The organism is Ralstonia pickettii (assembly GCF_030582395.1).
GTDB lineage: Bacteria > Pseudomonadota > Gammaproteobacteria > Burkholderiales > Burkholderiaceae > Ralstonia > Ralstonia pickettii_D.
The window spans coordinates 975,050-1,030,852 of sequence record NZ_CP104382.1 but is presented as its reverse complement, the minus strand read 5'-3'; the positions used below and the strand labels follow the sequence as shown (position 1 = coordinate 1,030,852).

54 protein-coding genes (1 of these 54 running past the window's edge) are annotated in these 55,803 nt (G+C 64.6%); 30 read left to right on the top strand and 24 right to left on the bottom strand.

The annotated features are described in order from the left end of the window. Nucleotides 1-137: 137 nt before the first annotated feature. The 3 genes from N5B55_RS21320 to N5B55_RS21310 are packed head-to-tail and all read left to right on the top strand — an operon-like array spanning nucleotide 138 to nucleotide 7,088. Complete coding sequence (locus N5B55_RS21320) at nucleotides 138-3,551, top strand: transglutaminase family protein (RefSeq protein WP_304539975.1); 3,414 nt, start codon at nucleotides 138-140, stop codon at nucleotides 3,549-3,551. Between the two features lie 19 nt (nucleotides 3,552-3,570). After that, nucleotides 3,571-6,159 carry a circularly permuted type 2 ATP-grasp protein gene (locus N5B55_RS21315; RefSeq protein WP_304539974.1) on the top strand — a complete coding sequence of 863 codons (2,589 nt, stop codon included), beginning with the start codon at nucleotides 3,571-3,573 and terminating at the stop codon, nucleotides 6,157-6,159. Continuing rightward, nucleotides 6,159-7,088, top strand: coding sequence for a transglutaminase family protein (locus N5B55_RS21310; protein ID WP_175402345.1), 930 nt, complete (start codon nucleotides 6,159-6,161; stop codon nucleotides 7,086-7,088). The genes N5B55_RS21315 and N5B55_RS21310 overlap by 1 nt, the downstream gene beginning before the upstream one ends. Here the strand turns inward: N5B55_RS21310 and N5B55_RS21305 are convergent. The 3 genes from N5B55_RS21305 to N5B55_RS21295 form a co-directional block, all read right to left on the bottom strand. Beyond that, the gene (locus tag N5B55_RS21305; protein WP_304539973.1) at nucleotides 7,085-8,470 is read right to left on the bottom strand and encodes an LLM class flavin-dependent oxidoreductase; all 1,386 of its coding nucleotides are present in this window, start codon (nucleotides 8,468-8,470) and stop codon (nucleotides 7,085-7,087) included. The genes N5B55_RS21310 and N5B55_RS21305 overlap by 4 nt on opposite strands. Nucleotides 8,471-8,475: 5 nt before the next feature. After that, nucleotides 8,476-9,315, bottom strand: a complete 840-nt coding sequence (locus N5B55_RS21300; protein WP_304539972.1) for a hypothetical protein — start codon at nucleotides 9,313-9,315, stop codon at nucleotides 8,476-8,478. 154 nt (nucleotides 9,316-9,469) lie between these two features. Next, on the bottom strand, nucleotides 9,470-10,114 hold the full coding sequence (locus N5B55_RS21295) for a TetR/AcrR family transcriptional regulator (protein ID WP_009239864.1): 645 nt from the start codon (nucleotides 10,112-10,114) through the stop codon (nucleotides 9,470-9,472). A gap of 125 nt (nucleotides 10,115-10,239) precedes the next feature. Here N5B55_RS21295 and N5B55_RS21290 point away from each other — a divergent pair, with 125 nt between their 5' ends. The 9 genes from N5B55_RS21290 to paaE all read left to right on the top strand — a co-directional run bounded on the left by N5B55_RS21290 (nucleotide 10,240) and on the right by paaE (nucleotide 17,396). Continuing rightward, nucleotides 10,240-10,671, top strand: coding sequence for a YybH family protein (locus tag N5B55_RS21290; RefSeq protein WP_304539971.1), 432 nt, complete (start codon nucleotides 10,240-10,242; stop codon nucleotides 10,669-10,671). Between the two features lie 98 nt (nucleotides 10,672-10,769). Next, nucleotides 10,770-11,201: a VOC family protein gene (locus tag N5B55_RS21285; RefSeq protein ID WP_009239862.1), complete on the top strand. Its 432-nt coding sequence runs from the start codon at nucleotides 10,770-10,772 to the stop codon at nucleotides 11,199-11,201. 233 nt (nucleotides 11,202-11,434) lie between these two features. Next, the gene (locus N5B55_RS21280; protein ID WP_304539970.1) at nucleotides 11,435-11,962 is read left to right on the top strand and encodes an SRPBCC family protein; all 528 of its coding nucleotides are present in this window, start codon (nucleotides 11,435-11,437) and stop codon (nucleotides 11,960-11,962) included. A 40-nt stretch (nucleotides 11,963-12,002) separates the two neighbouring features. Further along, nucleotides 12,003-13,451 carry a DHA2 family efflux MFS transporter permease subunit gene (locus N5B55_RS21275; protein ID WP_304539969.1) on the top strand — a complete coding sequence of 483 codons (1,449 nt, stop codon included), beginning with the start codon at nucleotides 12,003-12,005 and terminating at the stop codon, nucleotides 13,449-13,451. Nucleotides 13,452-13,616: 165 nt separating this feature from the next. Beyond that, nucleotides 13,617-14,636: a 1,2-phenylacetyl-CoA epoxidase subunit PaaA gene (paaA, locus tag N5B55_RS21270; RefSeq protein WP_304539968.1), complete on the top strand. Its 1,020-nt coding sequence runs from the start codon at nucleotides 13,617-13,619 to the stop codon at nucleotides 14,634-14,636. Between the two features lie 17 nt (nucleotides 14,637-14,653). Further along, nucleotides 14,654-14,941, top strand: coding sequence for a 1,2-phenylacetyl-CoA epoxidase subunit PaaB (paaB, locus tag N5B55_RS21265; RefSeq protein WP_004635034.1), 288 nt, complete (start codon nucleotides 14,654-14,656; stop codon nucleotides 14,939-14,941). Nucleotides 14,942-14,950: 9 nt separating this feature from the next. Further along, complete coding sequence (paaC, locus tag N5B55_RS21260) at nucleotides 14,951-15,751, top strand: 1,2-phenylacetyl-CoA epoxidase subunit PaaC (RefSeq protein WP_304539967.1); 801 nt, start codon at nucleotides 14,951-14,953, stop codon at nucleotides 15,749-15,751. Between the two features lie 23 nt (nucleotides 15,752-15,774). Next, nucleotides 15,775-16,257, top strand: a complete 483-nt coding sequence (gene paaD, locus N5B55_RS21255; protein ID WP_304539966.1) for a 1,2-phenylacetyl-CoA epoxidase subunit PaaD — start codon at nucleotides 15,775-15,777, stop codon at nucleotides 16,255-16,257. Between the two features lie 38 nt (nucleotides 16,258-16,295). Next, entirely contained in the window at nucleotides 16,296-17,396 is a 1,101-nt protein-coding gene (gene paaE / locus N5B55_RS21250; RefSeq protein ID WP_304539965.1) for a 1,2-phenylacetyl-CoA epoxidase subunit PaaE, read from the top strand. Nucleotides 17,397-17,399: 3 nt separating this feature from the next. Here paaE and N5B55_RS21245 read toward each other — a convergent pair whose 3' ends face one another. Both N5B55_RS21245 and pcaD read right to left on the bottom strand, forming a co-directional pair. Further along, complete coding sequence (locus N5B55_RS21245) at nucleotides 17,400-18,038, bottom strand: TetR/AcrR family transcriptional regulator (RefSeq protein WP_304539964.1); 639 nt, start codon at nucleotides 18,036-18,038, stop codon at nucleotides 17,400-17,402. A gap of 86 nt (nucleotides 18,039-18,124) precedes the next feature. Further along, nucleotides 18,125-18,940, bottom strand: coding sequence for a 3-oxoadipate enol-lactonase (gene pcaD / locus N5B55_RS21240; RefSeq protein ID WP_304539963.1), 816 nt, complete (start codon nucleotides 18,938-18,940; stop codon nucleotides 18,125-18,127). Nucleotides 18,941-19,051: 111 nt separating this feature from the next. Here pcaD and N5B55_RS21235 point away from each other — a divergent pair, with 111 nt between their 5' ends. Beyond that, on the top strand, nucleotides 19,052-20,002 hold the full coding sequence (locus tag N5B55_RS21235; protein WP_304539962.1) for a LysR family transcriptional regulator: 951 nt from the start codon (nucleotides 19,052-19,054) through the stop codon (nucleotides 20,000-20,002). A 43-nt stretch (nucleotides 20,003-20,045) separates the two neighbouring features. On the opposite strand, the gene N5B55_RS21230 is transcribed toward N5B55_RS21235, so the two are convergent. Beyond that, nucleotides 20,046-20,651, bottom strand: a complete 606-nt coding sequence (locus tag N5B55_RS21230; protein ID WP_039376217.1) for a cysteine dioxygenase family protein — start codon at nucleotides 20,649-20,651, stop codon at nucleotides 20,046-20,048. A 154-nt stretch (nucleotides 20,652-20,805) separates the two neighbouring features. On the opposite strand from N5B55_RS21230, the gene metC reads away from it, so the two are divergent. Beyond that, entirely contained in the window at nucleotides 20,806-22,050 is a 1,245-nt protein-coding gene (gene metC / locus N5B55_RS21225) for a cystathionine beta-lyase (RefSeq protein ID WP_178960865.1), read from the top strand. Nucleotides 22,051-22,053: 3 nt separating this feature from the next. On the opposite strand, the gene N5B55_RS21220 is transcribed toward metC, so the two are convergent. From N5B55_RS21220 to N5B55_RS21180, 9 genes are all read right to left on the bottom strand, one after another. Further along, entirely contained in the window at nucleotides 22,054-22,911 is an 858-nt protein-coding gene (locus tag N5B55_RS21220) for an amino acid ABC transporter ATP-binding protein (RefSeq protein ID WP_304539961.1), read from the bottom strand. After that, nucleotides 22,898-23,581 (bottom strand): amino acid ABC transporter permease, encoded by a 684-nt coding sequence (locus N5B55_RS21215; protein ID WP_304539960.1) that lies wholly within the window; start codon nucleotides 23,579-23,581, stop codon nucleotides 22,898-22,900. Before N5B55_RS21215 ends, N5B55_RS21220 begins: the two co-directional genes overlap by 14 nt. After that, nucleotides 23,574-24,356: an amino acid ABC transporter permease gene (locus tag N5B55_RS21210; protein WP_009239848.1), complete on the bottom strand. Its 783-nt coding sequence runs from the start codon at nucleotides 24,354-24,356 to the stop codon at nucleotides 23,574-23,576. Before N5B55_RS21210 ends, N5B55_RS21215 begins: the two co-directional genes overlap by 8 nt. Before the next feature lie 14 nt (nucleotides 24,357-24,370). Then, complete coding sequence (locus tag N5B55_RS21205) at nucleotides 24,371-25,219, bottom strand: transporter substrate-binding domain-containing protein (protein ID WP_304539959.1); 849 nt, start codon at nucleotides 25,217-25,219, stop codon at nucleotides 24,371-24,373. A gap of 89 nt (nucleotides 25,220-25,308) precedes the next feature. Continuing rightward, the gene (locus N5B55_RS21200) at nucleotides 25,309-26,436 is read right to left on the bottom strand and encodes an acyltransferase family protein (RefSeq protein ID WP_304539958.1); all 1,128 of its coding nucleotides are present in this window, start codon (nucleotides 26,434-26,436) and stop codon (nucleotides 25,309-25,311) included. A 49-nt stretch (nucleotides 26,437-26,485) separates the two neighbouring features. Further along, nucleotides 26,486-26,932, bottom strand: a complete 447-nt coding sequence (locus N5B55_RS21195) for a hypothetical protein (protein WP_304539957.1) — start codon at nucleotides 26,930-26,932, stop codon at nucleotides 26,486-26,488. A gap of 612 nt (nucleotides 26,933-27,544) precedes the next feature. After that, nucleotides 27,545-28,828, bottom strand: a complete 1,284-nt coding sequence (locus tag N5B55_RS21190; protein ID WP_304539956.1) for an RNA polymerase sigma factor — start codon at nucleotides 28,826-28,828, stop codon at nucleotides 27,545-27,547. An 11-nt stretch (nucleotides 28,829-28,839) separates the two neighbouring features. After that, nucleotides 28,840-29,271 carry a YciI family protein gene (locus tag N5B55_RS21185; protein WP_027680069.1) on the bottom strand — a complete coding sequence of 144 codons (432 nt, stop codon included), beginning with the start codon at nucleotides 29,269-29,271 and terminating at the stop codon, nucleotides 28,840-28,842. A gap of 178 nt (nucleotides 29,272-29,449) precedes the next feature. Next, nucleotides 29,450-29,836, bottom strand: a complete 387-nt coding sequence (locus N5B55_RS21180; protein WP_065855475.1) for a winged helix-turn-helix transcriptional regulator — start codon at nucleotides 29,834-29,836, stop codon at nucleotides 29,450-29,452. A gap of 150 nt (nucleotides 29,837-29,986) precedes the next feature. On the opposite strand from N5B55_RS21180, the gene N5B55_RS21175 reads away from it, so the two are divergent. Next, nucleotides 29,987-30,994: a zinc-dependent alcohol dehydrogenase family protein gene (locus N5B55_RS21175; protein ID WP_178960849.1), complete on the top strand. Its 1,008-nt coding sequence runs from the start codon at nucleotides 29,987-29,989 to the stop codon at nucleotides 30,992-30,994. Nucleotides 30,995-31,078: 84 nt separating this feature from the next. Here N5B55_RS21175 and N5B55_RS21170 read toward each other — a convergent pair whose 3' ends face one another. The 6 genes from N5B55_RS21170 to N5B55_RS21145 all read right to left on the bottom strand — a co-directional run bounded on the left by N5B55_RS21170 (nucleotide 31,079) and on the right by N5B55_RS21145 (nucleotide 38,298). Then, nucleotides 31,079-31,732, bottom strand: a complete 654-nt coding sequence (locus N5B55_RS21170; RefSeq protein WP_009239832.1) for a GntR family transcriptional regulator — start codon at nucleotides 31,730-31,732, stop codon at nucleotides 31,079-31,081. A gap of 226 nt (nucleotides 31,733-31,958) precedes the next feature. Continuing rightward, nucleotides 31,959-33,167: a porin gene (locus N5B55_RS21165; RefSeq protein WP_304539955.1), complete on the bottom strand. Its 1,209-nt coding sequence runs from the start codon at nucleotides 33,165-33,167 to the stop codon at nucleotides 31,959-31,961. A gap of 60 nt (nucleotides 33,168-33,227) precedes the next feature. Next, complete coding sequence (locus N5B55_RS21160) at nucleotides 33,228-34,580, bottom strand: TRAP transporter large permease (protein WP_116576250.1); 1,353 nt, start codon at nucleotides 34,578-34,580, stop codon at nucleotides 33,228-33,230. A 6-nt stretch (nucleotides 34,581-34,586) separates the two neighbouring features. Next, nucleotides 34,587-35,075: a TRAP transporter small permease gene (locus N5B55_RS21155; RefSeq protein ID WP_304539954.1), complete on the bottom strand. Its 489-nt coding sequence runs from the start codon at nucleotides 35,073-35,075 to the stop codon at nucleotides 34,587-34,589. A 138-nt stretch (nucleotides 35,076-35,213) separates the two neighbouring features. Continuing rightward, nucleotides 35,214-36,206 (bottom strand): TRAP transporter substrate-binding protein, encoded by a 993-nt coding sequence (locus tag N5B55_RS21150; RefSeq protein WP_304539953.1) that lies wholly within the window; start codon nucleotides 36,204-36,206, stop codon nucleotides 35,214-35,216. Between the two features lie 76 nt (nucleotides 36,207-36,282). Continuing rightward, nucleotides 36,283-38,298 (bottom strand): glycoside hydrolase family 28 protein, encoded by a 2,016-nt coding sequence (locus tag N5B55_RS21145; RefSeq protein ID WP_304539952.1) that lies wholly within the window; start codon nucleotides 38,296-38,298, stop codon nucleotides 36,283-36,285. 413 nt (nucleotides 38,299-38,711) lie between these two features. Between N5B55_RS21145 and N5B55_RS21140 the strand changes: the two genes are divergently transcribed. The 7 genes from N5B55_RS21140 to N5B55_RS21110 all read left to right on the top strand — a co-directional run bounded on the left by N5B55_RS21140 (nucleotide 38,712) and on the right by N5B55_RS21110 (nucleotide 45,723). After that, on the top strand, nucleotides 38,712-39,698 hold the full coding sequence (locus N5B55_RS21140) for a MerR family transcriptional regulator (protein ID WP_154207620.1): 987 nt from the start codon (nucleotides 38,712-38,714) through the stop codon (nucleotides 39,696-39,698). Between the two features lie 100 nt (nucleotides 39,699-39,798). Then, nucleotides 39,799-40,527, top strand: coding sequence for a GTP cyclohydrolase I (folE, locus tag N5B55_RS21135; protein ID WP_065855459.1), 729 nt, complete (start codon nucleotides 39,799-39,801; stop codon nucleotides 40,525-40,527). 28 nt (nucleotides 40,528-40,555) lie between these two features. Beyond that, nucleotides 40,556-41,851, top strand: coding sequence for an NAD(P)/FAD-dependent oxidoreductase (locus tag N5B55_RS21130; RefSeq protein ID WP_304539951.1), 1,296 nt, complete (start codon nucleotides 40,556-40,558; stop codon nucleotides 41,849-41,851). Continuing rightward, nucleotides 41,848-42,615: a DUF1365 domain-containing protein gene (locus N5B55_RS21125; RefSeq protein WP_065855456.1), complete on the top strand. Its 768-nt coding sequence runs from the start codon at nucleotides 41,848-41,850 to the stop codon at nucleotides 42,613-42,615. The genes N5B55_RS21130 and N5B55_RS21125 overlap by 4 nt, the downstream gene beginning before the upstream one ends. After that, complete coding sequence (locus N5B55_RS21120; protein ID WP_154207623.1) at nucleotides 42,612-43,811, top strand: SAM-dependent methyltransferase; 1,200 nt, start codon at nucleotides 42,612-42,614, stop codon at nucleotides 43,809-43,811. The genes N5B55_RS21125 and N5B55_RS21120 overlap by 4 nt, the downstream gene beginning before the upstream one ends. A 2-nt stretch (nucleotides 43,812-43,813) precedes the next feature. Continuing rightward, entirely contained in the window at nucleotides 43,814-44,590 is a 777-nt protein-coding gene (locus N5B55_RS21115) for a DUF1295 domain-containing protein (RefSeq protein ID WP_304539950.1), read from the top strand. A 32-nt stretch (nucleotides 44,591-44,622) separates the two neighbouring features. Beyond that, on the top strand, nucleotides 44,623-45,723 hold the full coding sequence (locus N5B55_RS21110) for an SAM-dependent methyltransferase (protein ID WP_304539949.1): 1,101 nt from the start codon (nucleotides 44,623-44,625) through the stop codon (nucleotides 45,721-45,723). A gap of 24 nt (nucleotides 45,724-45,747) precedes the next feature. Here N5B55_RS21110 and N5B55_RS21105 read toward each other — a convergent pair whose 3' ends face one another. Next, a complete protein-coding gene (locus N5B55_RS21105; protein WP_304539948.1) occupies nucleotides 45,748-46,278 on the bottom strand; it encodes a DUF2878 domain-containing protein in 531 nt (176 codons plus the stop codon). Between N5B55_RS21105 and N5B55_RS21100 the strand changes: the two genes are divergently transcribed. Beyond that, nucleotides 46,267-46,899, top strand: coding sequence for a lipocalin family protein (locus N5B55_RS21100; RefSeq protein WP_154207627.1), 633 nt, complete (start codon nucleotides 46,267-46,269; stop codon nucleotides 46,897-46,899). The two genes, N5B55_RS21105 and N5B55_RS21100, sit on opposite strands and share 12 nt — an antisense overlap. 11 nt (nucleotides 46,900-46,910) lie before the next feature. Here the strand turns inward: N5B55_RS21100 and N5B55_RS21095 are convergent, their stop codons facing one another. Further along, a complete protein-coding gene (locus N5B55_RS21095; protein ID WP_304541772.1) occupies nucleotides 46,911-47,390 on the bottom strand; it encodes a chalcone isomerase family protein in 480 nt (159 codons plus the stop codon). 347 nt (nucleotides 47,391-47,737) lie between these two features. Here N5B55_RS21095 and N5B55_RS21090 point away from each other — a divergent pair, with 347 nt between their 5' ends. The 3 genes from N5B55_RS21090 to N5B55_RS21080 all read left to right on the top strand — a co-directional run bounded on the left by N5B55_RS21090 (nucleotide 47,738) and on the right by N5B55_RS21080 (nucleotide 50,984). Next, nucleotides 47,738-48,376, top strand: a complete 639-nt coding sequence (locus tag N5B55_RS21090; RefSeq protein ID WP_369812457.1) for a lipocalin family protein — start codon at nucleotides 47,738-47,740, stop codon at nucleotides 48,374-48,376. 83 nt (nucleotides 48,377-48,459) lie between these two features. Further along, the gene (locus N5B55_RS21085) at nucleotides 48,460-50,001 is read left to right on the top strand and encodes a cryptochrome/photolyase family protein (RefSeq protein ID WP_304539947.1); all 1,542 of its coding nucleotides are present in this window, start codon (nucleotides 48,460-48,462) and stop codon (nucleotides 49,999-50,001) included. A 50-nt stretch (nucleotides 50,002-50,051) separates the two neighbouring features. Continuing rightward, entirely contained in the window at nucleotides 50,052-50,984 is a 933-nt protein-coding gene (locus N5B55_RS21080) for a TIGR01777 family oxidoreductase (RefSeq protein ID WP_304539946.1), read from the top strand. A 75-nt stretch (nucleotides 50,985-51,059) separates the two neighbouring features. Here N5B55_RS21080 and N5B55_RS21075 read toward each other — a convergent pair whose 3' ends face one another. After that, nucleotides 51,060-51,719, bottom strand: coding sequence for a carbonic anhydrase (locus N5B55_RS21075; protein ID WP_154207630.1), 660 nt, complete (start codon nucleotides 51,717-51,719; stop codon nucleotides 51,060-51,062). Between the two features lie 412 nt (nucleotides 51,720-52,131). Here N5B55_RS21075 and N5B55_RS21070 point away from each other — a divergent pair, with 412 nt between their 5' ends. The 4 genes from N5B55_RS21070 to N5B55_RS21055 form a co-directional block, all read left to right on the top strand. Then, nucleotides 52,132-52,992: an alpha/beta hydrolase gene (locus N5B55_RS21070; RefSeq protein ID WP_304539945.1), complete on the top strand. Its 861-nt coding sequence runs from the start codon at nucleotides 52,132-52,134 to the stop codon at nucleotides 52,990-52,992. Nucleotides 52,993-53,176: 184 nt separating this feature from the next. Next, the gene (locus tag N5B55_RS21065) at nucleotides 53,177-54,727 is read left to right on the top strand and encodes a cryptochrome/deoxyribodipyrimidine photo-lyase family protein (protein ID WP_304539944.1); all 1,551 of its coding nucleotides are present in this window, start codon (nucleotides 53,177-53,179) and stop codon (nucleotides 54,725-54,727) included. Nucleotides 54,728-54,736: 9 nt separating this feature from the next. After that, on the top strand, nucleotides 54,737-54,901 hold the full coding sequence (locus tag N5B55_RS21060; RefSeq protein ID WP_304539943.1) for a DUF2256 domain-containing protein: 165 nt from the start codon (nucleotides 54,737-54,739) through the stop codon (nucleotides 54,899-54,901). Beyond that, on the top strand, nucleotides 54,898-55,803 hold the 5' portion of the coding sequence (locus tag N5B55_RS21055) for a DASH family cryptochrome (protein ID WP_304539942.1). The gene runs 396 nt beyond the window's last position; 906 of the gene's 1,302 nt are visible here — the first part of the coding sequence; the start codon lies at nucleotides 54,898-54,900; its stop codon lies beyond the right edge, outside the window. The genes N5B55_RS21060 and N5B55_RS21055 overlap by 4 nt, the downstream gene beginning before the upstream one ends.

Here is a 55,803-nt window from a genome sequence, read left to right as displayed (position 1 = left end):
CATACGCACGGAGGTGCATGCGTGGCACGATGGCCTGCCGTCCCGAGCACGGTATGCCGCGCCAGCGGCATGAACCTTGCTTCAACCGGCCGCCGGCACGGCGCCGGCACGCCATTACGAGCCACCGAGGAGTCCGTGTGTCGATCCGAGTCGCGCTGAACCACGTTACCCATTATCGCTACGACCGGCTCGTCGAGCTGTCGCCGCAGGTGGTGCGCCTGCGGCCAGCGCCGCACTGCCGCACGCCCATCCATTCGTATTCCATGCGGGTGGAGCCGGCCGAGCATTTCATCAACTGGCAGCAAGACGCGTTTGCCAATTACCAGGCGCGGCTGGTGTTTCCGCACAAGACGCGCGAATTCAAGGTGACCATCGACCTGGTCGCCGAGATGGCGGTCTACAACCCGTTCGATTTTTTCCTGGCGCCCGAGGCGGAGTCGTTCCCCTTCAGCTACGCCGACGACCTCGCCGCTGAGCTGGCGCCCTACCTCGTCAAGCGCGAAATGACGCCGAACTTTGCGGCGTTTGTCGCCAGCATCGACCGCACGCCGCGCCGCACGGTGGATTTTCTGGTGGGGCTGAACCAGCGCCTGCAGCACGACATCCGCTACCTGATCCGCATGGAGCCCGGGGTGCAGACGCCGGAAGAGACGCTGTCGCTCGGCTCCGGCTCGTGCCGCGACACGGGCTGGCTGATGGTGCAGACGCTGCGCCAATTGGGGCTGGCGGCGCGCTTTGTGTCCGGCTACCTGCTGCAGCTCACGCCTGACGTAAAGGCCGTCGATGGCCCCAGCGGCACCGAGGTCGACTTTACCGACCTGCACGCCTGGTGCGAGGTCTACCTGCCGGGCGCCGGGTGGATCGGCTTTGACCCGACCTCAGGCCTGCTGGCGGGGGAGGGCCATATTCCCGTGGCGTGCACGCCCGAGCCCGGCAGCGCGGCGCCCATCTCGGGCGCGGTGGACGAATGCGAGGTCGAATTCGAGCACACGATGTCGATCACGCGCGTGCGGGAAGCGCCGCGCGTGACCAAGCCCTACACCGAGGCGCACTGGGCCGATGTCGTGCGCATGGGTGCGCAGGTGGACGCCGAACTCGACGCCATGGACGTGCGCCTGACCATGGGCGGCGAGCCCACCTTCGTGGCCGTGCGCGACCGCGATGCCGCCGAGTGGAACACCGATGCCCTCGGCCCGACCAAGCGCAGCTACGCCGTGGCGCTCATGGACAGGCTGCGCCAACGCTATGGCGCCAACGGCTTCCTGCATATCGGCCAGGGCAAGTGGTACCCCGGCGAGCAACTGCCGCGCTGGGCCCTGTCGCTCTACTGGCGCGTCGATGGGCAGCCCTGCTGGAACGATCCCACGCTGTTTGCCGACGAACGCGAGCCCGGCCGCTACACCTCTGCCGATGCGCAGCGCTTTCTGCATCATCTGGCGCGCAAGCTGTCGGTTGACGAGCAGTGCATCCAGGCCGGCTACGAAGACACGTGGTACTACCTCTGGCGCGAGCGGCGCCTGCCCGTGAATGTCGACCCGTTTGATTCGCGGCTCGACGATGAAATGGAGCGCGTGCGCCTGCGCCGCGTATTCGACGCCGGCCTATCTGCCGTGACGGGCTACGTGTTGCCGCTCGCGCGCAATGACGATGCCACGCTGGCCGGCCCGCGCTGGGTCACCGGCCCGTGGTTCTTCCGCGATGAACGTATGTACCTGATTCCGGGCGATTCGCCGATGGGTTATCGCTTGCCGCTCGACTCGCTGCCGTGGGTCAGCAAGAGCGACTATCCGTATCAGCATGCGCACGATCCGTTCGGCCCAAGCGCGCCGCTGCGTACGGCGGCCGAGCTGCGCATGCAATACCAGAGCGAGTCTGCCGGCGCGGTAGCGAAAGCCACATCGGCCACATCTGCTGAACGGGGCACCGGCTTGCGGGCCGATGCTCGCCTGCCTGCGCAGAACGAATCCGCATCATGGGTCCATCGCACCGCGCTGTGCGTGGAAGCGCGCGACCCGGCCCGGGCTGCCGGCCCCAAGGTCGAGAACGACACCTTCGGTTCTGGACACAGTCAGCTGCACGTTTTCATGCCGCCGCTGACGGAGTTGGACGACTATCTCGACCTGCTGGCCGCCGTGGAGGCGACCGCCGCCGAGCTGCAGGTGCAGGTGGTCATCGAAGGCTATCCGCCGCCGCGCGACCCGCGCCTGAAGCTGCTGCAGGTGACCCCCGACCCCGGCGTGATCGAAGTCAACATCCACCCCGCCAGCAACTGGGAGCAACTGGTCGACCATACGGAATACCTGTACGAATCGGCCCACCAGTCATATCTGAGTACGGAGAAGTTCATGCTTGACGGCCGCCACACGGGCACCGGCGGCGGCAACCACTTCGTGCTGGGCGGGGCCACACCGGCCGACAGCCCGTTCCTGCGCCGCCCCGATCTGCTGGCAAGCCTGATTGCCTACTGGCACAACCATCCGTCGCTGTCCTACCTGTTCTCGGGGCTGTTCATCGGCCCGACCAGCCAGGCGCCGCGCGTGGACGAGGCACGCAATGATCAGGTGTATGAACTCGAGATCGCCTTTGCGGAGCTGCAGCACCAGCTCGATCGCCTGGGCGCTGCCAACGTTCCGCCCTGGCTGATCGACCGGATCCTGCGCAACATCCTGATCGACGTGACCGGCAACACGCACCGCGCCGAGTTCTGCATCGACAAGCTCTATTCACCCGACGGCCCGACGGGGCGCCTGGGCCTGCTGGAGTTGCGCGGCTTTGAAATGCCGCCGCACGCGCGCATGAGCCTCGTGCAGCAACTGCTGCTGCGCGCGCTGGTCGCCCGCTTCTGGAAGACGCCGTACACCACGCGCCTCACGCGTTGGGGTACCGAGCTGCACGATCGTTTTCTGCTCGGCACCTTCGTGCAGATGGACTTCGACGACGTGCTGGCCGATCTGCGCGAAGCGGGTTACGCCTTTGAACGCGAGTGGTTTGCACCGCATTTCTCGTTCCGCTTCCCGCTGGTGGGCGAGCTGCATACGGGCGGGATCTCGCTCACGCTCAGCGGCGCGCTGGAACCCTGGCACGTCATGGGCGAGGAGGGTGCCCAGGGCGGCACGGTGCGCTACGTCGATTCGTCGGTCGAGCGGCTTGAGGTGCGCGTGCTGGGCCTGAACGAGAACAGGCACGTGGTGACGGTCAACGGCATTCCCTTGCCATTGCAACCAACCGGCCGCGTGAGCGAGCAGGTGGCGGGGGTGCGCTTCCGGGCGTGGTCGCAGCCGTCGGCGCTGCACCCGACCATTGGCGTGCATGCGCCGCTGACGTTCGACTTGGCAGACACCTGGACCGGCCGCTCGCTGGGCGGTTGCCAGTATCATGTGGCGCATCCGGGTGGGCGCAACTACCAGACGTTTCCCGTCAACGCTTACGAGGCGGAAAGCCGCCGCCGCGCGCGCTTCTTCACCATCGGACACACGCCCGGGCCCATGGAAGTGCGGGCACCCGAGCGCAGTCTGGAGTTTCCGTTTACGCTGGATTTGCGCCGCTACTAATTTTCCAGCCAAGCCAATCTTGTCTTACCAGTCAACCCTGCCGCTTGAACCCACTGCCGCCCACGCGGATGTGCTGGCCCTCCTTCGGATGTTGCCGGCGCGGGAGGGCCACTGGGACGAGCTGCGTGACGCCACGGGCGCGTTGCGCGAACCGTGGCGGCAGTTTTTCGAGCACGTGCGTGAGCGGGGGATCGGCGGCCCGGTCGGACTGGAGCAGGCTCGCGCCTCCATCGCACAGCAAGTGCGGGACAACGACATCAGCTACAACGTCTACGCCGACAAGGGCGAGCCGCGCCCGTGGGCGCTCGATCTGCTGCCTTTCCTGATCGACCACGAGAGCTGGGCCGGGATCGAGCAGGGCGTGATGCAGCGCGCGCGGCTGCTCAATGCCATCGTGGCGGACACCTACGGGCCGCAATCATTGCTCACGCAGGGGCTGGTACCGCCCGCGCTGGTGTTCGGCCATCCCGGGTATCTGCGTGCGGTGCGCGGCTTTACGCCGCCGGGCGGCCAGTATCTCCACATCGTGGCTGTGGACCTGGGGCGTGCGCCCAGCGGCGAATGGATGGTGGTCGGCCATCGCACCGAAGCTCCGTCGGGCCTCGGCTATGCGCTCGAAAATCGGCTGATCGTCTCCGGCCTGTTTGCCGATGCCTTTCGTGAGTTGCGTGCCACGCGCCTGGCGCCGACGTACTCGCAGCTGATCAGTACGCTGGCCGCCGCCGCGCGCACCACCATGTCCGACGACGCGCCCGGCGATTCCCCGCACATTGCGCTGCTCACGCCGGGCCCATTCAGCGAAACGTATTTCGAGCACGCCTTCCTGGCGCGATACCTGGGCGTGACCCTGGTAGAGGGCAAGGACCTGACGGTGCGTGGCGACAAGCTGTACCTGAAGACCTTCAACGGCCTGGAACGCGTGCACGCCGTGCTGCGCCGCCTGGACGACGTGTTCTGCGACCCGGTGGAGCTGCGCGCCGATTCCACCATTGGGGTGCCGGGCTTGCTGCAGGTGATGCGCGCAGGCAACGTGATGGTGTCGAACGTGCCGGGCGCGGGGTTTGTCGAATCCCCGGCCATGCTGGGCTTCTTGCCGGGGATTGCGCAGGCGTTGCTCGGCGAGCCCCTCGCCCTGCCCAGCGTGCCGACTTGGTGGTGCGGCGAGGCCTTGGCGCGCGATGAAGCGCAGGCCCGCTTGTCGGCCGGGTTCCTGTTGCCAACGTGGCCCGGATTCCACGCCGACGGCCCGCCCGGTATGGCGGGTGGCCCGCAATCGCTGGCCGACTGGCGCGCGCGCATTGACGGCGCGCCGGATACCTTCACGGTGCAGGCCCCGTTTCCGTATTCCTGCACGCCGCGCTACGAAGCCGGCATGCTCGCCGGCAGGCCGTCTGTGCTGCGCGTGTTTGCCATTGCCGATATGGCGGGCGGCTGGCACGTCATGCCTGGCGGTTTTACGCGCCTGGCGGCGGAGCGGCAGGCTTCGGCGTCGATGCAGATGGGCGGCAGCAGCGTCGATACCTGGGTGTTGTCGAATCAGCCGCAGCCGGCTGCGCCGTTTTCCTTGCTGCCATCGCCGATGCGCCCGGCGGACCTTGCGCGCAAGCACCGTACGGTGTCGAGCCGCGCGGCAGAAAACCTGTTCTGGTCTGGCCGCTATGGCGAGCGCGCTGAAAACGGCGTGCGCCTATGTCGCCTGATTCTCGGCTCGCTGGAGGCCAGCGACGCCGATACCATGTTTGGCACGCTGACGGAGCTGGCGGCCGAATGTGGCCTCATCTTCAGCGCCGATGTGTTTGCGCGCAGCAGCCCCGGCGCATTCGAGCGCGCGCTGGTGGCGGGATTGAGCGAGCAGTCGGGCACGGCGGGAATTGGCCAATGCCTGGCCGCGCAGGCGCGCTCCTCCGGTGAGGTGCGCGGGCGCCTGTCGAACGACCACTGGAGAACCATCCTCGCCGCGCGCAACGATTTTCGCGATGGGCTGGCCAACCTCACGGCCGAAGGCCCGCACGACCGTGTGGCGCTGGTCGATCTGCTCGAATATCTGGCAACGCAGCTCTCCGCCATCAGCGGTGCGCAGGGTGACCGCATGACGCGCGACGAGGCGTGGCGCCTGTTGTTTGCCGGCCGCCATATCGAGCGCGTGTGGGCCATGGCGACGTTCCTGCGCGTGATTGCGGAGCAGGGCAAGCTGGCCACCGCCGAGGGTTTTGATCTGCTGCTGCAACTGTTCGATAGCACGCTCACCTACCGATCGTTGTATCCCGGGCGGCTGGAGGTGCCGGCGCTGCTGGACCTGCTGGTGGTCGAGTCGACCAACCCGCGCGGGTTGTACGGCGTGTACGACCGGCTGCGGACCAAGCTGGCGCAGATCGAACGCGCCGCTGCCCCGATATCCGCCCAGCGCCGCCCACCGTTTGCGGACCTGATGCCCGCGGTCGATACGCTGCCCTCGCTGGAGGCGCTGTGCGAAGCCGATGCCGACGGCCGCTACGCCAACCTCGTCGCCCTGTGCGAGAAGCTGTGCGACTACGTGGCCGCCGCATCCAACGAGATCAGCGCGCGCTACTTCAGCCACGCCAGCACGCCAACCGCGCAGGTGGCCTGATGGATGCACGCGCGGCGCTGCTGACGGTATCGCACAGCACGGTCTATCACTACGCAACGGCTGTCGAGACGGCGCAGCATCTGGCGACCATTCGCCCGCGTGCGTGTCCGTGGCAAGCGGTTGTTGAGCACACCGAACAGATCGAGCCTGTGCCCTCGTATCTGACCAGCCGTGTCGATGGCTTCGGCAACGACGTGCTGTATTTCTCGCTGGATACGCCGCACGACAGCCTGCGCATGACGAGCAAGACCACGGTGCGCCTGCTGCCGCGCTGGACCGATCTGGATCCGGTCGCCACGCCGGGGTGGGAGTCAGTCGCGCAGCGCTTGCGCTATCAGGCCGGGTCGACGTTTTATCCCGAAGCCGAGTTCTGCTTTGCTTCGCCCAACATTGCGCTGAGCCCGGAACTGGAGCGTTATGCGCGTGCGAGCTTTGCCGCCGGCACGCCGATCGTGGCCGGCGCCATCGACCTGATGCATCGCCTGCATGCCGATTTTGAATACGCGCCCACCGCGACCGCTTTCGATACACCGGCCACGCAGGCGTTTGGCTTGCGCCGGGGCGTCTGCCAGGACTTTGCGCAAGTGATGATCGGCTGCCTGCGCGCGCTGGGGTTGCCCGCACGCTATGTGAGCGGCTATCTACGGACCGAACCGCCGGCCGGGCAACCGCGCCTGATTGGCGCCGATGCCTCGCACGCGTGGGTGTCGGTGTTCTGCCCGCAAAGCGGCTGGGTCGATCTTGACCCGACCAACGACGTGCTGGCCGACCTCGATCACGTCACCCTGGCCATCGGGCGGGATTACAGCGATGTTTCTCTGCTGCGGGGCATGATCCTCGGCGGGGGCGAGCATCAGGTGGAGGTTGCGGTCAGCGTGCGGGAAGAGATGGCCGCCCGAGAACCTGTTCACGATGAGAGCAAGCCCTAGGGTTGGTCCGCCAGCTCCCGTGCGGGTTGCCGGCGCCGTCGTGCGCCCGGGTGCGCGTCCGGCAATCGGTCGGCGCCAAACAGCTTGCGGCGCAGGGTGCCCGGCGCATAGGCGGTCTTGTAGACACCGCGGTTCTGCAACTCCGGCACGACCAGATCGATGAAGTCCGCATAGCTTTCGGGCGTGACCGTGCGCGCCAGGTTGAAGCCGTCGATGTCGGTCACATCCATCCACTGCTGCAGCGCGTCGGCGACCTGCTGCGGGTCACCGACGATCGTGGCGTATCGGCCACCCAAGGCAAGTTGGTCGAGCAAGCGCCGCACCGTGAACTGCGTATCGCCGCCGGTGGCGCGGCGGATGGATGACTCGATCGCATTCGTCTTCACCGCACGCAGCGGATCGTCCAACGCATAGGTCGAATAGTCGACGCCGGAGCCTGCCGAGAAATGCGCCAGGCCGGCTTCGGCGCTGGCATAGCGTTGGTATTCGGCAAGCTTCTCACGCGCAAGTTTTTCCGTCTTGTCGACCACGACGGTGATGCCCATGAAGACTTTGACGTCATCCGCGCGGCGCCCGGCCTGCACGGCAGCCTGACGCAACTGCGCCACCTGATCGCGTGTGGCCGATTGGCTTTGGCCCGACAGAAACACGCACTCCGCATGCTGCCCGGCAAAGGTCTGCCCACGCGCGGACGAGCCCGCCTGGAACAGCACCGGCGTGCGTTGCGGAGACGGCTCGCTCAGGTGGTAGCCCTCCACGTCGTAATAGCGACCGTGATGCTGGATACGGTGCACCTTGTCGGGCCGTGCAAACACGCGTGCGGCACGATCGCGCAGCACCGCATCGTCTTCCCAGCTGCCTTCCCACAGCTGGTAGACCACATCGAGAAACTCATCGGCGCGGTCGTAACGCTCGTCGTGTGCAATCTGCTCGCGCAGGCCCATGGCGCGCGCAGCGCTGTCCAGATAGCCCGTGACGATGTTCCAGCCGACCCGGCCGTCGGTCAGGTGATCGAGCGTGCAGAAGCGCCGCGCAAACAGGTACGGCGCTTCATAGGTCAGGTTGACGGTCAGGCCAAAGCCGAGATGCTCTGTCACGCCCGCCATGGCCGACACCAGCATCAGCGGATCATTCACCGGCAGTTGGATCGACTCGCGCAGCGTCAGGTCGGCAGACTGCTGATAGACGTCGTACACGCCCACGATATCGGCGATGAACAGTCCGTCGAACAAGCCCCGTTCCAGCAGCTTGGCGAGGTCGGTCCAATAGCTGAGCTTGCGGTAGTCGGCCGACGTATCGCGCGGATGGGTCCACAGCCCGTGGTTGATGTGGCCCACGCAGTTCATGTTGAACGCGTTGAGCAGGATCGATTTCTTGGACATTGCGATCAGGTGCCGAGGCTGGTGAGGGCCGGCAGGGCGTCGGCAGAGCGTTGCAGCAATACGCCCAGAATCTCGCGCCGCCATGCGTCGTACAGCGGCACGTAGTTGCGCGTGTCGATGCCTGCTGCGCGTTCGTTCAACGCCCACGATTCGCGCAGGTAATCACCGAGCAGCACCTGCAGCTTGTCGTCGGCTTCGAGCACTTGACCCACGAGCTGCTCGCGCTCGCTGTCCGATGCCGCATCGAGCTTGCGGTGCCACCACTCGGTGATGAGGATGCGGTGCACCTCCTCGTCCGGCATGATGCGGTTCTCGGCAAAGTCGCGGTTGGCAAGATCGAGCACGCGCGACGTGCGTCGATTGACTTGCAGCCGCGCGAGGATGTGATGCTCGTAGTGGAATTCCCACGCGAGAAACGCGGCCTGGCTGGTCAGTGGGTAGTCGCCCAGAACATCCCAGTGGTGGCGCACATCGCGGACGATGCGCTCGATCTGATCGCGCCCCGACAGCACGCGAATGCGCTCGCGCGAAGCCACTGCGTGGAACCCGTCATCGCCGATCTGGCGCGACAGTGCGAGCTGGAAGTCGGGCTCATTGCGAAACAGCCGGTCCAACCCAGCGCTGGCCAGTTGCACGATGAAAAGGTCGTGCGCCGCGTTCCACACTGCGTAGTCAATCACGCCTTCCAGTTCTTCCGCTGTTTGTGCGTCGCGCGGCGGTTCCGTGCGTGCGGGTGGCAGGTGGGGCGCATGCACGGCGGCAACGCGGTCGAACAGGTCTTTTTCCAGCGCGGCGCCGTAGCGCGTGTGTGCTGAGCCGATGGTTTCGAGATGGGCTTGGGTCATGCTGACATCCTCGTCGCGGAGGGTCGCTCCGGTTGATGGGGCATGCACCCGCGGGGTGAGCGGGTGCAGCGAGGCTGTCATCGTTGCATTGAAGCTTGTGCAGGCAAACGAAGCGTTGCGCATGTCGTAAGACGCTGCGCGCACATGGCGCGCTCTAGAGGCCGTTCTCCACCATTTCGACCACGCGCAGGGCGATGGCGCCGGTTTGCTCCGGCGGGCGGCTGCGCAACGGACCGTCGATGATGAGCAGTGCGAGCCCATGCACGGCAGACCAGGCAAGGTATTCGGCACCGGGGCGGCGCTCGGCGGGTAGCACGCCAGCGGCAGTCATGCGATCCAGCGCAAGACCCAGCAGCTGAAACGGGTTGCGTCCGCTATCGCCCGCCTTGGCGGGGTCGGCGTCGTTTTCCACCTCATCGGGTACGGCGAAGGCGGTGCGGAACAAACCGGTCTCCATTTGCGCAAAACGGAGGTAACCCACACCAATTGCGCGCAGTGAAGCGCGTGCTTGTGCGTCCGCCGGCCAGGTTGGGTCGATGGATTCGAGTTCGGCCTCCATGGCGCGGGCCAGCGCCGCGAGTGACGCTGCGCGTACCGCCTGCAGCAAATCGAGCCGCCCCGCGAAGTGACGATATGCGGCATTTGGCGCGACACCTGCGCGGCGGGTGGCCTCGCGCAACACGATGGCCTCCGGCCCGCCGGCACGTGCGAGTTCAATGCCGGCGTCGAGCAGCGCGCGCCGCAGGTCGCCATGGCGGTACGTTGCGCGCACGGGCGGGCGGGGTGGTTCCTGGGTCATGCGATGAAACTCCGCAAAAGCGATGTGGACACTGTTCATTATGTCTGCTATCGTTTGTGGACAGTGTTCACAAATCAACACTAGGCGCTGTTACGCAGGATGCCAAGCGCTTTCAGGAGGTCCATATGACAAACGCAAGCGAGGCCGTGGACGACGCATCCCGGCTGCGCAGCCTGATTGAGGCGTGGGCAGAAGCCGTTCGCGCCAAGGACATCGATGCCGTGATGCGTCACTACGCGCCGGACGTCGTCGTGTTTGACGTCATGCCGCCGTTGTTTGTGAAAGGCGCAGAGGCGTATCGCCGTAACTGGCAGGGTTGGTTCGATGCGCTGGATGGCCAGGCGGATTTCCACTTCGTTGAATTGCACCTCGAGGTGAGTGGCGACCTGGCCTATTGCTTCAGCGTGAACCGCCTGCGTGCGCGGTATCGAGACGGTGCAAAGCACGATGCGCAAACGCGCGCCACCGTGTGCTTTCGCAAGATCGATGGGCGCTGGCTGGTGGTTCATGAACACGCCTCGGTTCCCATGCCGGTACCCGAGACGGCGTGCAGTTGAGTTCTTCGACCAAGCCAAGAAGCGCTTTCCCCCCACCGCGTGAGGACGTAGCCAGCGCGCGGTATTGCAGTCCCCCAAGTCCACCTCAAGGAGTTGTGATGCAAGTTCAACCGTATCTGTTCTTCGAAGGTCGTTGTGAAGAGGCGCTGGAGTTCTACAAGAAGACGCTCAGCGCCAAGGTCGATGTGGTGATGCACTACAAGGATGCGCCCAAGGACGCGCAGCCCACTGCCGAGCAATGTGGCGGCATGGCGCCCCCGCTCGACAAGGTGATGCACGCCGCCTTCCGCGTTGGCGAAACCCAGATCCTGGCATCTGACGGCATGGCCGGCGGCAAGACGGATTTCAAGGGTTTCGGGTTGTCGGTGAGCGTGGCCGACAACGCCGCTGCGGAGCGTACCTTCAAGGCACTCGGCGACGGCGGCCACGTCACGATGCCGATGTCCGAAACGTTTTTCGCCCACGCGTTCGGCATGGTGACCGATCGTTTTGGCATCACTTGGATGGTGATCGCGCCCAAGCCGATGTAATGGCCGTGCGTATGAAAACGGCCGCCGCACGGTGGCCGTTCTACGCAAACTCGTAGTCGGCCTGCCTTGGAGCAGGGCCGTGGCCCGGTGCTAGACTGCGCGATTACCGGGGCCTTACCAATATCAACGAAACCACCCCCCGGGTGATGATCGGCTGTTCTCGCCGCGACCCTTTGCATGGCCTGCGCAAAGGCGTCTATTCACCTGCTGCCCCCTTTGTTGGAGCGTTCTTCATGCTGAAGATCATTGCGATCGTCATCGTTGTCGCGATTGTTGCTGTGCTGGGTTTTGCGGCCACGCGTCCGGACACCTTCCGTGTGCAACGCGAGATCGACATCAAGGCGCCGCCTGAAAAGGTGTTTGCCTTGATCGACGATTTCCACCGCTGGACGGTGTGGTCTCCGTGGGAGAAGCGTGACCCGGCGATGAAGCGCACCTATGGCGGGCCTGTCAGTGGCAAAGGCGCGAACTATGCGTGGGATGGCTCGCGGGAAGTGGGGGCAGGGCGCATGGAGATCGTCGATGCAGCATTGCCCAGCCGCATCCAGATTCAGCTGGATTTCCTGAAACCGTTCGAAGCGCACAACACGGCAGAATTCACGCTCAAGCCTGCCGGCGATGTGACGCACGTCACCTGGGCAATGTATGGCCCAAGCCCATTCATCTCCAAGGTGATGGGCCTGTTCTTCAGTATGGACGCCATGATCGGCAAGGACTTTGAAGCCGGTCTCGCCAATCTCAAATCGGCTGCACAATCCTGAGCGCCATTCAGGCGCGCCAGCCCATCATAGGAGTGATTCCATGACGCATGGCATTGACGAACGCAAGCGCTGGCTTGCCCTCATCGTGCTCTGCCTGGGCGTACTGATGATCGTGCTGGACACGACCATCGTGAACGTTGCGCTGCCGTCCATCCAAGCAGACCTGGGTTTTACCGAAACCTCCCTCGTATGGGTGGTCAACGCCTACATGCTCACCTTTGGCGGCTGCCTGCTGCTGGGCGGGCGATTGGGTGATCTGTTCGGGCATCGCAAGCTGTTCCTGCTGGGGTTGACGCTGTTCACGCTGGCGTCCGCCGCATGCGGGCTGGCGAATTCGCAAGGGCTGCTGATTACGGCGCGCGCCGTGCAGGGGCTGGGCGGCGCGGTGGTGTCGGCGGTGTCGCTGTCGCTGATCATGAATCTGTTCACTTCGCCGGCGGACCGCGCCAAGGCAATGGGGATCTACGGCTTTGTCTGTGCGGGCGGCGGCAGCATCGGCGTGTTGCTTGGTGGCTTGCTGACGAGCACGCTGAGTTGGCACTGGATCTTTCTGGTCAACCTGCCGATTGGCGTGGCGGTGTACGCCGCCTGCGTGGCGTTGCTGCCGGTGGGCAAGCCGTTGGCCGATCGCACAAAACTGGACGTGGCAGGCGCGATTGCCGTGACCGCATCGCTGATGCTCGCGGTGTACGCCGTCGTGCACGGCAACGAAGCCGGTTGGACATCGACGCAGACGCTCACGCAGCTGGGCATTGCCATTGCGTTGATGATTGCGTTCCTGGTGATCGAATCGCGCGTGTCGCATCCGCTGATGCCGCTGCGTATGTTCGCGCTGCGCAACGTGGCCACTGCCAACGTGGTGGGCGTGCTGTGGGCGGCGGCGATGTTCGCCTGGTTCTTCATCTCGGCGCTGTACATGCAGCGGGTGCTCGACTACAGCGCCATGCAGGTGGGGCTGGCATTCCTGCCAGCCAACATCATCATGGCGGTGTTTTCGCTGGGCTTGTCGGCCAAGCTGGTGATGCGCTTTGGCATTCGCGCGCCGCTCTCGGTGGGTTTGCTGGTGGCCGGCATTGGGCTGGTGCTGTTTGCGCGCGCGCCTGCGGGCGGCAGCTTTGTACTCGACGTGCTGCCGGGCATGTTGTTGCTTGGCCTGGGCGCCGGTGTGGCGTTCAACCCGGTGCTACTGGCTGCCATGAGCGATGTGGCGCCCGATGAATCCGGTCTGGCGTCGGGCGTGGTCAATACGTCGTTCATGATGGGAGGTGCGTTGGGCCTGGCCATCCTGGCAAGTCTGGCGGCAGCGCGCACCGAAGGTTTGGCTGTGGCCGGGGCCGATGCCACGACAGCACTCAATGGCGGCTACCATCTCGCGTTCCTGCTGGGCGCGGTAGCAGCGTTGCTCGGTTCGGTGCTGGCGGGCGTGTTCGTGCGCACGCGCGCGCACGGACCGGCGCAGGCCGAAGCATCCTCGGCTGCGCCAGTCTGAGTCACCGAGAAAGGACCAACGAAGGGAGCGCACCGCATGTCTGAAACAAGGCATGCGGTGAAACCCGTTATTGACCGACCGGTCGGACGGTTTATAATCGATCCATCCAAAACACGGTGCGCATGACGTGCCGTGCACATGCCGCGCAAGCGGTCGGAGGATCGCATGTACACCCAAAGCCTCGACCAACCCGGCGGATTGCCAACGGAGCAGGAATTGGCCGCCGCCTCTCAAGGCGAAGCCGATTTGCAGGCGCGCTTCAATGCACGCATCGGGGCCGACCAAAAAATCGAGCCGCAAGACTGGATGCCGGCGCCGTACCGCAAGACGCTGCTGCGGCAAATTTCGCAGCACGCGCACTCCGAGGTCGTCGGCATGCTGCCGGAAGGCAATTGGATCAGCCGGGCGCCGTCGCTCAAGCGCAAGGCCATCCTCCTGGCCAAGGTGCAGGACGAAGCGGGCCACGGCCTTTATCTCTATTCCGCCGCAGAAACGCTCGGCAGTTCGCGCGACGAGATGATCGACGCGCTGCACGAAGGCCGGGCGAAGTATTCGTCGATCTTCAATTACCCGACGCTCTCCTGGGCAGACGTGGGGGTGATTGGCTGGCTGGTCGATGGCGCGGCCATCATGAACCAGGTGCCGCTGTGCCGCTGTTCGTATGGCCCATATGCGCGCGCCATGATCCGCATCTGCAAGGAAGAGTCGTTTCACCAGCGTCAGGGCTATGAATCGTTGTTGACGATGATGGGCGGCACGCAGGCACAGCGCGACATGGTGCAGGAAGCCGTCAACCGCTGGTGGTTTCCGGTGCTGATGATGTTCGGCCCGCCCGATACCGCATCGCCCAACAGCGCGCAGACAATGGCCTGGGGCATCAAGCGGATCTCGAACGACGATCTGCGGCAGCGCTTTGTCGATGCCACCGTCGAGCAGGCGCGCGTGCTCGGCGTGACGCTGCCCGACCCCGGCTTGATATGGAACGAAGCGCGTGGCCATTACGATTTCTCGCCGCTCGATTGGTCCGAATTCAAGCGCGTGCTCGATGGTCACGGCCCGTGCAACCGCGAGCGCCTTGCCACCCGCAAGCGCGCACACGAAGAGGGCGAATGGGTGCGCGAGGCTGCGCTTGCTTACGCACGCAAGCAGGCCCAACGCGCCGCCGCCAGCCAACAAGCTGCCTGAACCGGGAGGAGCCCGCCATGCATCAACACGAATGGCCGCTGTGGGAAGTGTTCATCCGCAGCAAGCAGGGCCTGGAGCACAAGCATTGCGGCAGCCTGCACGCCGTGGACGCCAAGCAGGCGCTGCAGATGGCGCGCGATGTCTACACGCGCCGGCAGGAAGGCGTCTCCATCTGGGTGGTGCCGTCGGCGGCCATCACTGCCAGCGAACCCGACGACAAGCCGATGCTCTTCGACCCGATGGCCGACAAGATCTATCGGCACCCGACGTTCTATCGGCTGCCCGATGAAGTCAACCACATGTGAGCCGCGGCGATGACTTCCGACGCGCATCTGCAATACATCCTTCGTCTGGCCGACAACGCACTCATCCTTGGCCAGCGCAACGCGGAATGGACCGGCCATGGCCCTGTGCTGGAAGAAGACATTGCGTTGTCCAATCTCAGTCTTGACCTGATCGGGCAGGCGCGGCTGCTCTACACGCACGCGGGGCAGATCGAAGGCGCGCTCACCGGCACACCGCACACGGAAGACGACTACGCCTATTGGCGCGCCGAGCCCGCGTTCCGCAACTACACGCTCCTCGAGCTGCCCCATGCCGGGCCGCTGGTCGCGACATCGGCGACGACGCGCGACTACGCTGTCACCATCGTCCGCCACTTCCTGTACGCCGCGTTGATGGTGCCGCTATGGGAAGCGTTGACGCGTTCGACCGACCCCGAGCTGGCCGCCATTGCCGCCAAATCGGTGAAGGAGATGCGTTACCACCTCGCCCATACGCGCGACTGGCTCGTGCGCTTCGGTGATGGCACGGACGAGTCGCACGCGCGTGCCCAGGCCGCGCTCGATTGGCTGATGCCGTACACGAACGAGTTCTTTGCCACGGACGACGTTGAAATGGCCGCAGCCGAGGCTGGCTTCGGCGTGCGTCCAGCCGACCTGCGCGACGCATGGGAAGCCACCGTGCGCGACGCGCTGGACGAGGCCACGCTGCGCTGGCCCGAGCCGGGTCCGTATGTCAGCACCGGCAAGCACGGCGTGCACTCCGAACATATGGGCTATCTGCTGGCCGAGATGCAGGGATTGGCGCGCCAGTATCCGGGGGCATCGTGGTAAGCGAGCGATTGGAGCGGGCGCGCATGGCGCTGGAGGCCGTCACCGACCCGGAGATTCCCGTGGTGACGATTGCCGAACTAGGCATCCTGCGCGATGTGCAGCTCGACGAAGACGGCACCTTGGTGGCAACGATCACGCCCACCTATTCGGGTTGCCCCGCCATGGAGCAGATTGCCGATGACGTGAGCCATGCCTTGCAAGCGGCAGACGTGGGTGCGTATCGCGTGCGTTCGGTGCTGTCGCCGGCATGGACGACGGATTGGATCACCGCGGAAGGGCAGCGCAAATTGCGTGACTTTGGTATTGCGCCGCCGGCGCACGTGGCGGACGAGGGCGGGGCTCGCCCGATTCGTCTCACGCGTCCAGCGCAGGCCGAGCAGATTGCCTGCCCGCAATGCGGGTCGCACGATACGGTGCTCATTTCCGCCTTCGGTTCAACAGCTTGCAAGGCGTTGTACCGCTGTCGCGCGTGCCGCGAGCCGTTCGATTATTTCAAGCCCTACTGACCCCGACCCCGCCAACCACTCCCCTGGGCGCGAACGCCATGACTCCGCAATTCCATCCTTTGCGCGTTGCTGAAGTGCGCGGCGAAACGGCCGATACGATTTCCGTGCGCTTCGACGTGCCGAATGAACTGCGGGAGGCATACCGCTTTACACAAGGTCAGTTCCTGACACTGCGCGTGCCGCCGGGCCAATTGCCCGGACATGAAGAACTACGGCGTTCGTATTCGATCTGCTGCGCCGTGCAAGACTACGACGCGCACGGCGAGTTGCGTGTGGCAGTCAAGCGTGTCGATGCTGGGGTCTTTTCCAACCATCTGCACGATCGCATCCGCGTGGGCCAGACGCTCGACGTGCTGCCGCCGGATGGCCGCTTCTACGTGCCGCTCGCAGCCGAAAGCGCACGCCACTATGTGGCCTTTGCAGCTGGCAGCGGCATCACGCCGATCCTGTCGCTCATCAAGACGACGCTGGCTGCGGAGCCGCAGAGCCGCTTCACGCTGGTCTACGGCAATCGCAGCGTCGACAGCATCATCTTTGGTGAGGCACTCGAAGACCTGAAGGACCGCTACCTCGATCGCTTTGCGCTGTATCACGTGCTGTCGCGCCAGGCGCAGGACGTCGCGCTGTTCAACGGGCGGCTCGACGGCGCGAAAGCGCGCGCTTTTCTGGACACGCTGATCCCGCCGGACGATATCGATGCCGCTTTCATCTGTGGCCCGTCGACGATGATTGATGCGGTGGAGGCCGCGCTGCTCGAGCACGGGGTGCCGCGCGACCGTGTGCATGCCGAGCGCTTTGGTGTGCCCGTGGGCGATGCGGCGGCAGCGGCCAGGCCGCGCACGCATGCCGCAGTGGCGGGCGATGTGGCACTCACGGTGGTGCTAGACGGCAAATCGCACGAGGTGCCCATGGCGGGTGACGCCAAGGTGCTCGACAGCGCGCTGAGTGCGGGACTCGATCTGCCCTATGCGTGCAAGGGCGGCGTGTGCTGTACCTGCCGTGCCAAGGTGCTGGAGGGGCGGGTGGAGATGGACAAGAACTTCACGCTGGAAGACTGGGAGATCCAGCAGGGGTTTGTGCTGACCTGCCAGGCGCGGCCGCTCACGCAGCGCGTGGTGGTCAGCTACGACGAGCGTTGAACGTCAGCCCTTTTTGCCGTCAGGGCCGCCCAGCCCACCGAGCCCGCCCAGCCCGTTCTCCAGCATGTCGATCACCATTTCCGCATAGCCCTCATAGGAAAGCGGGCCGTCGGGTTTGAGCCAGGTGAACGTCCAGTTCATCATGCCGAACAGCATCATCGTGATGGGCGTGCGATTGGCATCGTCGACTTTGTTCGGGTAGGCGGCCCCCAGCTGTCGGCCCACCGCGGCCACCACGTCACGCTCGCGCGCGAGCACGACGTCGCGCTGCTCCTGCGCCAGGTATTTCACGTCATTGAGCAGGGCCACATGCCGCGTACGCGACGTGGCGTATTCGGCCAGGAACGTGCGGATCAGCAGATGCAGCGTGGCGCGCGCCGAAAGCTTGGCGTGCCGTGCGTCGCTCTGGGCGCGTTCAACCAGATCGGCAAGCCGACGCGTGTAGCGGTCGAGCAGGTCGAACAGGATGGCTTCCTTGCCTTCGTAATAGTGATACAGGCGCGATTTGGAGCCGCCGCACGCAGCGGCAAGCTGGTTCATCGACACGCTCGGGTAGCTGTCGGCCGCAAAGGCTTCGGCGGCGGTGTCGAGCACACTTTCGCGGCGCAACTCGAATTCGTCTTCGTTCTTGACGCGGGACATGGCAGGCGGCACATCGATTGGATGGCCGCCATGTTAACCGGCTGGGTTGCCGCATGTCGATGCTGCGTTGATGCCGTATCAACGCGTCAGACCGTTTCGTGCACGCCCAGGAAATCCAGAACGGCTTCAAGAAACGCTTCGGGCAACTCCACGTTGGCGAGGTGCACGGTGTCAAGCAGGCGCAATTGCGCGCCCGGAATGGCAGCGGCGATTTCCTCGCCATGGCGGGCAGACGTCACGGTGTCGTGCTGGCCGGCAATGACGAGCGTCGGATGCGTGATCAGCGCGATCGTGCGGCGCAGGTCGGCATCGCGTACGGCCGCCCAGCCGCCGATGATGCCTTCACGGGGCGTTGCCAGCAGTGTGCGGCGGAATGGCTCGACAGCAGCGTCGCGTGCCTTCAGCATGCGTGCTGGAAACCAGTTGCGCAGGAACGTTTCGGCCGTCGCCTGCATGTCGGGGGCCTGAAGAAGTTCGGCAATGGCCTGGTCGAAATACTGCGTCGGGCCGATGTGCGCGGCAGTGTTGGAGAGGACCAGACGGTCGATGCGTTCCGGCACATGGATCGCCAGCCACTGCGCCACGATGCCGCCGAGCGACAGCCCGAGCATATGCACGCGCTGGATGCCCAATGCATCGAGCAACTCCACCACGTCACGACCGAGCCGATCGATCGAATAGCCGCCGGCTGGCGCATCCGAAGCGCCGTGGCCGCGGGCGTCGTAGCGCAGCACGTGAAAGTGTTCGGCCAGGCGCGGCACGGTCACGTCCCACATGTGCAGGTCGGTGCCGATGGAATTGGACAGCAGCAGGACGGGCTTGCCGGCGGTGCCATCAAAGCGATAGGCGATGCGCGTGCCGTCGCCGGTGGTGATGAAGGAGAGGTCGTTGCGAGTGGTCATGTTGGGCTCCTGGGAAAGACGGTAGAAAAGATTGAGATGCCGTCATCCTAGAAGCCGAAGCGGTTGGTGGATACTATAAAGTTTGGACGAACTTTGTAGGTTTTGCCGACAATGCAGAACTTTACGCTTCATGAACTGCAGTGCTTCGATGCGGTGGTGACCGCAGGTAGTTTTCAGGCGGCCGCTGAGCGGCTGCATCGCTCGCACCCCTCTGTCTTTGCGGCGGTTGCCAAGCTGGAGGGCCAACTCGGTTTAAGCCTGCTGGACCGCAGCGGCTATCGCGTACGGTTGACGGAGGCGGGGCGGTCCTTCCACCGCAAGGTGCAGTCAGTGCTGCGCGAGAGCGATGAACTGCGAACCCACGCAAAGCAGCTGGCGATGGGCGAGGAGGCCGAATTGCGCGTGGTGCTGGGTGACCTGTGTCCGCTGCTGCCCGTGCTGGCACTGCTGAGTCAATTCTTCGGCCAGTGTCCGCAGACGCGGCTGCAATTGCAGTTCGAAGCCGTTACCGGGCCGTGGGAACGCTTACTGGAAGACGACACCGACCTCATCGTCCACCGCGTGCCGAAAGGGGACGTGCGCATGGAGTGGATCGGCCTTGGCAAGATCGCCATGGTGCCGGTAGTGGCGCCGGGCTTTCTGCCGTTCTCCATCACATCGTCGATCACGCCGCAGCAGATGCAGCGCTTCATGCAGTGCGTCATCAACGACTCGGCACGCAACCCGCCCGAGCAATCCCACTACGTCATCGACGGGGCGCCGCAGTGCGCCGTGCCCGACCAGTTGATGAAGAAAGAACTGATTCTCCACGGCATGGCGTGGGGGCACCTGCCGCGTTTCCTGATCGATGCGGAATTGCGCGAATGGACATTGCTGTCGATTGCGGGGCGGCATTTTCCCGGCATGGTGCAGGAGTTAGCGGTCGCCCGCCGGCGAGATCGGCCGCACGGGCCTGTCGCCAATCGGCTGTGGGACTTTCTCGGCGACCATGCGCCTGTGCTCGAGCCGGCGTTGGGTCGCATGCCGCGTCAAACGGGTGCGGCCAGCCGAAAGCGGACATAACCTGCTGGGACGCAGGCCGGCCGTCCCGGCTTGAGGCGGACAATCAAGCGGCCTGCTTGGTCGCGTTCATGTAGTTGCGGTTGTAGTTGAGCACGCGGCCGGTGGCGAGGTCATAGCCGACACGCCCTGTCAGCGTTTCCAGCGCGCGACCATACAGGTGGAAGTGGCGGGTGGGAGCGTTGCCCACCACGTGGATGCTGTGGATGTCGTCATCCAAGAAGGTGATGGGCGTGCCGGGCTGCACCACGACTTCGCGCGACAGGGCAAGTGTGGCGCGCTCCGGGTCGCGGCCATCGTCGGTGCGTGTGTAGACGCGGTTCAACTCTTGGCCTTCGAGTGCAACGATGACCGCCCACGTCGTGTGGTTGTGGGGCGGCGTCGTCTTGCCCGGGTTGATGGAGTTCAGGTACAGCGCGAAGGTCTGATCCGGTTCTGCATGCAGCAGGTAACGGCTGGAGGCATCGGCATCGCCGGCTGCGGGCGGTGGGAAGGCATCGAGCGGGAACAGCGCTTCTTGCGCGGCCAGTTCCTGCAGACGATCGGCAATGCGTGCAAGCGATGCATGCGTAATGCCGTCTTGCGCGGCAATGGCGCGGATGGCGACGAGGGTTTGGTGGACCGCGCGGTCGCGTTGTTGGGCGAGACTCATGGCAGCTCAAAGCGGATCAATGAAGCACTCAGTGTAGGGCGCCGGCAGCGCACGACCAACGCAGCATCCTGCATATGGTTAGACGCATCCGTTCCTTCTCGGGCGCGGGCCGGCATGCCTAACATGGGCGCCTTCAGAAACGCGCGAGGCCTGCATGACACGCTCTTCCATCGACGCCCATTCCAACGCGCCGGATGCCTCGGATTCTCTTGCAACACGCATCATTCACGCTGGCAGCCCCCCGTTCGTGCAGGGCACCGCGCCCGTCAACGTGCCGGTGGAGCGCACCAGCACCGTTCGCCATGCCAGCACCGCCGCGCAGCACGACGTGTACGCGCGCCGCAAGGCCGGCGAAAACATCGCCAGTTACGGCCGCCACGGCTCTCAAACACACCGCGCGCTCGAAGACGCATTGTTGGCACTGGAGGGCGGCGTGCGCGCGTTTCTTGTGCCGTCCGGCTTGTCGGCGATTTCGCTGACGTTCCTGGCGCTGTTGTCGCCCGGCGACCACGTGGTGGTGACAGACAGCGTGTATGCGCCCGTGCGGCGGCTCGACAAAGGGCTGCTGCAACGTCTGGGCATCGAACTGACGTATGTGGACCCGCGCGACGGGCAACTCGAAGCGGCCATCCGGCCGCACACGCGGTTGATCTATACGGAATCGCCGGGGTCGCTGCTCTATGAAATCTACGACTTGCGTGCTATCGCCCGAATAGCGCAACGGCACGGCATCGCATTGGCCACAGACAACACCTGGGCGTCTGGCATTCTCTTCCGGCCGCTCGATGCAGGCGCCGATATCTCAATCCTGGCGGCCACCAAGTACGTAGCGGGGCATTCCGATGTGATGTTGGGTGCGGTTGTTGCCCGCACCGATGCCGTGGCCGCGCGTATTGCCGCTGCACATGATGTGCTCGGCCTCACGATTGGTGCCGATGATGCTTACCTGGCGCTGCGCGGCGTGCGCACGTTGCCGGTGCGCATGGCCCAGCACCAGCGTAACGCCACGCGCGTGGCGCAGTGGCTGCAGGCGCAGCCGGGCGTTGGGCGGGTGTTCTATCCGGCATTGCCCGGTGACCCGGGCCACGCGCTGTGGCGGCGGGATTTCTCGGGCGCCAACGGGCTCGTTTCATTCGTGCTGGAAGGCGCGGATCAGTACGCCACGGAACGGGTCGCCGATGCCTTGCGCCTGTTCGCGATTGGCGCGTCGTGGGGCGGGTACGAAAGCCTGGTCACCGTGGTGGCGCCCGAAAGATTGGCTGACCACGCGCAATGGGATCAGGCTGGCGCCGTGCTGCGCCTGCATGTCGGCCTGGAAGACGCCGATGACCTGATCGCCGATCTGGAGCAGGCCCTGCAGCACGCGCCCGCGGCGGCACTGCACGCGATTGGCGGCTGACCGTCAGATGGCAAACGTCGTGCTGGCGAAGGCGGCGTGCCATGGTGCGCGGACAGTCGGCCGCGCGCCCGCATGACCCGATAGCGCGCGCGACAGGAATGCACGTGTGCGCTCGCTCGTCGGGGAGGAAAAAACCTGTTCTGCCGGGCCGCGCTCCACCACGACGCCGTGCTCGGTGAACACCACCTCGTCGCTGATGGCACGCGCGAAGGCCATTTCGTGCGTGACCAGGACGCAGGTCAGGCCGTCGTCGACCAATTCGCCGATGACGTTGAGGACTTCGCCAACCGTTTCCGGATCAAGGGCGGATGTCACTTCATCGAACAGGATCAGTTCCGGCTCCATGGCCAGCGCGCGGGCAATCGCAACGCGCTGCTGCTGGCCGCCGGAGAGCTGTCCGGGGTGCGCGCGGGCCTTGCCTTCCAGGCCGACTTTCTTGAGCAGCGCATGCGCGGTGGCTTCAGCGTCTGGGCGCGCCTTGCCGAGCACGCGCACGGGTGCGGCGATCAGGTTGTCGAGTACGCTCAGGTGCGGAAACAGGTTGTACTGCTGGAACACAAAACCGATTCGCTTGCGCAGGGCAATGGTGTCTTCTTCGGTGGCGAGTTGGTCGACGCGGATGCCATCCACGGTGATGCTGCCGCGCTGCGGCCGGAGCAAGCCGCTGATGCAACGCAGGAGCGTTGACTTGCCCGAGCCCGACGGCCCGATGATGGACACGGCTTGCCCGCGCTGGACGTCGAGGTCGATGCCCGACAATACCGGCGTGATGCCGAAACTCAGGTGCACGTCGCGTAGCGAGACGAGCGGCGGGGGAACCGGCGTAGGTGTATCGAGAGGAAGAAGTTCAGGCAGCGACATGCGCGCGCTCCATGCGCCGGGTCAGGCACGAAATCGGGTAGCAGTAGAGGAAGAACAAGGCGAGCACGGTGAAGTAGGTCAGCACCGTAAACGGCGTGCGGTTGACCGTGTTGCTGGCGATCTGGGCAGTGTCGAGCAGATCGTGCACGCCCACCAGAGACGCCAGGGCCGTGCCCATGGTGATGACGGCATACAGGTTCATCCACGAAGGCAGCATGCGCTGCACGCACTGCGGCAGCACGATGCGCCAAAGGATGTCCCGCCGCGTAAATGCCAACGACGCAGCGGCTTCCCACTGCGTCTGCGGGATCGACTGCACTGCGCCACGGAAGATTTCCGCCACATGAGCACTTGCCGGCAATGCCAGCGCGAACGTCACCTTGAGCCAATCCGGAAACGGGATCACGTGGCCGCGCACGACAATTTCGAAGGGCACCGCATACGCAATGCCGTAGACCAGCACAAGCCAGGGCGCATTGCGGAACGCGATGACATAAACGCCGGCGAGATGTCTTAGCCCACGCACCGGCGACAAGTGCAGCGCGCCAATCGCCAGCCCGACGAGAGTGCCCAGCCCGACGGCCAGCAAGCTGATGCCGACGTTGATGCCCAGCCCCCGAAGCAATGCGGGTGACCAATGCAAAAGCGTGGCGAAAAGGGTGTCAGGCATGCGCGGCGCCCCCCAGTGTGGTGTGGCCGGTGGCACCGTACCCCGGCATCCGCAACCGGCCTTCGATCCACACGCCCAGCGCATGCACAGCATAGGTCACCACGCCGTAGAACAACAGCAACAACACCATGCATTCGAGCACGTTGTCGCGCTGTGTCCAGATCATCAGCGCGCTATACGTGAGGTCGCCCACCGCAATGGCCGATGCCAGCGACGATGCCTTGACCAGCTCGACTGTGTTGTTCATTAGCGAGGGCCATGCAGCGCGAAGTGCCAGCGGCAGTTGCACGCGCCACAGGCGCTCGCGTGCGCTGAAGCCGAGCGAGGTTGCAGCTTCCAGCATGGCGGGTGGCACGGCTTCAATGCCGGCACGCAGGGCTTCTGCATGAAAAGCCGCCTTGTGCAGGGAGAGCAATGTCACCGCCCAGAAGAACGGTGTGAGCGGGTTGGTCAGCTGCCACTGCGACAGCGTTTGCGTGATGAGCGTGTTGACGACGAGGAACGCGCAGCACAACTGCACGAGCGTGGGCGTGTTGCGCGTCAGTTCGATAAAGCCCTGAGCGAGCCATCTCACGCGCTTGTGCGGCGACACCAGCAGCCGTGCAAGCCCGACACCAAAGACCAGGCTCAACACCACGGTGCTCAGCATCACCAGCAGCGAAACCTTCGCGCCTTGCAGCAGCGCATGGCGCTCATACGCCTCGGCCAGAAAGCCGTAGTCGAGGCCGGCGTGGCGCACCAGCGCAATCGCCCGCGTGAGCAGATCGTCAGTCAACTGCAGCCTCTCGATCAGCCGCGCGTGGCCTTCAGCTTGTCATGCCATTCGACCAGCGCGGGCGAAGGCGGCAGGATGCCGTTCTTCTTTTCCGTTTCGATCAGCCAGCCGGTGCGGTGCCAGCCCTGCACGATACGGTCGAGTGCGGCCACGGTGTCGTTCTCGCCCTTGCGCGCCCAGATGACGGTGGGAGAAGGGATGAGGTCGGGGCCGACGATGCGGTAGTCCTTCCATTCGGGGTTGCTGCGCGGCAGCGGCTGCAACAGCGTGGCGTCGTGCACGGCGGCGGCGCAGTTGTTGCCGCGCAGGGCCAGCAAGGATTCGGCCGGGCTCTTGAAGCCCTTGGGCGTCGCGCCGATGTCAGCTGCCAGCGGCTTGGCATAGCTGCTGCCTTGCGACAGGCAGACGTCCTTGCCTCTCAAGTCGCTCCATTGGTGCACCGGGCTGTCCTTCGCGACCAGCGCGACGCCGCCCACGCGATAGTAGGGCGTCGGCACATGTGCGAGCAGCTCCGCGCGTTCGGGGTTCAGTTCCATCGCCGCAACCAGGACGTCAACACGCCCCTGCTGCAGAAACTGCACGCGGTTAGAAGGTTGTACCTGCACCGTCTCCACTTCTACGCCAAGGCCGCGCCCGAGTGCCTGTGCAAGGTCGACGTTGAAGCCCGTGCCGCGTTGCGTGACGGGGTCGATGGAGCCGAAAGGTCCACCCGAGAGCACCACGCCAACCACAATCTTCTTGCGCTGCTGGATCTTGTCGAGCGTGGCATCGGCATGGGCCACCGTTGCTGTGAGCGCGGCGGCCGCGGCCAACGCGATGGAAGCGAAGGCAGATCGGCGGGACGAAGAAGAAGGGATGGACATGGCGGGCGACAGATTGTTTCTGAGGCAGCCATTGTCTGAGACGCCCGTCGCGCAGCGAACGAATAAAAACCGGAAACGTTATGCGCCGCTCAAGGCTTTTGTGAGCTCAGGCGGATGCGCCAGGCGTGCCGGCGGCAGCGCATCCACTCGACGGCACGGCGGCCTAGGGCGATTGACGGCAATTCGACATAACGATGCACCAGCACGGCCAGCGCCAGCGTAAGCGCCAGGTTGACGGCAAACACCATCAGCTGGGTGCCGATCCATTCCGGTGCGAGCCTGCCCACCACGCGATGCGTGGCTTCAATCACGCCCGGGTGCGCGAGATAGAGTGCATACGACAGCTCACCCAGCCACACTGCGACGCGGGGCACGCGCAGCTCGCCGCAGTGCTCCATGGCCACCATGCCGAACAGCAACGCGCCTGCGGGCAGCCCACGCGCCAGCAGATCGAACTTCGGGACCGGGCCGACGACCGACATCACGAACGTTGCCACGCCAATTGCCATCAGGACACGCGCAACGGCCGGTGTCAGGCGATGCCGATGTGCCGCATACAGCCATGCCAATCCTGCGCCCAGCAGAAACTCCAGCACCAGCGGATTGGCTGCCATGGCCTGCAGTGGTGTGGCCCAGTGGTACAAGGCTTCCGGGTTGCCCTGCACGACGCCGCTGTGCCAGAACGGAACGATGATCGTCGTCGTGAACAGCGCCAGAGCCACCAGCCCGAGCGCGCGCCGGCCAAAGAGCGCCAGCCCAACCGCACACAGCGCGTAGAAGAATACTTCGTAGTTGAGCGACCAGCCGACATACAGCGGCGGGTATCCAAAGTACGGCGCATCGACATTGGCCTGCGGCACAAACGCGAGCGAGGTGAGCAGTACGCCGGCCGACACCGGGTTGAACCACGTGGAATACAGCACGGACATCAGCCAGTAGGGCGGCGCCAGGCGGAACGCCCGCTTGACGAGAAATTCGTCGGCCGGTTCGGGCCCCTTGGGGCCGAGGATGGCCACCCACGCAATGATGAAGCCGCTGATGACGAAGAACACGTCCACACCGACATGCCCGCGCTTGATCACATGCGACGTCAGCCACGCAAGCGCAGGGATGTCGGCATGGGCCAGGGCGAGCCCGGAGTGGTACACCACGACATACAGCGCAGCGAAGCCCCGCAGCGCCTGGATGCTGAGTAGAGAAGACGAAGAACTGTTCACGCGGGATGGCTATCGATAACGCAAAAAGCAACCTACGCAGGCGAGCAAGCTACGTGCCCATCACGTCTTCGTGTGCCGGTGTCCCGGGCTTCGCGGCAAAAGGTGACGTGCGCGGCGCGCCAACCTCGCCCAGGCGAATCAGCCGGGCCCGCACCACGTTGCGGCTTACACCCAGCACGCGTGCGGCGTCGCTTTGACTGTAGTGGCAGTACCGGAAAACCTCCCGGAACAGCGCATCTTCCACCAGTTGATAGACATTCCCCACGCTGTCGTTACAGAGGTGCTGGATCGCTTGGCATAGCAGGTCAGCTTCGTCTGTGCTGTACGGCACAGAAGGTTGCGTGGTCGACGCGGTCGCGCGAGCAATGGGTGGGTCGGTGTCGGTTTGAGCTTGGGCACAGGCAGAGCGGCTCGACAGCCTCAGGTCGGGCGCATCGATGGTGTTTCCATCGCACAGCAGGAGCGTCCGATGAATGACGTTTTCAAGTTCGCGCACGTTGCCGTGCCAGGGGCTTTGTGTCAGCAGGCGTTCGGCTGCCGGTGTGAGCGTCGCGCGCGCGTGGCCGAGTCGCTTGCTGTAGGTGTTGATGAAATAGCGTGCCAGCGGAACGATGTCGCCCGGACGTGATCAGGTGGACATCGATGGGAAGAACCTCGGCGAGGGCGGCCAGCAGTTGCTCGACCAGCACGAGTGTGCGCGAGGGGCGCTGCACGCTCCCCGAAACGGCCACGACCTTGAACTTGCGACTCATTGTGAGTACCTCTGCGCTTGCGCGATCGACGGAACGATATGAATGCCTGAGCGCGGGCGGCCTTGAGCCATGTCCTGCGCATGCAAATCATTCTGCGTTGCACTATGTGCAGTGGCATACGTAGAAATCGGAGCATCTATATTTCAATGCTCGCGTTTCACGCTAAGTCTCTGAGCTGTAAAGAGAATTGAATTCAGTCTTTGATGTTGGCGTGTTGTTGCCATTCCGCAATTGCGCATCGTCATATCGAAAGACGAATTCCGGATGCTTTCAAGCGCGCAATTTGCTGGAGCGTTGCTTCCAAAGCATCACGATCGACGTGCAGGTCGAAGGTGATGATCTGATGATCGACAGCGTCAGCTGCGGGTAGTGCACCCGGCTGCGCGCTCGAGGAGCAGCGCACGCTCCTGCCGATTGTGCGTGAGTGCAGCAGCACGCTCGTACTCCACGCGTGCCTCGTCCATGCGGTTGAGGCGTGCAAGAAAATCGGCGCGCACGCTGGGCAACAGGTGATAGCTGCGCAGCGCCGGTTCGGCCAGCAGCGTATCGACGATTTCGAGGCCCGCTTGCGGCCCATACGCCATCGCCACCGCAACGGCGCGGTTCAGCTCGACGACGGGAGAGGGCGTGAGTTGCGCGAGCGCGTCGTACAGCGCGGCAATGCGCGTCCAGTCGGTGTGCTCAGCGGTGCGTGCGCTTGCATGGCATGCCGCAATGGCGGCCTGCAGCCCATACGGGCCGAGCCCTCGCCCGCAGGCTTCAGCCTGTGCCAGCGCGGCAAAGCCACGCTGGATGAGCAGGTAATCCCAGCGGCTGCGGTCTTGCTCCATCAGCAGGATGGGGCGGCCGCCGGGACCCACACGCGCACGCAGGCGCGAGGCCTGCAGCTCCATCAGCGCGAGCAGTCCATGCACTTCGGGCTCGCCCGGCATGAGGCCGGCAAGGATGCGGCCCAGCCGCTGCGCTTCTTCGCATAGCGTGGGGCGCGTCCAGTCGTTGCCAGCGGTGGCGGCATAGCCTTCGTTGAAGACGAGATAGATCACCTGCAGCACCGCTGAAAGCCGCTCGGGCAACGTATCCGCATCGGGCAGCTCGAAGGGCACGCGCGCGGCGGCCAGCGTCTTTTTCGCACGCACGATGCGCTGCGCCACCGTGGGCTCCGGCACCAGGAAGGCGCGGGCGATCTCGTCCGTGGTGAGCCCGCCAAGCAGTCGCAGCGTCAGGGCCACACGGCCTTCGTGCGGCAGCACCGGATGGCAAGAGATGAAGACCAGCCGCAGCAGATCGTCGCTGATGGCCTCGTCGCGCGCCATTTCGGCATCGGCCTGGGCCAGCTCCTGTTCGATCTCCAACTCGATGGCGAGCAGCGCATGCTTCTGCTCCGCCAGCGTGTGATGGCGCAGCCGGTCAATAGCGCGGTGTTTGGCGGCGGCCGTGAGCCACGCGGCCGGGTTGTCTGGGATACCCGATACGGGCCATTGCTCCAGCGCCGCGACCATCGCGTCCTGCGCCAGCTCTTCTGCCAGGCCTACGTCGCGCAGCAGGCGCGCAAGCCCGGCGATGATCCTGGCCGATTCCATGCGCCACACCGCGTCAATCGTGCGGTGGACGGCGAGCGCATCCTGCGTCGAACCGGCCATGCCGACGGCCCTTATTGCTGCTTGGCGGCCAGTTCGGCGCGCAGGCGTTCTTCGCGCTCGCGCGCTTCCGGCGTGAACTCCGCACCAAAATCTTCCGCTTCAAACACGCGCCGGATTTCGAGGCGCACATTGCCGCCGCCATCCAGCGCCGGCCAGCGCTTGACCCACTCGAGCGCTTCTTCTTCCGACTTGACCTGCAGCATGGTGTAGCCGGCGATCAGCTCCTTGGCTTCGGCAAACGGGCCATCGATCACCGTCGGCTTGCCGCCCTTGAATTCCACGCGTGCGCCGCGCGAACTGGGGTGCAGGCCTTCGCCGCCGAGCAGCACGCCCGCCTTGGCCAGCTCTTCCATGTACTTGCCCATGGCGGTCAGCAACTCTTCGCTGGGCATCACCGAGGCTTCGGTGTCTTGGTCGGCCAGTCGCAGGATCATGAATCGCATGGTGTTTCTCCTTGGTTCGGTTGGGTGAGAGGCTTCGCAAGATGTTTGCGCCTCTACTTGCACGTCGGATGAAGGGTGGGCGAAATCGACACGCTGCGACTGAGAAGATGTAACTGCATGTAACTGCGACGTGGGGGGAGGAAAGCGGGGCCTTCTTTTTGGCAGCCCTCGTGTGACTTCAATTCGCCATTGCCTCGCCATGCGCGCATTCCGGCACTTCGGTCGGCTCGCGGAATATCTCACTCGCGCGATACGACTCACCCCATTCGCGCAGGCTGATCAGCACCGGCGCGAGCGATTCGCCAAGCGGGGTGAGCGCATATTCGACCTTGGGCGGCACCTGCGGATAGACGTGCCGGGCGATGACACCGTCCGCTTCGAGTTCGCGCAATTGCAGCGTCAGCATGCGCTGCGTGGCATTCGGAATCAGCCGCGTCAACTCCATGAAGCGCTTCTTCCCGGGTAACAGGTGGAACAGGATCACGGGCTTCCAGACCCCACCAATCACGGAAAGCGTGACTTCGACGGCGCAGCCGCTCTTGCCGTCCAGACGTTTCAGACGCATGGTTTTATACCTACAAAAATGATAGTACCTGTGAAAATTGTACGTTCTTGCGATGCAGATGGTAGGCCCTGACAATGCCTGCAATGCGGTATCGCTGCAAGTTGCGCGGCGCTGCCTTTTCGCAACCTTTCCATTAAGGATGTCGTGCTCATGAAAGCCATTACCCTGCGCCAGCCTGCTGGTCTCGACAAACTTCACCTCGTTGATCTGCCCGACCCCGGCCAGCCGGGCGCCGGAGAAATCCGCGTGCGTGTGCATGCCAGCTCGCTCAACTTTCATGATCTGGGTGTGGTGACCGGACGCATGCCCAGCGCCGACGGCCGCATCCCGATGTCCGACGGCGCCGGGGTGGTGGAGGCGGTCGGCGAGGGCGTGGACGAGTTTGCGGTGGGCGATTCGGTCGTGTCGACGTTCTTCCCGACATGGCTGGATGGCGGCCCGACACTCTCCGATTTTGCGACCGTACCCGGCGACGGCGTTGACGGCTATGCGCGCGAATACGTCGTGCGCCCGGCGCATTGGTTCACGCATGCCCCACGCGGCTACAGCCATGCCGAGGCGGCGACGCTGACGACGGCGGGGCTCACCGCATGGCGGGCGCTGGTGGTCGACGCGCGCCTGAAGGCGGGCGATACCGTGCTCGTGCTCGGCACGGGCGGCGTGTCCATCTTTGCGCTGCAATTTGCCAAGAGCATGGGCGCAACCGTGATTGCAACCTCGTCCTCCGACGACAAACTCGCGCGGGCGCAGGCATTGGGCGCCGATTTCACGATCAACTACCGGCGTGATACCGACTGGGCGGCCAAAGTGCTGGAGTACACGAATGGCCGGGGCGTCGACAACGTGATCGAAGTGGGCGGGCCCGACACGCTGGGCCAATCCATCCAGGCATGCCGCACCGGCGGACATATCGCCCTGATCGGCGTGCTCACCGGTATTGCCGGGCCGGTGCCGACCGTCGAGCTGATGCGACGGCACCAGACGCTGCAGGGCTTGATTGTCGGCAGCCGGCGCCACCAGCGCGACATGGTCCGCGCGATCGATGCAACCGGCATCAAGCCGGTGATCGATCAGACGTTTGCGCTGGAGGACATTGCCGATGCGTTTGCGCATCAGGCGGCTGGCAAGCATTTCGGCAAGCTCTGCCTGTCGATTTGAATTGCCTGGGCGGCGCGAAACACCATCAAGTGGGGCGCCGCCGCCCCGTATCTGCCGGCCGATGCACGGGCGCGGGCGCCGAGCTTAAACGGTGAAGTATTCGGGCCGCAGCCGGCGCGTGATTTCCAGCACCGGCAGTACGTGGTCCAGATGCTCGCGCATGGCGCGAACAGCCCGCTTCGGGTCGTTGGACGCGAGAGCGTCGATCACGGCGCGGTGCTCGGCCAGCACCTCGGTCATGCGGCCCTCCAAGGGGAGGGTCAGCAAGCGATAGCGGTCGATCTGCGTTTTGACTTCCAGGATGATCTGCCAGACGCCGGGGTAGCCCGACAGCTCGGCCAGCGTGGCGTGAAACGCTTCGTCGGTGCGGAAGAAACCGCGCCGGTTGCTCTCGCGCACGCATTGCGCCTGCCGCTCCAGCACAACATTGAGCTTGTGGATGCCTTCGGGCGTCATGCGCTCTGCGGCCTTCTCGATGATGGCGACTTCCAGCGCGCCGCGCACCAGCATGGCTTCTTCCAGCGTGTTGAGCGGGATGCGCGACACGAATGTCCCGACGCGCGCCTGCACGTCGATCAAGCCTTCCTCCGCCAACCGCTGGACGGCTTCGTGCACAGGCGTGCGGCTGGTACCGAATTCCTCTGCGAGATCCTTCTCGACGATGCGCGTTCCGGGCAGCAACTCCATCTCGACGATCCGCTCGCGCAGACTGAGATACACGCGTCGAGAGGCGGTCATGGTGGCCTCGTCCTCAGGTGACGAGGGGAAAGGGCGCGAAGTCATACAGCTCGCAACGAGTTCGGGTGGGAGAGGATGGGATTGCAACGGCGGTGCCTGGGATTGTCGATGCGGTCACAGGCCAAAGGCGGCGCGGGCATCATGATAGCGGCAAAGTCCGCGCGCTTGAACTGAGGCGAACCCGGCACAGCATCGAAGCCGACACCGTGCCGGGCGCGTCAATCGGTCAGAACCGGTGAATCATGCCCACAGCCACCGCCAACTGCGACCCCGTTGCCGAAGGTGCGCCGTTCTGGCCGTCGCCGATCGACGCCGTGGCATCGATGATGCTGCCGGTGGGCGAGATCGTCTTACCCTTTGCCTTCTGATACGCCTCCAGAACGTACAGGCCCGTGCGCTTCGAGAGGCTGTAGTACTGCGACAGGTTGAACTGGTGATACGTCGCTGCATCGGCAATGCCGTTGGCCTTGGTGGCGCGCGTATACGAATAGCCCGCAGCCAGGTCGAGCGTCGGCGTGGCCTTGTAGTGCAGCACTGCGCCGCCGGTATTGAAGATCGCCTGGCTGGCGAACTTGGAGTTCACGCCCGGGATGTACTGCACGTTGGTATACGACACCGACACGTCCCATGCCGGCGAGAAGGTGTAAGAACCCAACACGGCAAAGCGCTGTTGCGCAGCCGCCAGCTGGTAGCCCGCATTGATGGCGGACACGGCAGGTTCGCTGCCGCCGTTGGACAGCGATGAGTTCGCGCCCCATGCACCGCCGCCCACCGTCGAGTTGTTCACGCGCATGAAACCCGCGCCCACGCCGACCGGGCCATTGGCGTAGCGCGCAGCAAAGCTCCAGGTCGAGCCGTTGCCCGCGCTGCCCGGCGTTTCGCCCAGGCCGTACGAGCCGCTGAAGGTCACGCCGCCCAGCGTGGGCGAGGTGTAAACCACCGAGTTGTTGACGCGGTAGTTGGTGTCGAGGGAGTCGATATCGCCTGGGTGCGCGCCGTAGAAGCCGGTCAGCCAGGTGATCGGGCTGTACGGGGCGAGGATCGAAAAATACGCCGTGTACTGACGGCCCAGCGTGACGGTGCCCAGGTCGCGGTTGGCCAGCCCCACGAAGGCCTGGCGGTTGAACATCAGCCCCGAGACCGATTGGGAGCCCGTGTCGCCGTTAAAGCCTTCTTCGAGCACGAACTGCGCGCTGTTGCCGCCGCCCAGCTCTTCGTTGCCCTTGAAGCCGAAGCGGCTGCCCGACCAGATGCCGCTGTTCTGCTTGACGACCGAGTGGCCGTTCGATGTCGAGCCGACCGAGGTCTGGTTGCTCTGGTACCCGATCGACACGTCGATGTTGCCGTACAGCGTGACGCTGCTCTGCGCGTACGCCGATCCGGTCACGCCCCCCGTGAGCGCGATCGCTGCTGCGATTGCTAATTGGCGCTTCATGACGACTCCTTCCTTGATGTCGCAGCCGTGGCTGCATGTTGGTTATTCGTTGGGACGGCCTCAGAACACCGGGTGTCCGTTGATCACGCTCGGCAGCCAGGTCGAGAAGAACGGCATGTAGGTCACCACGTTGATGGCGGTGAAGATGGCGAGGTAGTAGGGCCACGCGATCTTGGTGGTCTCGCCGATCGAGACCTCACCGATGGCGCAGCCGACAAACTGCACCGAGCCGATGGGCGGATGCACCAGCCCCAGCGAGCAGTTGAGCAGGAGCATGATCCCGAACTGCACCGGGCCGACGCCGCAATGCATGGCCATGGGCAGGAACAGGGGCGTGGTGATCAGGATGTGCGCCGCCATGTCGACGAACGTGCCCAGGAACACCTGCAGGATATTGATGTAGAGCAGCATCAGCCACGGTGCGGCGCTGGTCTGCGTGAGCATCTGCTCGATGGCGTCCGGGATCTCGAGGTAGGCCATCTGAAAGCGCAGCATGTTCGATACGGCAATCAGCAACAGCACCACGCCCGTGGTCTTGGCGGCATGGGCCAGGGCGCGGCGGAACTTGGTCCACGTCATGGAGCGATAGACCAGCACCGTGAGGCACAGGGAATACGCAACCGCGATGGCGGCGGCTTCGGTGGCGGTGGCAATACCCATGGCCACGCACACCAGGATCAGCGCGATCACCATCAGGCCCGGTACCGCGCCCACAAAGGCGCGTGCAACGGCAAGCCAGCCGGGAAAGGGCGGCAGCTCGGTCGAGCCGTCGGCACGGCGCGGGAATCCGTAGCGCTTCGCTTGCCAGTAGGCGGCAATCAGCACGAAGCCCATGACCCACAGCACCGGCAGCAGCCCCGAGAACAGCAGGTCGCCAATCGACACGCCGCTTACCTGCTGGCCGTTGAGCGAGCCCACGATGCCCTGCGCCGCAAAGGCGTAGATGATCATGTTGGTGGAGGTCGGCATGAGCGCGCCGGCCAGCGAGGCATGCGTGGTCACGTTCACGGCGTAGGCTGCGCTGTAACCTTCGCGCTTCATCAGCGGAATCACCACGCCGCCCATGGCGGACGTGTCTGCGGTGGGCGAGCCCGAGACGCCGCCGAACAGCGTGCAGGCCACCACGTTTGCCATGCCCAGGCCACCGCGGAAGTGCCCCACCAGCGATTGCGCGAAGCGCAGGATGCGGTCTGCAATGCCGCCGTGCAGCATCAGCTCGCCCGACAGGATGAAGAACGGCACGGCCAGGAACGAGAATGCGTTCATGCCGGAGATCATCGACTGCATGGCGGTGGCCGCCGGCAGACCTTCGTGCAGATACGTCAGCACGCATGACAGGCCGAGCGCGAACGACACCGGTACGCCCAGCATGAGAAACGCCAGAAAACTGACGGAGAGAATGGCGAGGTCCATGGTGACTTAACGTGCGTCTTGCGCGAACAGCCCGATCAGGCGTTCGAGGGCGAACAGGGCGATGGCGACACTCGCCACGATGGGAATCCAATAACGAACCGCTTCCGGCAGCCCGAGGATGGGGATGCGGTCTCCGAACGTGGTTTCGGCCATGTCGAAGCAGCCGATGAAGATCACCACGGCAAAGGCGATCAGGCACAGCTTCTGCAGCAAGTGCGCGGCGCGCTTGCCGCCTGCGGGAAGTCGTTCAACAAAGGAGTCCAGGCCGATATGGCCGCCTTCGCGCACCTTGAGCGCGGCCCCGAACATGGCGATGGCCACCACCATGAGCAGGGCGATGGGTTCAACAAAATCCGGCGCGTTGTTGAAGACGTAGCGCATCACCACGCCGTAGAAGACGAGCACGGTCAGCGTGGCCAGGCATAGCGCCGCCACGAGCGTGAGCACGAGCGCAAACGCATCGTTGATGCGTTTGAGTAAAGACATCGATTGCATGCTGAACCTGGAAGGGGAACGCGGTATCGGAGGTGGGCAGGCGGAGGCCGGTTCCTGCAACGACGTACATCGGCCGCCTGCCCGGCGCGGAGCCCACGGGATGGGCGCAGGCCCCGCGCTTGAGGGGAGGATGCAGGCTTACTTGGTCGCCACGATCGCGTTGACGATGTCCTTCATCTGCGGCGTGGTTTCGTACTTCGTCCAGAGGGGCTGCATGGCCTTGACGAAGGCGGCACGGTCTACCTGCGAAGCCGGCACGATGGTGGCGTTGCCCTTGGTCACGGTTGCCGTGGCGGCCTGCTCGCGAGCGGTCCACAGCTTGACGTAGTACGGCACGGAGTCGGCGGCAGCCTTGCGGATGGCGGCTTGCTCCTGCGGCGTGAGCGTGTCCCAAATCTTTTTGGAGAAGACGAGCACTTCCGGCGTCATCGCATGCTGCGTTTCGGAGTAGATCTGCGCGACTTCAAAGTGCTTGGTTTCCTCATACGACGGGATGTTGTTTTCCGCCGCATCCACCAGGCCCGTCTTCAGGCCGGTGTAGACCTCGCTGAACGGCATCGGCGTGGGTGTGCCCCCCATGGCCTTGATCTCGTCCACCATCAGGTCCGACGGCTGCACCCGGATCTTCACGCCCTTCATGTCGGCCGGCGTATGGATGGCCTTTTTGGCGTAGATCGAGCGTGCACCGCTCTCGTAGAACGTCAGCGCGATGAAGCCCTTGGCGGCAAATGCATCGAGAATCTTCTGGCCGACCGGGCCGTACATCACCTTGCGGAAGTGCTCGATATCGCGGAACAGGAACGGCAACGAGGGGATGACCGACTCCGGGACGATCTCGTTGAAGGCAGCGCCGTTGGCACGCACCATGTCGATCGCACCGATGCGCACCTGATCGATGGTGTCTTTCTCTGACCCCAGCGCGCTGTTGCCGAAGACCTTGACGGAATCCTTGCCGTCGGTGGCCTTCTTGATTTCCTCGCCCATGAACTTGACGGCCATGTTGGTCGGATAGGTGTCGCCATGCACGTCGGCGACACGGAAGGTGCGCGCCTGCGCTGCGCCGCTTGCGAAGGCGGACAGCAGCGCAGCGAACAGCAGGGACGTACGAGCGATTGTGGTAGAGCGTTTCATGGATGTGTTGGCTGCAAGTTCGAAGTGAAGAGGCGCTGGCCGGCGGAGCCAGCCGAGCGCAACGGATGCCGATCGCTCAGCGGGCGTCGGTCACGGTGGTGTTGAAGGTCTGTCCTGCGATCACCACGTTCTGCAGGGTGATGTCGTGCACGTTGTAGGCGTAGAGCGGCCCCGGCGTGGTGGCGCTTGCCGGGCCTGCTGCGGTGGGTGTGCCGAAGTTGCAGTTCGCGATCGTCACGCCGGTGATTGGCGGAATGGCGGGCACGGGCAGCGGGCCGTTGTAGTCGAACGCCACCGGGCCCTGCGCAACGATGGCCTGGAAGCACGAGCCCGTCAGGCCGCCGGTGGTGACATTGCCGGCGGTCACGTTGGAGATGTTCACGTTCTGCACCAGGGCCGGCCGCGTGCGGATGGCGTCGGCAGCGGGCTGGTAATCGCAGTCGAACGTGATGATCCCGCCTTGGGATGCCGACGGGTTTGCCGCGTTGGTCGTCACCACGCCCAGGGGCACCGTGCCGTTGATCGGGCTGCCTGCGAGCATCTTGCTGCCGTAGCCGGCGCCTGTGAGATTGACGCCGTTGGGCAGGCTGACGTTGGTCACATAGAAGTTCTTCACGAACCCGCCGCGGTTCATGTTGGTCTTGATGCGGATGGCGATGTTCAGCGAGTTTGTTGCCCAGAACTGATTGAGCATCGCCAGATTGCGCGCATAGATGTTCTGCACGCCGCCGCCCATCTCGCTGCCCAGCGTGATGCCGCCGTGGCCGCTGTTCATCGTGCAGTTCTGGATGACGTGGTCTTGCGCCGGGCCGTAGCCGGTGTCGAGATTCTTGCCCGACTTGATGGCGATGCAGTCGTCGCCCGTGTTGAACGTGACGTTTTCACACAGCACGTTGCTGCAGGCGTCGGGATCGAAGCCGTCGTTGTTCGGGCCGATGCTGTCGACCGTCACGCCACGGATCACCACGTTCGTGCAGTGCACCGGATGGTGTTGCCAGAAGGGCGTGTTGACCGTGCGGTAGTTTTCCATCAGCACGTTGGTGCAGCCAATGAACTCCACCATGCAGGGGCGCAGGTAATGCCCGAGCCCGAAGATGCGCTTCTCGACCGGAACGCCGGCTTCGGACAGCGCCGGCAGATAGTTCTGGTCTTGCTGCCACGGCGTCGCAGGATTGGTGAGCTGTGCGTACAGCGCGCTCGGAATGCCGGGCGCAGCGGTCTGCAAGTCGACGTTGTTCGGGTTGCTGTAAGCCTGCGACGGCGTGCTCGGGCTTGCGCAACCATAGGCGCCGTTGGTGCCTTTGAAGGTCCACCAGCACGTGCTGGTGTTGCCCGTTCCGGCAAACGGCGTCATGGCTTGGCCGTTGAGCACCGAAGTCGCGCCTTCGCCCGTCAATGCGATGTTGCTAGCGTTGCGTGCGTAGATGGGCGAGCCGAAATTCAGGCAATCGTCGGCTTGCCAGCGGCTGTAATAAAGCTTGCCGTTGGTGCCGCAGTCGATGGGGCCATCCTTGGCGTAATCGGCCGGATTGGCGCTGAAGTAAATCGTGCAGTTGGCGCTGAGGTGAAAGTTGACGTTGCTCTGCAGGACGATTGGCCCGGCGCAATACCACGTGCCCGAAGGCACCACCACGCGCCCGCCGCCTGCTGCGCTGCAAGCTGCAATGGCTGCCAGAAACGCGGGGCGCGAATCGAATGCACCGGGTGCCTGCGTTGCGCCGGCGCCTGAACTGACGGGCGACTTGGTCGGATCGGTGTAGGGGCTCGTCTGCGCGACAACGCTGCAGGGCTGCGCGCCATACGCCTCGACCTGGAAATCCACGGCCGGGAATGCACTCTGCGCCACGCTCTTCAGCGAAGAAATGATGGTGGTGGCCAGCCCGCTCGGGCCCCAGATCGGATCTGCCTGCACGGGGGCCGTGGGCGTGGTGGCAACCGGTGCCGCGGCGTTGTCGGAACCGCCGCCACAGGCGCTCACGAGCGCCCCGCCGACCACGGCACCGCCGTAGCTCAGAAAGGCGCGCCGGGATGGATTGTCCGGGGTGCGGGCATTGAAGGCCGGCCGCCGCCGGTGATGGAAGGGCGCTGTCATGGGTCTCCTCGTCGGTGTTTTTCTCTGACGTGTCGCCCAGGCCGGAAGCTGCTGAACCGGTGCACGCCTTTTGATATATCAGAATTTATGGATTGATATATTAGAGGTCAAGGGTGGGTTTTCCCGATCCCCACCTCAGGATTACGTGGGCGGCGAGGGCTTCTTCAGCAGTCTTGTGGAGATGCGGATGGTCGGCGCGCCGCTCCGAGCAGCCAGTGAATAACAACTAAGCGCTACGGCCGTTGGGGTACGGCATAAGGGGGGATCTCGGCAATGGAAAGCTATGCGCAACGGGCTCACACCGGAATCGCGACTCAATCCCGACTCATGTGCGACCGAAAAGCGCGTTTTGCGCTTCATTTCATTGACGATGTCAGCGGCACAGCGTTTCATGTCAGCAAAGCAGCTCTTGCATGGAGACGCACGTGCCACACGAAGACAACGCGGCGCCAATGTACCGAAGCGGAACCGCCGCCCGCATGGCCAAGATGCCTGTGTCCACCCTACGGGTGTGGGAGCAGCGCTATGGCGTGATTTCGCCGGCCAAATCCGAGTCTGGTCAGCGCTTGTATTCGAGCGAGGACGTCAAGCGCCTCGTGCTGCTGCGTTCCCTGGTCAATCAGGGGCACGCGATTGGCGCCATTGCGCATGCCGACAGCGCCGAACTCCAGCAGTTGCTGGAGACCTCCGCGGCAGCTGAAACGCCGGTGCCTGCACCATCCAGCACCGCCATTTCGCTCGCCGTCTGTGGGACCGTGCTGGCGGAGCGTGTCCGGCGCAGGAAGGCCACGCTGGCGTCGCTCGGGATCGAGCCGGTCATCGCGCTGCCCGCCCTCGACGGCGAGGCACCGCTCGAGCAGCTGCCCCACGCAGATGCGCTGATCGTGGAGGCCGCGTCCCTGCATCCGGAGACGGCGGAAGCACTTCTGGCAGCAGCGCGCCGGTCCGGCGCCAGCGCCGTGGGCGTGATCTACAGCTTCGGCACCGTTCGCGCCACCGACATGCTGCGCGCGGCCGGCGTGCGGCTGTATCGGGAACCCAATGCGCATGGAGAACTGGACCAGGTGCTGCAAGAACTGGCACAGCTCGTCCGCGTCGACGCGGTCTACGGAAAGCTCGAACCGCTGCGGCGCAATGCCCGCCGGTTTTCAGACCGCCAGCTGGAAATTTTCGCAAACGCATCGCAGACGATTGCCTGCGAGTGCCCACGGCATCTTGTCGGGCTGATCCGCCAGCTCGACGCATTCGAGCGTTTCAGCGACGGCTGCGCGGTGCGGTCGGCGCTCGATGAACAACTGCACCGCCATCTAGGGGACGTCGCCAACCGCGCGCGGCTGATGCTCGAAGACGCGATGGAATTCGCCATCCGGGCCGAGACGCTGAATCCACCTGCGGGTTAGCTGCGTATAGGAGCGTATGCGTCCCATCCACCTCGCTCGCCAGCTCGCCTGAGGCGGCATGGGCGGTGGGAGCACCGCCGAATTTTCGGAGGCAACTTCAATGAAACTGACTTTGGATCCGCCCGGGTTTGCCGGGGCGGCTGGCAGCGTGCCGCTCTCTGTCCGGATTCGGGAGCGGTTGATGAGCGCCGGCCACCGCTTTCACGCCAATGACAACATTGCCGCCTACCTGCGCGACGGCGAGCTCGACCTGCTCCAGGCCGAGGTCGAGGAGCGCCTGCAGGGCGTGCTGCGCGCGCTGGTCATCGACGTGGAGCAAGACCACAACAGTCGGGAGACGGCGCGCCGCGTCGCCAAGATGTTCGTGCGCGAGGTATTTGCCGGGCGCTATGTCGACGCCCCCGAAGTGACTGCATTTCCGAATGCAGAGCGGCTCAACGAACTCATGGTGGTGGGGCCGTTGCGCGTGCGCAGTGCCTGCTCACACCACCTGTGCCCGGTCATGGGGCGTGCATGGGTGGGTGTCATGCCGAACAAGGACTCCCAGTTGATCGGACTGTCCAAGTACGCCCGGCTGATCGATTGGGTCATGAGCCGCCCGCAGATCCAGGAAGAAGCCATCAAGCAGATTGCCGATCTGCTGGAAGACCGCATGGCGCCCGACGGCCTGGCGGTCGTGCTGGAAGCCGAGCACTACTGCATGCACTGGCGCGGCACGAAGGACGACGAGTCGCGCATGGTGAGCAGCGTGATGCGCGGCGTGTTTCTGTCCGATCCCAGCCTGCGGCGCGAGTTTCTTGCGCTGCTGCCCGGCCGTAACGGCGGATGAGCACCGAGCCACCCCTAGAGACATCGCCTTGAACATTCTTCAGTTTCCTGCAAAGCGCATCGCCGTGGTCGGCTCCGGCATATCGGGGCTGGCGGCCGCGCATTTTCTTGCGAAGCGGCACGCCATGACGCTGTTCGAGGCGGCCCCCCGGCTGGGCGGACATACGAATACCGTCGACATCGAGGAGGGCGGCCAGGTGTTCGGCGTGGACACCGGCTTTCTCGTGTTCAACGCGCGCACGTATCCGAACCTGATTGCGCTGTTTGACGAGCTTGGCGTGGCGCATTGCGAGAGCGACATGTCGTTCAGCGTGTCGGTTGACGGTGGGGCCCTGGAGTGGGCCGGCACCAGCCTCAGCACGGTCTTTGCGCAGCCGCGCAATCTCGTGTCGGCGAGGTTCCTGTCGATGCTGAGCGACATTCTTCGCTTTAACCGCCAGGCGCACGCCAACCTGGCTGCGGCGCGCGCCGAACGCCAAAGCCTGGGCGCGCTGCTGGCGGCTGGCCGCTATGGTGAGCCGTTCTGTGCGCACTATCTGCTGCCGATGGCCGCCGCAATCTGGTCCACGCCCAGCCGCGACATCCTGTCGTTCCCCGCCGAAACGTTCCTGCGGTTTTGCTTGAACCATGGTTTGCTACAGGTCTTCAACCGCCCCCGTTGGCGCACCGTCAAGGGTGGCGCGCGGAGCTACGTGCGCGCCATTGCGAGCCGGCTGGCCGATGTGCGTGTCGGCACGCCGGTGCGAGGCATCCGCCGGGCAGAGACCTATGTCGATATCCGCACGGATTCGGGAAGCGAGCGATACGACGCCGTGGTGCTGGCCACGCACGCCCCGCAGACCCTGCGTCTGCTCGACGACGCCACGGACGACGAGCGCGCCGTGCTGGGCGTATTCCGCTATCAGCCCAATACGGCATTCCTGCACCGCGATACACGCCTGTTGCCGCGTCGGCGACGCGTGTGGTCGGCGTGGAACTATCTGGATGCGCCGCATGCCGGCACGACAGCGGGCGCACCGTGCGTCAGCTACCTGCTGAACCAGTTGCAACCGCTGCCGGTGTCGACGCCCGTGGTGGTCACGCTCAACCCGTCAGCGCCACCCGCGCCCGAGCTGGAGTATCAGCGGTTCGAGTACGAGCATCCGGTGTTCGATCAACCGGCCATCGACGCGCAGGCTCGCCTGCCGGCATTGCAAGGTCGCAGTCGCACCTGGTTTGCGGGTGCCTGGACCGGCTACGGCTTCCATGAGGACGGGCTGAAGTCTGCACTGCGCGTGGTGGCGGATTTTGGCTGCGCTCCGGCCTGGGCAAAGGTGGCGCCATGAACGGTGACGCGCAGCTTCTGGTCGGCCAGGTCATGCACCGCCGCCTGCGGCCGGTGGCGCATCGCTTCGTCTACCCGGTGTTTGCCGTGCGCGTGAAGCTCTCGGCACTGGGGCGCCTGACGGGCACGTGGTTTGGCGTGGACTGCTGGCGGCCGCTGTCTTTGCGCATGCGCGACTACGGCCCGCGAGACGGTTCTGACCTGCTCGCCTGGATACGTAGCATGCTGAGCAGCGCGGGCCTGCCTGCCGATGGCGAGGTCTGGCTGCAGACCTTTCCGCGCATTGCCGGCTGGATGTTCAACCCTGTCTCGTTCTGGTACTGCCACGACGCAGCCGGCACGCTGCGCGCCGTTTTGGCCGAGGTCAACAACACCTTCGGCCAGCACCATCAGTACCTGCTCTGTGCGCAGGACGGCGGGGCCATCGATGCGCACACCCTGCTGACGTGCCGCAAGCAACTGCATGTGTCGCCCTTCTGCAGGGTCGAGGGCGGTTACCGGTTCCGTTTTGCCGAGACCGCGGCAACGGCGCTGGTGCGTATTGACTATCACGACCGAGAGGGCGCCTTGCTGCACACCGCCATCGGTGGCCGGCTCCAGCCTTTCGACGCCGCACACCTGCGACGCGCGCTGTTGCGGCAGCCGCTGCTTGCGCTGCAAGTCATTGGTCGCATCCATTGGCAGGCCCTGCGCCTGTGGCTCAAGGGCGTGCCGTTCTTTGGCCGCAATGCCCACGACAGAACTTCTCCGGAGAATTCCCGATGACAGCCTCGCGCTCCCTCTCCTGGGTGCCGCCTCATGTTCCTGCGGCCGGCCGGCTGTTCCTGGCATTGGCCGGCCGGTTGCGGCACGGCTTCCTTCACCTTGTCACGCCCGATGGCGATGTGCAGATCGGTGATGCCGCGTCGCCGCTGGTGGCGGACCTGCGCATTACCGACTGGCGTGCATGCGGGCGCATCCTGCGCAGCGGTGACGTGGGTTTTGCGGAGGCATACCGAGACGGATGGGTCGACTCGGCCAACCTCACCAACCTGCTGCGGCTGGCCATCGTCAATGCCGCCACGCTCGACCAGGCGATCTTCGGGCATGCGCTGGCGCGCTCCGTCCTTCGGATCCGCCATCTGCTCCGCCGGAACAGCCGTCGCGGCAGTCGCCGCAATATCCACTTGCATTACGACCTCGGCAACGATTTCTACCGGCTGTGGCTGGACGAGGGCATGGCGTATTCGTCTGCGTGGTTCAACGGCAATCTGCGGCACGGGCTTGCGGAAGCGCAAACCGCCAAATACCGGCGCGTGTGCGATCTGCTGAGGGTAGAGCCAGGCATGGACGTGCTGGAAATCGGCTGCGGATGGGGCGGCCTGATGGAGATGGCCTGCGCGCGCGGTGCGCATGTGCACGGCATCACGCTCTCGGAAGAACAGCGCCGCTACACGGCAGAGCGCCTGGCCGACGAGCCCCGGGCGCGCGTTGAACTGCGCGACTATCGGGACCTGGACGGCGCATACGACGCCATCGCCTCCATCGAGATGTTCGAGGCGGTGGGCGAGGCTTACTGGCCAAGCTACTTCCGGACGCTGGTGCGCTGTCTGCGGCATGGCGGCCGCGCCCTGGTGCAGAGCATCACCATCGACGAGGCGCATTTCGAGCGCTACCGCGCCGGCACCGATTTCATCCAGCAGTTCATCTTCCCCGGCGGCATGCTGCCCAGCCGCGAGCGCTTCATCAAGCTGGCGGAGCAGCATGGCTTGCGTGTGGTCGACCGCCTCGACTTCGGCCGCGACTACGCAGAGACCCTGCGTCGGTGGAACCAGCGTTTCGAGGCCCGGCTCGATGCTGTGCGGGCACTCGGATTCGACGAGCCCTTCATCCGCATCTGGCGCCTGTATTTCGCCTATTGCGAGGCCGGCTTTGACGAGGGCCGGATCGGCGTGTCGCAGTTTCTGCTGGAGCGGGGGTGACCATGCCTGCGATCGGGGTCGCGCTCGTCGCGCTGGTATTCCTGGTGGCGGTGTTCAGTGCCGTGTGGGCGTGGCAGTTGCGCACCGAGAATGCCGGCATGGTCGATCCGGTCTGGGCATTCTCCCTGGGCGCGGTTGCATTGCTGTACGCCGGGTTGGGCACGGGCTCGTTGCCTGCACGCTTGCTGGTCGGTGCGGGTGGCGCGGTGTGGGGCGTGCGCCTGGGCTGGCACTTGTGGCAGCGCAATGCCGGCAAGCCGGAAGACGCGCGCTACCGCAAGTTGCGCCAGGAGTGGGGCGCAGCCGCACCCCGAAACATGTTCGGCTTCTTCCAGGTGCAGGCGGCGGTATCGATGTTTCTGTCGATCGCGTTTGCCGTGCCGAGCTACCGCCCCGATCCACCAGGCGCGTTTGCCGTGGCGATTGCAATTGCGCTGTGGCTGATTGCGGTGGCCGGCGAGGCCCTGGCGGACCGGCAACTGCGCAGCTTTGCGGCGGACCCGGCCAACCGCGGCAAGACCTGCCGGGCGGGGCTGTGGCGCTATTCGCGGCATCCCAATTATTTCTTTGAATGCGTGCACTGGCTGGCCTACGTGCCGCTGGCGCTCGGCACGCCGTGGGCATGGCTGACGCTGTTGCCGCCGGTGGCCATGGCGTGGCTGCTCATCAAGGTCTCGGGCGTTCCCATGCTTGAAGCCCACATGCGCGCAACGCGAGACGACTACGCCGAATACGCCCGCACAACGAGCGTGCTGATCCCATGGCCCCCGCGCCACTGACGTACCCACGTACAGATTCCAAGGAGCTTTTCATGACTGTGCTGTCCACGCCGACCCTACCGCCGCAAGCTGCGGCCGACGCCAGTGACAGCTGGCTCATCCAGTGCTGTGAGCGCGGATGGCTGCCGGATGGGCTGGTGCGCGCGGGCATGCGCGCCCTCATGCGCCAACGCTTGCGAGACGAGGGTCTTCACGATGGCGAACTGCGCGCACGGCGCTTCAACGCGTTGCTGGATGAGCTGCACGCCAGCCCCATCGCCATTGAGACCGACGCGGCCAACACACAGCACTATGAGCTGCCGCCCGCATTCTTCGAGGCCCATCTGGGACCGCAGTTGAAGTACTCCTGCGCCCTGTACCCGAACGGCAGCGAAACGCTGGCCGAAGCCGAAGAGGCGATGTTTGCGTGCTACGCCGAGCGTGCCAGCCTGGCCGATGGGCAGTGCATTCTGGACCTCGGATGCGGTTGGGGTTCGTTGTCGCTATGGATGGCCAAGCGCTATCCCAACGCGCGCATCGTGGCGTTGTCGAATTCGCGCGGTCAGCGCAGCTGGATCGAGGCCCGGGCCGCCGAGCGCGGATTGACGAACCTCACCGTGCACACGGGAAACATTGTCGATTTCGATTTTGCAGAGATGCCCAAGGGTGGCCTCTTCGACCGGGTCGTGTCGATCGAGATGTTCGAGCACATGAAGAACTACGGCCTGCTGCTGGGCAAGATCGCACGCTGGATGCGACCGGATGCGGTGCTATTTGTGCACATCTTCGCGCATCGCACGCTGGCGTATCACTTTCAGGTGCAGGACGGCACCGACTGGATGTCGAAGTACTTCTTTACCGGCGGCACGATGCCATCGGAGGCGTTGCTGCTGGAGTTCCAGGACGATCTGCGCGTGGCGCGCCACTGGTGGGTCAGTGGCATGCACTACGCGCGCACCGCCGATCATTGGCTGGCCAATCTTGACGCTGCGCGCGGCCGGTTGATGCCTGTATTCGTGCAGACCTATGGCGAGCAGCAGGCGGCCGTGTGGTTCCAGCGGTGGCGCATGTTCTATCTGGCGGTGTCGACCTTGTTCGGTTATGCCGGCGGCAACGAGTGGGGCGTGGCGCACTACCGCTTCGTCAAGCGCTAACGGATGGTAGAGCGCCGGCGGTAGTCAGGGCGGAATGGCTGTTCCGTCGCTGCGCGCACCCATCCAAACCAGGAGCGGCATCCATAGCGCCCAACCGACGGCCAACGCGCCCAGCGTGGCGGGCAGGTCGGAAATGTGTGCCGCCCCAAGCGCCGCTCCCGCACGGAACGACAGCGGGCCGGCAATGGCGCCGAGCACCATCGCCAGCCACCACCTGCCGCGCAGCCAACGAAAGAGGACATTCACTTGGATCGCGAACAGCACCCACAGCGCCAGCAGCCAGGGCGGCACGATGCCGGGCCACATGGTCCCATGCGGATAGACGATCAGCCCACCTCGTATCAGGAGCGTCTCCCACGGCGCCGCGAGTACCACGACCGACACCACCAGCCGCCATTCCAGGGACGGCTGGCGGGCTTGCCGCAGATGAAGCGCCAGCAGTGCCGCGACAAAGACGATGCCGACCCACGCGGCATCGCGCGCGGCGCTCAGCACGCAAACAAACCAGCCGGCTTGGCCGGCCACCGCATAGAGGAGAGCACGATGAGAACGCATCAAAGAGGCCACCGTTGGCTTACCCTGTCAGGTTGGGCGCAGGGCCTGGCTGCAGTGGCGCTGGCGCTTGCCAGCGCTGCCTGTTCCGGCCCGCCGCCGAATCCCAACCCGCGGGCCGCCGTGCCGCTCAAGACCGTACCGGTTGATTTGCCCCGCTACATGGGCCGCTGGTATGTCATTGCCAACATTCCGTACTTTGGCGAGCGCGGCAATGTCGGCAGCTACGCCGAATGGTCCCTGCGGCCCGATGGCCGTATTGACGATGCCTACGTCTACCGGCCGGGCAGCTTCGATGCGCCGTTCAAACGCATGCAGTTTGTCGATTCGGTGGTGGACGGCAGTGGCGGCGGCGAATGGCGCGTGCGGCTGTTCTGGCCCATCTACGTCTCGCAACTGACGCTGTACGTCGACCCGGAATACCGCGTGACGCTGCTCGGCTACCCGGACAAGAGCCTGGGCTGGGTGTTTTCGCGCGACCCCGACATGAGCGATGCCGACTATCGCGCGGCGCTGAGCCGGTTCGACGAGATGGGCTACGACATTTCGCGTTTCCGGCGTGTGCCCCAGGTGCCGGCCCAGATCGGGAAGCCGGGCTTCCAGTCGCCGGGAGATGCCAACTAGCCGTGCCCGCATCAACGTGACTTGCCCAGGAGGTGACGTCGCAGGGACGGAGCGCGCGTGCCGGGCGCCAGCCAGATATCGAAGAAGGCACGCGCGAAGACGGGATCGTTCACCTCGGTCGTCAGCTGTCCATTGGCGTAGAAGCGTGCACCGCGTCCGGGCAGATACACGCCGCACAAGGTGTCGCCTGGCTTGACGTCGGGAAAGGCGGGCGCCATCGCACGCTGCCATTGCGCGAGGGTGTCATCCGAAGGAACAGGTGCCTGCAGCCTGCGGATCTCGTCGATGGCGGTTTCGATGAGCCGGTTGCGCTCAATCGCGCGCCGATACGTCACCTCCAAGGCAAAGGGCGCGTCATAGCTGGGCGGGAGCTCTGCGCTCCAGAGCTGCGCATCGTAGAGGCAGAATCCGAACAGGCACAGCGCACCCTTGCCGGAGAGTTGCAGTGCGGGCACGGCGTCGCGGCAATCGGCCCGCGCTCCACCAGCCACGAGCATGCACAAAAGGAATACCAGGGATCGGACGGCGTGAACGCATTGGGTAGGCATATCGCAATGGCGTACGTACAGGGGGTTCAGGCGAACAATAAACCGCTTCCAAAGTCTACTGACGGAGCGCGTAACGCGGAAATGCAGGCACGAAATTTTCTTGATGCAAAACCTGCTCACGGTCGACTCTGTTCGCAAACACCGTGATTCCGCTGTTTTGGATCGGCATATCGACTCAAAGCGTGTTCATTGGCGGAAATGAATCGCGTCTTCTGCTGCATACCGTTGACGCGCTGCGTAGCGCGGCGTTTCATGTCGCTGGGTGCGGCATTCACTCTAAGGGGTTTTGGATGGTTGATGCATTGACACCTGCATTTCAATGCGTGAAGCGCGCAGGGCTGCATGGCTTGAGCGTGTCGAAGCGGATCGGCGTCGTCCGGCGTGCGCGCTTGCAATGGCTGGCAGCGGTGCTCGCCGGGGCGACGCTTCTGGCGGGCTGTATGCCAACGAGCCCGCCCGAAGGCATCACGGCCGTCACGCCGTTCGATCTTCAGCGCTACCAGGGGCGCTGGTACGAGCAGGCCCGGCTTGATCACTCGTTCGAGCGAGGTTTGACCGATGTGTCCGCGACCTATCAGCCGCAACCCGACGGCAGCGTCCGTGTGGTCAACCGTGGCTATGACCCCGCGAAGGGCGAATGGCGCGAGGCGATCGGCAAAGCGCTGTTCGTGGGCGACCACGATACCGGTTCATTGAAGGTGTCCTTCTTCGGCCCGTTCTACGGCGGGTATCACGTGGCCGCGCTGGACCCCGGTTACCGCTGGGCCCTTGTTGTCGGGCCTGATCGCAGCTACTGCTGGGTGCTGACACGAGACAAGCAACTTGACCCCGCGCAGCGACAGGCGATCTTTGCGCGAGCGCGCTCGCTCGGTATTGATACGTCCGCGCTGATTGCCGTGACACATCAGCGGCAGGACCCGACTCAGTAGCGGCGAGGGTACATGCACCACATCAAGGGCGAGAGCGAAGTCGAGTCGCAAGACCGTTGCGCCTTGTTCCGGCGAGCAATGACATGAATCAGCGTGCCAAGACCCTCCGGCTGGTGCTGGGCGACCAACTCAACCCGCAGCATTCCTGGTTTGCGCATGTGGATCATGACGTGGTCTACGTGCTGATGGAGGTGCGGCAAGAAACCGACTACGTGCTGCACCACGCGCAGAAGATTCTCGCCATCTTCGCGGCCATGCGCGACTTCGCAAACGTGTTGCGATCGGCCGGCCACCGCGTGCGCTATGTCGCCATCGACGATGAGAGCAACCGCCAGTCCCTGACGGAGAATCTCACCGCACTGGCCCGGCACTACGGCGCCGAGCGGGTCGAATGGCAGTCCCCGGACGAGTGGCGCGTGGATGCGCAGCTGCGCGACTGGGCCGAAACGCAGTCGCTTTCCACAGGCGAAGTCGACACCGAGCATTTCCTGACGGGCAGGCATGATCTGGCTGCCATGTTCGAAGGTCGCAAGCAGTGGCTCATGGAGCGTTTCTATCGCGAGATGCGCCACCGCTTTTCTGTGCTGCTGGACGACACGGGCGCGCCGGAAGGCGGCCAATGGAATTTCGATCATGACAATCGCAAGCCTTGGCGTGGCTCGCCCCCCGAGCCCGCCGACGCGCGCCCGGTGCATGACCATCGCGAGTTGTGGGAGACGGTTCAACGCAGCGGTGTGAAGTCCTTCGGAGAGCCGCAGGCAGGGGAATTCCGGTGGCCGGTCAATCGCACAGAAGCGCTGACTTGCCTGGAGGCATTTGCCGAGCATGTGCTGCCGTACTTCGGCGATTTTGAAGACGCCATGAGCAGCGGTCACCAGCGGCTGTTCCACTCGCTGCTGTCCTTTGCCCTCAACGTGAAGATGCTGAACCCGCGTGAGGTGATCAATCGCGCAGAGGCAGCGTATCGACACGGCAGGGCGCCGTTGCCCGCCGTGGAAGGGTTCATCCGCCAGATCCTGGGCTGGCGCGAATATGTTCGCGGCATCTACTGGGCGCACATGCCCGGATACGCGTCCTGCAACGTGTTGAATCACGAGGCGCCCCTGCCATCTTGGTTCTGGAGCGGAAAGACCCAGATGCGCTGCCTGCAGCTCGCCATCGGGCAGTCGTTGCAAACGGCACACGCCCATCACATTCAGCGCCTCATGGTGATCGGCAACTTCGCCTTGCTGGCAGGGCTCGCACCCGGCGACGTGCACCGCTGGTACCTCGGCGTTTACATCGACGCGTTCGAATGGGTGGAGTTGCCGAACACGGTCGGGATGAGCCAATGGGCAGACGGCGGCCGCATTGCGACCAAGCCGTATGTCAGCAGTGCCGCATACCTTTCCCGCATGAGCGATTACTGCAAGGGCTGCCACTACGACAGCAAGCAGCGTGTCGGTGAGCGCGCATGCCCTTACAACGCGTTGTACTGGGATTTTTTCGCGCGCCACAGCGAGGTGTTCGGCCGCAACCCGCGCCTAGCCATGGTGTATCGGCAACTCGCCAAGATGGAAGCGCACGAGCGTGATGCCCTACACGCGCGTGCCGCCGAAGTGCGCGCCAAACTGGAGGCGTTATGACGGATGCGACGGCAGGCAGCGCTCTACCGCGATCAGGAGGTCAACAGATCTTGCGCATCCTGTTGACGGGAGGCACCGGCTTGATCGGGCGGGCGCTTTGCCGCCATTGGCAGGCGCAGGGGCACGATCTGGTGGTCTGGAGCCGTACGCCCGAGCGCGTGGCTCGGCTGTGTGCCGGTGCACGCGGCGTGGCGACGCTGCGCGAACTGGAGGGTGCCCCGCCGTTCGATGCGGTCATCAATCTGGCCGGAGCACCGATTGCCGATCGCCCGTGGACTGCTCAGCGGCGGCGAGTTCTATGGCGCAGCCGCGTCGACCTCACCCGCGAACTCGTTGAGTGGCTCGGCCGTTGCGAGCGGCCCCCTCGCGTGCTCGTTTCCGGTTCGGCCACTGGCTGGTATGGCGATCGAGGGCAGGAGCCCCTTGATGAAGACAGCCGCTCTGGCAAGGACGACTTTGGCAGTCAGCTCTGCGTCGCGTGGGAGACGGAAGCCCAGCGTGCGGAGGCGCTCGGCATGCGTGTCGTGTTACTGCGCACGGCACCCGTGCTGGCGACGGACGGCGGTATGTTGCCGAAGCTGCGTCTGCCGTTCAGCATGGGCCTGGGTGGTCGGCTCGGCAGCGGCCGTCAATGGATGCCGTGGGTCCATCTTGACGACATGGTCGGTCTGATCGATTTTCTTTTGCACCACGTCGATTGCCGGGGCGCCTTCAATGCGTGCGCGCCTGACCTCGTCAGGAACGCGGACTTTGCCAGCACGCTGGCGGCGACCTTGCGCAGACCGATGCTCTTCTCGATTCCGGCCTGGGTATTGCGAATGGCGCTGGGCGAAATGTCGGTGTTGCTGCTGGGCAGTCAGCACCTGCAACCGCGGCGGGCCTTGGAGGCCGGCTATCGGTTTCGCTTTCCGTATCTGGAGGAGGCTTTGGAAAGACTGCTGGAGAGTGAGGCGCATCCGGTCACCCGGCGCCCCGCAGAATGACCTCGAGCGGCGGGAGTTGCACCCGCCGCGCGTAGCCCGTTGGTGACCGGTGCCTTCAGGCGCCGGTCACCCTGGTCAACCCTGCCGCTGGCTGCGGGACGCGACGGCCACGGTGGTGGGCGATTCAGCAAGCGGCACAAAGCTGCGCGTTGCGCCATCCAGCGCGTCGATGCTGCCGGTCTCGATGTCATACACCCAGCCATGCAGGTTCAAGCGGCCCTGCTCAAGCGCCAGCGCCACCGATGGGTGTGTGCGCAGGTTGGCCAACTGTGCGATCACGTTTTCGCGAACCAGGCCGTCCAGCTTGGCGCGGGGCGAATCGAACGTATGCGCCGCGTTGATGACCTTGGCGGCGTCGGAATGGCGCAGCCAGTTCGCCACGGCCGGCAGGTGGTCAAGACAGGTGCAGCGCGAGATGGCGCCCATCGCGCCGCAGTCGGAGTGGCCGCAGATCACGATGTCCTGCACGCCCAGCACTGCGACGGCATATTCGACCGTCGCCGAAACACCGCCCGGCTCGGGGCCATACGAGGGCACGATATTGCCCGCGTTGCGGATCACAAACAGCTCGCCCGGTTCGCGTTGCGTAAGCAGCTCCGGAACGACGCGGCTGTCCGAGCACGTGACAAACAGTGCCTTCGGGCTTTGTGATGTCGCAAGTTGTTTGAAAAGCTCTACCCGTTGCGGATAGATGTCGCGCTGAAAGCGCAGGAAACCGTCAATGATGTCGCGCATGGCGTTTTTCCCGTTGAGTAGTCAGATGCCCGCGCGGTCGTTCAGGACCAATGCGCCGGCACGGCCGCTATTGTCGTCGATATCGAACGGAAGAAGAACGGGTCCATACACATTGCAGGGGCATGCTAGTGAGGACTTCTCCACTCCGGCGCGGCGCCCATTCCGGTGTGGGGCAGGCGCCGACGATGGTGCGGGCGGGCACCCTACGCCATCCCATGCCGATGGGTCATGCAGTCTGCCAATGCCTTCACGGGCGCACATCCAACCGCCGAAAACGCACGTATATCGTCGAACGTCTTGCCTTGACCTGAAACTGTATGCGCCTCGATTTGATCCGTCTCTCATCGACCCTGAGCGGTATTGACCGCCATCTGAGCGTTCACCCGGCGTTGCTGCCGCATGGAGGCTGTCGATGCCCGGTGTGACGCGTCGAGCATGGATGGCGACCGCCTTGGCGAGCCTCGCAGGCTGTTCGGCACTGGACGTTCTGAACGCCGTGTCTGCCTCGAGCGCAAGTGTGCCGACACTGGGCTTGCCTTACGGCGAACACCCGCGGCAAAGACTGGACGTCTACCGGCCTGTTCGCCCAATGGAGGGGCCGCCGCGTGCGGTTGTCTTCTTCTACGGCGGATCGTGGCGAGATGGCGACCGCAAAGACTATGCGTTCGTTGGCGAGGCGTTGGCCGCGGCGGGAGCCATCGCAATGGTGGCCGACTACAGGCTGTATCCGGAGGTGCGCTACCCGGACTTCCTGCTCGACTGCGCAGCTGCCACGGCTTTCGCAAGGCGGTGGCTGGAGGGGCAGGGCTACGCCGGCGCGCACCTTTTCGTGGCCGGGCACAGCGCAGGCGCCTATAACGCGGCGATGCTCGCAACCGACAGCCGCTGGCTCGCCGCACAGGGGTTGCGCATTGAAACACTGTCAGGCTGGATCGGCATGGCCGGCCCTTACAACTTCCTGCCGATTCAAGCGGCCGACGTGCGCCCGGTGTTCAACCATCCGAATGAAACAGCGGACAGCCAGCCGTTCTTCCACGTGAGCCAGGGGTGGTTGCCCCCGGCGTTGCTGCTCACAGGCGAGCACGATGCATATGTAGATGTCCTTCGAAATACGCTATTGCTTGCCGAACGCCTGACCGCGTATCGGCACGCCGTGGAACTCAAGGTCTACCCGGGGCTGGACCACAAAACACTCGTGGCCGCACTGGCCCCGCCGTTGCAATTTCTCGGGCCTGTGCTCTCGGATGTGACGCGCTTCGTGGCCAACGCCTGAGCGCGATTCGGCGCAGCGCGTTGCCAAACCGAGGAACGTGTCTTCCCCGCCGTCGCGGGCGATTTGAGTCTCGAATGCGTTGGAAATTCATGCTTGGCCAGCGCGGTGGATCGTTCATTGCGGGAGCCGGCGTCCTTATACTCAAACGGCGCGATCGAGCCGCGCTGCAAGCCGCCGAAGACCCATGAGCTACACCGTTGTCTGGTTCAAGCGCGACCTGCGGGTGCACGACCATGCTCCGCTTGTCCACGCTGCCCGCCAGGGAAAAGTCTTGTGTTTGTACGTCATCGAGCCAAGCCTGTGGGCGCAGCCGGACGCCGCATCACAGCACTATCTCTTTATCCAGGAATGCCTGCACGACCTTGCGCAGCAGCTGCGCGCATGCGGCGCACGGTTGCAAGTGGCCGTGGGCGAAGTGACGGAGGTGCTCGGGCGGCTTCATGCGGCAGCGCCGTTCAGTCGCCTGGTGTCTCATGAGGAAACCGGCAACGGTCATACGTTCGCGCGCGACAAGGCCGTTGCTGGCTGGTGCCGCCATCACGCCGTGACTTGGCGCGAGTGGCCCCAGCATGGCGTGGTGCGACGCTTGCAGACGCGAGACGTCTGGCACGACCGCTGGGCGGAGCATATGTACGCGCCCTGCGTGCCGGCGCCGGGGGTGGGCGCGCTTAGCGATGTCGTGCTGCCCTGGCCGGCCACGGAATGGCCCGCGTGCGAGGCGCTCGGCTTGGATGCGCAGTCGCCGCCTCGCCGCCAGCGCGGTGGACGCGCGCGGGGCACTGAGGTGTTGCACGATTTCCTGTCCGAGCGAAGCCGCAACTATCGGGGCGGCATCTCTTCGCCGTTGACGGCGCCAAGCGCTTGCTCGCGTCTGTCTCCCTACCTGGCATACGGATGCCTCGGCATGCGCGAAGTGGTGCAGGCCACCGAGCAACGCCTGCTCCAGCTCAAGGCCAGCACAGGGGACGATGCGGCGTGGCAGCGTAAGGGGCTGACTGCGTTTGTCAGCCGCCTGCATTGGCATTGCCACTTCATCCAGAAACTGGAATCTGAGCCTGCCATCGAGTTTCGCAATCTGCACCACGGCTACGACGGCCTGCGTGAATCGGCATGGAACGCCGATCACTTTGACGCCCTGGTCGCCGGTCGCACCGGCTGGCCGATGGTGGACGCCTGTGTAGCCATGCTGAGGGAAACCGGGTGGATCAACTTTCGCATGCGGGCCATGCTTGTGTCCGTGGCTTCCTACCCGCTGTGGCTGCATTGGCGGCCCGTGGGCGTTTGGCTGGCGCGGCAGTTCCTCGATTACGAGCCAGGAATTCATTGGAGCCAGATGCAGATGCAAGCCGGCACCACCGGCATTAACACCACGCGCGTCTACAACCCCATCAAGCAGGCGCAAGACCAGGACCCGCATGGCCGGTTTGTCAGGCGCTGGCTGCCGGCCCTGCGGCGCGTGCCCGATGCGTGGCTCCTGCAGCCCTGGCGCATGCCGGCCGATGTGCAGGTTCGCTGCGGCGTGCAGGTGGGCGAAGACATCCCCGTGCCGCTGGTCGATCTTGAGGTGGCAACGCGGCACGCCAAGATGCGCATCCATGCGTTGCGTGCCCGGCCGGAAGTGCACGCCGCCAATCACGCCATCGTGAAGAAACACGCTTCGCGCATGCGCCGTGATCGCGTCGACAACCCACGCGGCAGTGGGGCCACGTCTTCCCAACTCAGTTTCGACTTTTGATTCCCGCCGATGCATAAGAAGCCGAACCTGCCGAACAAGCAATGTGCGCACTGCGGCCTGCCATTTATCTGGCGAAAAAAGTGGGCACGGGATTGGGATGCGGTGAAGTACTGCTCGGAGCGTTGTCGCAGACAAGGCAGGCAGCCCAGGGCACAGCACGGAGAACCGCGTTGAACACCGTGCTGTTCTGGTTCCGTAGCGACCTGCGATTGCATGACCAGCCGGCTCTGCGTGCCGCATGCGAGAGCGGAGCCTCGCACCTCGTCCCGGTGTACTGCCATGCAGACTACGAAGCACAGACGCCTTGGGGCTTTGCGCGCGTAGGTGTGCACCGCCGGGCGGTGCTTGCGGCGGCGCTTCGGGATTTGGCCCGCCAGTTGGCCGATCTCGGCACTCGGCTGGTGGAATGCTGTGGCCCGCCGGGAAAGGTCTTGCCCGCATTGGCACGCGCCGTGGGCGCCTCGACGGTCGTCTGCGAAGACATCGCCGCGCCATACGAGCAAGCCGAAGTGGCCGAACTGCGAAGCGCGGGGCTGCAGGTGCAGACGGTCTGGCAAAGCAGCCTGATCGATCCGCTGTGTCTGCCTTGGCCTGTTCAATCGCTGCCGGCGGTCTTCACAACATTCAGGCAAGCGCTCGAACGTGCGCGGACTGCACCGTCGACGCCGCTGTCACCGCCCAACCGCCTTCCGCCATGGCCGGCGGGTGCAATTATTCCGCCGGGGCTGCGCGCGCCGGCCGACGTTGCAAACCAAACGCTGTCGACAGATCCGCGCGCGTCGTTTCCGTATGGCACACCGGAGTTTGATGGTGGCGAGACGGCGGGCCTTCGGCACCTGGCCCAATACCTGCAGCGCCAGTTGCCTCACACGTACAAGCGCACGCGCAACGCCTTGGCCGGTGTGGACTTCTCGAGCAAATGGTCGCCCTGGCTGGCCACCGGTGCGTTGTCGCCCCGACGCGTGATGTCGGAACTGCAGCGGTTCGAGCAGTCGCATGGGCAGAGCGACGGGAGCTACTGGCTATGGTTCGAGCTGCTGTGGCGAGACTATTTCCGCTTTCTGCATCTTCAGCAT

Excerpts from the sequence above, each read along its gene's own strand:
- N5B55_RS21310 (WP_175402345.1), top strand. The coding sequence starts at position 6,159 with ATGGATGCACGCGCGGCGCTGCTGACGGTATCGCACAGCACGGTCTAT.
- N5B55_RS21305 (WP_304539973.1), bottom strand. The coding sequence starts at position 8,470 with ATGTCCAAGAAATCGATCCTGCTCAACGCGTTCAACATGAACTGCGTG.
- N5B55_RS21300 (WP_304539972.1), bottom strand. The coding sequence starts at position 9,315 with ATGACCCAAGCCCATCTCGAAACCATCGGCTCAGCACACACGCGCTAC.
- N5B55_RS21295 (WP_009239864.1), bottom strand. The coding sequence starts at position 10,114 with ATGACCCAGGAACCACCCCGCCCGCCCGTGCGCGCAACGTACCGCCAT.
- N5B55_RS21290 (WP_304539971.1), top strand. The coding sequence starts at position 10,240 with ATGACAAACGCAAGCGAGGCCGTGGACGACGCATCCCGGCTGCGCAGC.
- N5B55_RS21285 (WP_009239862.1), top strand. The coding sequence starts at position 10,770 with ATGCAAGTTCAACCGTATCTGTTCTTCGAAGGTCGTTGTGAAGAGGCG.
- N5B55_RS21280 (WP_304539970.1), top strand. The coding sequence starts at position 11,435 with ATGCTGAAGATCATTGCGATCGTCATCGTTGTCGCGATTGTTGCTGTG.
- N5B55_RS21275 (WP_304539969.1), top strand. The coding sequence starts at position 12,003 with ATGACGCATGGCATTGACGAACGCAAGCGCTGGCTTGCCCTCATCGTG.
- paaA (WP_304539968.1), top strand. The coding sequence starts at position 13,617 with ATGTACACCCAAAGCCTCGACCAACCCGGCGGATTGCCAACGGAGCAG.
- paaB (WP_004635034.1), top strand. The coding sequence starts at position 14,654 with ATGCATCAACACGAATGGCCGCTGTGGGAAGTGTTCATCCGCAGCAAG.
- paaC (WP_304539967.1), top strand. The coding sequence starts at position 14,951 with ATGACTTCCGACGCGCATCTGCAATACATCCTTCGTCTGGCCGACAAC.
- paaD (WP_304539966.1), top strand. The coding sequence starts at position 15,775 with ATGGCGCTGGAGGCCGTCACCGACCCGGAGATTCCCGTGGTGACGATT.
- paaE (WP_304539965.1), top strand. The coding sequence starts at position 16,296 with ATGACTCCGCAATTCCATCCTTTGCGCGTTGCTGAAGTGCGCGGCGAA.
- N5B55_RS21245 (WP_304539964.1), bottom strand. The coding sequence starts at position 18,038 with ATGTCCCGCGTCAAGAACGAAGACGAATTCGAGTTGCGCCGCGAAAGT.
- pcaD (WP_304539963.1), bottom strand. The coding sequence starts at position 18,940 with ATGACCACTCGCAACGACCTCTCCTTCATCACCACCGGCGACGGCACG.
- N5B55_RS21235 (WP_304539962.1), top strand. The coding sequence starts at position 19,052 with ATGCAGAACTTTACGCTTCATGAACTGCAGTGCTTCGATGCGGTGGTG.
- N5B55_RS21230 (WP_039376217.1), bottom strand. The coding sequence starts at position 20,651 with ATGAGTCTCGCCCAACAACGCGACCGCGCGGTCCACCAAACCCTCGTC.
- metC (WP_178960865.1), top strand. The coding sequence starts at position 20,806 with ATGACACGCTCTTCCATCGACGCCCATTCCAACGCGCCGGATGCCTCG.
- N5B55_RS21220 (WP_304539961.1), bottom strand. The coding sequence starts at position 22,911 with ATGTCGCTGCCTGAACTTCTTCCTCTCGATACACCTACGCCGGTTCCC.
- N5B55_RS21215 (WP_304539960.1), bottom strand. The coding sequence starts at position 23,581 with ATGCCTGACACCCTTTTCGCCACGCTTTTGCATTGGTCACCCGCATTG.
- N5B55_RS21205 (WP_304539959.1), bottom strand. The coding sequence starts at position 25,219 with ATGTCCATCCCTTCTTCTTCGTCCCGCCGATCTGCCTTCGCTTCCATC.
- N5B55_RS21190 (WP_304539956.1), bottom strand. The coding sequence starts at position 28,828 with ATGGCCGGTTCGACGCAGGATGCGCTCGCCGTCCACCGCACGATTGAC.
- N5B55_RS21185 (WP_027680069.1), bottom strand. The coding sequence starts at position 29,271 with ATGCGATTCATGATCCTGCGACTGGCCGACCAAGACACCGAAGCCTCG.
- N5B55_RS21180 (WP_065855475.1), bottom strand. The coding sequence starts at position 29,836 with ATGCGTCTGAAACGTCTGGACGGCAAGAGCGGCTGCGCCGTCGAAGTC.
- N5B55_RS21175 (WP_178960849.1), top strand. The coding sequence starts at position 29,987 with ATGAAAGCCATTACCCTGCGCCAGCCTGCTGGTCTCGACAAACTTCAC.
- N5B55_RS21170 (WP_009239832.1), bottom strand. The coding sequence starts at position 31,732 with ATGACCGCCTCTCGACGCGTGTATCTCAGTCTGCGCGAGCGGATCGTC.
- N5B55_RS21165 (WP_304539955.1), bottom strand. The coding sequence starts at position 33,167 with ATGAAGCGCCAATTAGCAATCGCAGCAGCGATCGCGCTCACGGGGGGC.
- N5B55_RS21160 (WP_116576250.1), bottom strand. The coding sequence starts at position 34,580 with ATGGACCTCGCCATTCTCTCCGTCAGTTTTCTGGCGTTTCTCATGCTG.
- N5B55_RS21155 (WP_304539954.1), bottom strand. The coding sequence starts at position 35,075 with ATGCAATCGATGTCTTTACTCAAACGCATCAACGATGCGTTTGCGCTC.
- N5B55_RS21150 (WP_304539953.1), bottom strand. The coding sequence starts at position 36,206 with ATGAAACGCTCTACCACAATCGCTCGTACGTCCCTGCTGTTCGCTGCG.
- N5B55_RS21145 (WP_304539952.1), bottom strand. The coding sequence starts at position 38,298 with ATGACAGCGCCCTTCCATCACCGGCGGCGGCCGGCCTTCAATGCCCGC.
- N5B55_RS21140 (WP_154207620.1), top strand. The coding sequence starts at position 38,712 with ATGGAGACGCACGTGCCACACGAAGACAACGCGGCGCCAATGTACCGA.
- folE (WP_065855459.1), top strand. The coding sequence starts at position 39,799 with ATGAAACTGACTTTGGATCCGCCCGGGTTTGCCGGGGCGGCTGGCAGC.
- N5B55_RS21125 (WP_065855456.1), top strand. The coding sequence starts at position 41,848 with ATGAACGGTGACGCGCAGCTTCTGGTCGGCCAGGTCATGCACCGCCGC.
- N5B55_RS21120 (WP_154207623.1), top strand. The coding sequence starts at position 42,612 with ATGACAGCCTCGCGCTCCCTCTCCTGGGTGCCGCCTCATGTTCCTGCG.
- N5B55_RS21115 (WP_304539950.1), top strand. The coding sequence starts at position 43,814 with ATGCCTGCGATCGGGGTCGCGCTCGTCGCGCTGGTATTCCTGGTGGCG.
- N5B55_RS21110 (WP_304539949.1), top strand. The coding sequence starts at position 44,623 with ATGACTGTGCTGTCCACGCCGACCCTACCGCCGCAAGCTGCGGCCGAC.
- N5B55_RS21100 (WP_154207627.1), top strand. The coding sequence starts at position 46,267 with ATGAGAACGCATCAAAGAGGCCACCGTTGGCTTACCCTGTCAGGTTGG.
- N5B55_RS21105 (WP_304539948.1), bottom strand. The coding sequence starts at position 46,278 with ATGCGTTCTCATCGTGCTCTCCTCTATGCGGTGGCCGGCCAAGCCGGC.
- N5B55_RS21090 (WP_369812457.1), top strand. The coding sequence starts at position 47,738 with ATGGTTGATGCATTGACACCTGCATTTCAATGCGTGAAGCGCGCAGGG.
- N5B55_RS21085 (WP_304539947.1), top strand. The coding sequence starts at position 48,460 with ATGAATCAGCGTGCCAAGACCCTCCGGCTGGTGCTGGGCGACCAACTC.
- N5B55_RS21075 (WP_154207630.1), bottom strand. The coding sequence starts at position 51,719 with ATGCGCGACATCATTGACGGTTTCCTGCGCTTTCAGCGCGACATCTAT.
- N5B55_RS21070 (WP_304539945.1), top strand. The coding sequence starts at position 52,132 with ATGCCCGGTGTGACGCGTCGAGCATGGATGGCGACCGCCTTGGCGAGC.
- N5B55_RS21065 (WP_304539944.1), top strand. The coding sequence starts at position 53,177 with ATGAGCTACACCGTTGTCTGGTTCAAGCGCGACCTGCGGGTGCACGAC.
- N5B55_RS21060 (WP_304539943.1), top strand. The coding sequence starts at position 54,737 with ATGCATAAGAAGCCGAACCTGCCGAACAAGCAATGTGCGCACTGCGGC.